General features: G+C 65.5%; 47 protein-coding genes. 22 read left to right on the forward strand and 25 right to left on the reverse strand.

Going from position 1 to position 52,402, the window contains the following annotated elements; translation table 11 throughout:
• Positions 1-431: 431 nt before the first annotated feature.
• A complete protein-coding gene (xthA, locus tag ACO6VM_RS00005) occupies positions 432-1,244 on the reverse strand; it encodes an exodeoxyribonuclease III (protein WP_401059948.1) in 813 nt (270 codons plus the stop codon).
• Between the two features lie 163 nt (positions 1,245-1,407).
• On the opposite strand from xthA, the gene ACO6VM_RS00010 reads away from it, so the two are divergent.
• Genes ACO6VM_RS00010 through ACO6VM_RS00020 form a run of 3 tightly spaced genes read left to right on the forward strand, consistent with a single transcriptional unit; the run spans position 1,408 to position 7,525 of the window.
• Positions 1,408-2,058: a GNAT family N-acetyltransferase gene (locus tag ACO6VM_RS00010; protein WP_422402499.1), complete on the forward strand. Its 651-nt coding sequence runs from the start codon at positions 1,408-1,410 to the stop codon at positions 2,056-2,058.
• Between the two features lie 53 nt (positions 2,059-2,111).
• Entirely contained in the window at positions 2,112-3,854 is a 1,743-nt protein-coding gene (locus ACO6VM_RS00015; protein WP_422402500.1) for an autotransporter assembly complex protein TamA, read from the forward strand.
• Positions 3,851-7,525, forward strand: a complete 3,675-nt coding sequence (locus tag ACO6VM_RS00020) for a translocation/assembly module TamB domain-containing protein (RefSeq protein WP_422402501.1) — start codon at positions 3,851-3,853, stop codon at positions 7,523-7,525. Before ACO6VM_RS00015 ends, ACO6VM_RS00020 begins: the two co-directional genes overlap by 4 nt.
• Before the next feature lie 77 nt (positions 7,526-7,602).
• On the opposite strand, the gene ACO6VM_RS00025 is transcribed toward ACO6VM_RS00020, so the two are convergent.
• A complete protein-coding gene (locus ACO6VM_RS00025) occupies positions 7,603-7,983 on the reverse strand; it encodes a Mor transcription activator family protein (protein WP_347151465.1) in 381 nt (126 codons plus the stop codon).
• Between the two features lie 485 nt (positions 7,984-8,468).
• Here ACO6VM_RS00025 and ACO6VM_RS00030 point away from each other — a divergent pair, with 485 nt between their 5' ends.
• Positions 8,469-8,657, forward strand: coding sequence for a hypothetical protein (locus tag ACO6VM_RS00030; protein WP_110994403.1), 189 nt, complete (start codon positions 8,469-8,471; stop codon positions 8,655-8,657).
• Between the two features lie 36 nt (positions 8,658-8,693).
• Here ACO6VM_RS00030 and ACO6VM_RS00035 read toward each other — a convergent pair whose 3' ends face one another.
• The gene (locus ACO6VM_RS00035) at positions 8,694-9,056 is read right to left on the reverse strand and encodes a fe2+ zn2+ uptake regulation protein (protein WP_110994404.1); all 363 of its coding nucleotides are present in this window, start codon (positions 9,054-9,056) and stop codon (positions 8,694-8,696) included.
• Between the two features lie 207 nt (positions 9,057-9,263).
• Between ACO6VM_RS00035 and ACO6VM_RS00040 the strand changes: the two genes are divergently transcribed.
• Positions 9,264-11,576 (forward strand): acylase, encoded by a 2,313-nt coding sequence (locus ACO6VM_RS00040; protein ID WP_422402502.1) that lies wholly within the window; start codon positions 9,264-9,266, stop codon positions 11,574-11,576.
• Between the two features lie 173 nt (positions 11,577-11,749).
• Here the strand turns inward: ACO6VM_RS00040 and ACO6VM_RS00045 are convergent, their stop codons facing one another.
• Entirely contained in the window at positions 11,750-12,472 is a 723-nt protein-coding gene (locus ACO6VM_RS00045; RefSeq protein WP_422402503.1) for a UDP-2,3-diacylglucosamine diphosphatase, read from the reverse strand.
• A complete protein-coding gene (locus ACO6VM_RS00050; protein ID WP_422402504.1) occupies positions 12,469-12,972 on the reverse strand; it encodes a peptidylprolyl isomerase in 504 nt (167 codons plus the stop codon). Before ACO6VM_RS00050 ends, ACO6VM_RS00045 begins: the two co-directional genes overlap by 4 nt.
• A gap of 261 nt (positions 12,973-13,233) precedes the next feature.
• On the opposite strand from ACO6VM_RS00050, the gene ACO6VM_RS00055 reads away from it, so the two are divergent.
• Positions 13,234-14,937, forward strand: a complete 1,704-nt coding sequence (locus tag ACO6VM_RS00055) for a glutamine--tRNA ligase/YqeY domain fusion protein (RefSeq protein WP_422402505.1) — start codon at positions 13,234-13,236, stop codon at positions 14,935-14,937.
• Positions 14,938-14,946: 9 nt separating this feature from the next.
• Positions 14,947-16,329, forward strand: coding sequence for a cysteine--tRNA ligase (cysS, locus tag ACO6VM_RS00060; RefSeq protein ID WP_110994409.1), 1,383 nt, complete (start codon positions 14,947-14,949; stop codon positions 16,327-16,329).
• Positions 16,330-16,473: 144 nt separating this feature from the next.
• Here the strand turns inward: cysS and ACO6VM_RS00065 are convergent, their stop codons facing one another.
• The 4 genes from ACO6VM_RS00065 to ACO6VM_RS00080 form a co-directional block, all read right to left on the reverse strand.
• On the reverse strand, positions 16,474-17,079 hold the full coding sequence (locus ACO6VM_RS00065) for an START domain-containing protein (RefSeq protein WP_422402506.1): 606 nt from the start codon (positions 17,077-17,079) through the stop codon (positions 16,474-16,476).
• A 90-nt stretch (positions 17,080-17,169) separates the two neighbouring features.
• Positions 17,170-18,006 (reverse strand): bifunctional allantoicase/(S)-ureidoglycine aminohydrolase, encoded by an 837-nt coding sequence (locus ACO6VM_RS00070; RefSeq protein ID WP_125464268.1) that lies wholly within the window; start codon positions 18,004-18,006, stop codon positions 17,170-17,172.
• A gap of 132 nt (positions 18,007-18,138) precedes the next feature.
• Positions 18,139-19,503 carry an LLM class flavin-dependent oxidoreductase gene (locus tag ACO6VM_RS00075; protein WP_422402507.1) on the reverse strand — a complete coding sequence of 455 codons (1,365 nt, stop codon included), beginning with the start codon at positions 19,501-19,503 and terminating at the stop codon, positions 18,139-18,141.
• Positions 19,504-19,920: 417 nt separating this feature from the next.
• Complete coding sequence (locus ACO6VM_RS00080) at positions 19,921-20,901, reverse strand: aliphatic sulfonate ABC transporter substrate-binding protein (protein ID WP_125858833.1); 981 nt, start codon at positions 20,899-20,901, stop codon at positions 19,921-19,923.
• Between the two features lie 206 nt (positions 20,902-21,107).
• On the opposite strand from ACO6VM_RS00080, the gene ACO6VM_RS00085 reads away from it, so the two are divergent.
• Positions 21,108-22,001 (forward strand): hypothetical protein, encoded by an 894-nt coding sequence (locus tag ACO6VM_RS00085; protein ID WP_401059966.1) that lies wholly within the window; start codon positions 21,108-21,110, stop codon positions 21,999-22,001.
• 13 nt (positions 22,002-22,014) lie between these two features.
• On the opposite strand, the gene ACO6VM_RS00090 is transcribed toward ACO6VM_RS00085, so the two are convergent.
• Complete coding sequence (locus tag ACO6VM_RS00090) at positions 22,015-22,899, reverse strand: DMT family transporter (RefSeq protein ID WP_401059968.1); 885 nt, start codon at positions 22,897-22,899, stop codon at positions 22,015-22,017.
• Positions 22,900-23,008: 109 nt separating this feature from the next.
• Positions 23,009-23,677, reverse strand: coding sequence for a class I SAM-dependent methyltransferase (locus ACO6VM_RS00095; protein WP_422402508.1), 669 nt, complete (start codon positions 23,675-23,677; stop codon positions 23,009-23,011).
• A 105-nt stretch (positions 23,678-23,782) separates the two neighbouring features.
• Here ACO6VM_RS00095 and ACO6VM_RS00100 point away from each other — a divergent pair, with 105 nt between their 5' ends.
• From ACO6VM_RS00100 to ACO6VM_RS00110, 3 genes are all read left to right on the forward strand, one after another.
• Positions 23,783-24,535: a class I SAM-dependent methyltransferase gene (locus ACO6VM_RS00100; protein ID WP_422402509.1), complete on the forward strand. Its 753-nt coding sequence runs from the start codon at positions 23,783-23,785 to the stop codon at positions 24,533-24,535.
• Between the two features lie 159 nt (positions 24,536-24,694).
• Positions 24,695-25,669, forward strand: a complete 975-nt coding sequence (locus ACO6VM_RS00105; protein ID WP_422402510.1) for a quinone oxidoreductase family protein — start codon at positions 24,695-24,697, stop codon at positions 25,667-25,669.
• Between the two features lie 18 nt (positions 25,670-25,687).
• Positions 25,688-26,620 carry a LysR family transcriptional regulator gene (locus tag ACO6VM_RS00110; RefSeq protein WP_401059974.1) on the forward strand — a complete coding sequence of 311 codons (933 nt, stop codon included), beginning with the start codon at positions 25,688-25,690 and terminating at the stop codon, positions 26,618-26,620.
• 117 nt (positions 26,621-26,737) lie between these two features.
• Here ACO6VM_RS00110 and ACO6VM_RS00115 read toward each other — a convergent pair whose 3' ends face one another.
• From ACO6VM_RS00115 to ACO6VM_RS00125, 3 genes are all read right to left on the reverse strand, one after another.
• Positions 26,738-27,067 carry a hypothetical protein gene (locus ACO6VM_RS00115; RefSeq protein ID WP_258704397.1) on the reverse strand — a complete coding sequence of 110 codons (330 nt, stop codon included), beginning with the start codon at positions 27,065-27,067 and terminating at the stop codon, positions 26,738-26,740.
• Positions 27,068-27,141: 74 nt separating this feature from the next.
• Entirely contained in the window at positions 27,142-27,792 is a 651-nt protein-coding gene (locus ACO6VM_RS00120; protein WP_422402511.1) for a DUF998 domain-containing protein, read from the reverse strand.
• A gap of 87 nt (positions 27,793-27,879) precedes the next feature.
• Positions 27,880-28,623, reverse strand: a complete 744-nt coding sequence (locus tag ACO6VM_RS00125; RefSeq protein WP_401059978.1) for a GntR family transcriptional regulator — start codon at positions 28,621-28,623, stop codon at positions 27,880-27,882.
• A 117-nt stretch (positions 28,624-28,740) separates the two neighbouring features.
• Here ACO6VM_RS00125 and ACO6VM_RS00130 point away from each other — a divergent pair, with 117 nt between their 5' ends.
• From ACO6VM_RS00130 to ACO6VM_RS00145, 4 genes are all read left to right on the forward strand, one after another.
• Entirely contained in the window at positions 28,741-30,096 is a 1,356-nt protein-coding gene (locus ACO6VM_RS00130; RefSeq protein WP_401059980.1) for a class-II fumarase/aspartase family protein, read from the forward strand.
• A 68-nt stretch (positions 30,097-30,164) separates the two neighbouring features.
• On the forward strand, positions 30,165-31,466 hold the full coding sequence (locus tag ACO6VM_RS00135) for a cation:dicarboxylate symporter family transporter (RefSeq protein WP_422402512.1): 1,302 nt from the start codon (positions 30,165-30,167) through the stop codon (positions 31,464-31,466).
• A gap of 145 nt (positions 31,467-31,611) precedes the next feature.
• Entirely contained in the window at positions 31,612-32,361 is a 750-nt protein-coding gene (locus tag ACO6VM_RS00140) for a FadR/GntR family transcriptional regulator (protein WP_323833630.1), read from the forward strand.
• Between the two features lie 140 nt (positions 32,362-32,501).
• Complete coding sequence (locus ACO6VM_RS00145) at positions 32,502-33,389, forward strand: pirin family protein (protein WP_422402513.1); 888 nt, start codon at positions 32,502-32,504, stop codon at positions 33,387-33,389.
• A gap of 57 nt (positions 33,390-33,446) precedes the next feature.
• On the opposite strand, the gene ACO6VM_RS00150 is transcribed toward ACO6VM_RS00145, so the two are convergent.
• The 3 genes from ACO6VM_RS00150 to ACO6VM_RS00160 form a co-directional block, all read right to left on the reverse strand.
• The gene (locus ACO6VM_RS00150) at positions 33,447-33,935 is read right to left on the reverse strand and encodes a DoxX family membrane protein (RefSeq protein ID WP_401059985.1); all 489 of its coding nucleotides are present in this window, start codon (positions 33,933-33,935) and stop codon (positions 33,447-33,449) included.
• Positions 33,936-34,336: 401 nt separating this feature from the next.
• Positions 34,337-35,623, reverse strand: coding sequence for a sensor histidine kinase (locus ACO6VM_RS00155; protein WP_422402514.1), 1,287 nt, complete (start codon positions 35,621-35,623; stop codon positions 34,337-34,339).
• Positions 35,620-36,360 carry a response regulator gene (locus tag ACO6VM_RS00160; protein ID WP_110994426.1) on the reverse strand — a complete coding sequence of 247 codons (741 nt, stop codon included), beginning with the start codon at positions 36,358-36,360 and terminating at the stop codon, positions 35,620-35,622. Before ACO6VM_RS00160 ends, ACO6VM_RS00155 begins: the two co-directional genes overlap by 4 nt.
• Positions 36,361-36,578: 218 nt before the next feature.
• Between ACO6VM_RS00160 and ACO6VM_RS00165 the strand changes: the two genes are divergently transcribed.
• Both ACO6VM_RS00165 and ACO6VM_RS00170 read left to right on the forward strand, forming a co-directional pair.
• On the forward strand, positions 36,579-36,854 hold the full coding sequence (locus ACO6VM_RS00165; protein ID WP_422402515.1) for a DUF2790 domain-containing protein: 276 nt from the start codon (positions 36,579-36,581) through the stop codon (positions 36,852-36,854).
• Positions 36,844-37,398: a thioredoxin family protein gene (locus ACO6VM_RS00170; protein WP_422402516.1), complete on the forward strand. Its 555-nt coding sequence runs from the start codon at positions 36,844-36,846 to the stop codon at positions 37,396-37,398. The genes ACO6VM_RS00165 and ACO6VM_RS00170 overlap by 11 nt, the downstream gene beginning before the upstream one ends.
• Before the next feature lie 4 nt (positions 37,399-37,402).
• Here ACO6VM_RS00170 and ACO6VM_RS00175 read toward each other — a convergent pair whose 3' ends face one another.
• Positions 37,403-38,413 carry a GlxA family transcriptional regulator gene (locus ACO6VM_RS00175; RefSeq protein WP_401059990.1) on the reverse strand — a complete coding sequence of 337 codons (1,011 nt, stop codon included), beginning with the start codon at positions 38,411-38,413 and terminating at the stop codon, positions 37,403-37,405.
• 557 nt (positions 38,414-38,970) lie between these two features.
• Here ACO6VM_RS00175 and ACO6VM_RS00180 point away from each other — a divergent pair.
• From ACO6VM_RS00180 to ACO6VM_RS00190, 3 genes are all read left to right on the forward strand, one after another.
• Positions 38,971-39,384 carry a RidA family protein gene (locus ACO6VM_RS00180; RefSeq protein WP_422402517.1) on the forward strand — a complete coding sequence of 138 codons (414 nt, stop codon included), beginning with the start codon at positions 38,971-38,973 and terminating at the stop codon, positions 39,382-39,384.
• A 198-nt stretch (positions 39,385-39,582) separates the two neighbouring features.
• On the forward strand, positions 39,583-40,083 hold the full coding sequence (locus tag ACO6VM_RS00185) for a GNAT family N-acetyltransferase (protein WP_422402518.1): 501 nt from the start codon (positions 39,583-39,585) through the stop codon (positions 40,081-40,083).
• 125 nt (positions 40,084-40,208) lie between these two features.
• Positions 40,209-42,311, forward strand: a complete 2,103-nt coding sequence (locus tag ACO6VM_RS00190) for a putative bifunctional diguanylate cyclase/phosphodiesterase (RefSeq protein ID WP_125858816.1) — start codon at positions 40,209-40,211, stop codon at positions 42,309-42,311.
• Positions 42,312-42,341: 30 nt separating this feature from the next.
• Here the strand turns inward: ACO6VM_RS00190 and ACO6VM_RS00195 are convergent, their stop codons facing one another.
• The 6 genes from ACO6VM_RS00195 to ACO6VM_RS00220 form a co-directional block, all read right to left on the reverse strand.
• Positions 42,342-43,133, reverse strand: a complete 792-nt coding sequence (locus ACO6VM_RS00195) for an amino acid ABC transporter ATP-binding protein (protein ID WP_309474893.1) — start codon at positions 43,131-43,133, stop codon at positions 42,342-42,344.
• A 24-nt stretch (positions 43,134-43,157) separates the two neighbouring features.
• The gene (locus ACO6VM_RS00200) at positions 43,158-44,402 is read right to left on the reverse strand and encodes an FAD-dependent oxidoreductase (protein WP_422402519.1); all 1,245 of its coding nucleotides are present in this window, start codon (positions 44,400-44,402) and stop codon (positions 43,158-43,160) included.
• A 16-nt stretch (positions 44,403-44,418) separates the two neighbouring features.
• Positions 44,419-45,129 carry an ABC transporter permease gene (locus ACO6VM_RS00205; RefSeq protein ID WP_125464245.1) on the reverse strand — a complete coding sequence of 237 codons (711 nt, stop codon included), beginning with the start codon at positions 45,127-45,129 and terminating at the stop codon, positions 44,419-44,421.
• Positions 45,126-45,845, reverse strand: coding sequence for an ABC transporter permease (locus ACO6VM_RS00210; protein ID WP_125464244.1), 720 nt, complete (start codon positions 45,843-45,845; stop codon positions 45,126-45,128). The genes ACO6VM_RS00205 and ACO6VM_RS00210 overlap by 4 nt, the downstream gene beginning before the upstream one ends.
• Before the next feature lie 140 nt (positions 45,846-45,985).
• Positions 45,986-46,738: a transporter substrate-binding domain-containing protein gene (locus ACO6VM_RS00215; protein ID WP_401059996.1), complete on the reverse strand. Its 753-nt coding sequence runs from the start codon at positions 46,736-46,738 to the stop codon at positions 45,986-45,988.
• A 26-nt stretch (positions 46,739-46,764) separates the two neighbouring features.
• Positions 46,765-47,640, reverse strand: a complete 876-nt coding sequence (locus ACO6VM_RS00220) for a MurR/RpiR family transcriptional regulator (RefSeq protein ID WP_110994438.1) — start codon at positions 47,638-47,640, stop codon at positions 46,765-46,767.
• Positions 47,641-47,782: 142 nt separating this feature from the next.
• On the opposite strand from ACO6VM_RS00220, the gene ACO6VM_RS00225 reads away from it, so the two are divergent.
• Positions 47,783-48,805: an Ldh family oxidoreductase gene (locus ACO6VM_RS00225; protein ID WP_422402520.1), complete on the forward strand. Its 1,023-nt coding sequence runs from the start codon at positions 47,783-47,785 to the stop codon at positions 48,803-48,805.
• 20 nt (positions 48,806-48,825) lie between these two features.
• On the opposite strand, the gene ACO6VM_RS00230 is transcribed toward ACO6VM_RS00225, so the two are convergent.
• Positions 48,826-49,872: a LacI family DNA-binding transcriptional regulator gene (locus ACO6VM_RS00230; protein WP_422402521.1), complete on the reverse strand. Its 1,047-nt coding sequence runs from the start codon at positions 49,870-49,872 to the stop codon at positions 48,826-48,828.
• Positions 49,873-50,112: 240 nt separating this feature from the next.
• Between ACO6VM_RS00230 and ACO6VM_RS00235 the strand changes: the two genes are divergently transcribed.
• Positions 50,113-52,317, forward strand: coding sequence for a TonB-dependent receptor (locus ACO6VM_RS00235; RefSeq protein WP_422402522.1), 2,205 nt, complete (start codon positions 50,113-50,115; stop codon positions 52,315-52,317).
• Positions 52,318-52,402: the final 85 nt, after the last annotated feature.

The raw sequence follows: 52,402 nt of genomic DNA on the forward strand, positions 1-52,402 counted from the left end.
CTGCTCTTGATCTGCTCTTGATCTGCTCTTGATCTGCTCTTGATCTGCTCTTGATCTGTTTTTGCTTTTGCTTCTAAGCGCGCAATAGTCCAGGCAACACAAATTGCGACTTCAGGAGGCCGAGTGGAGGTGACTGGAGGGCCCTGGTGCGCAGCACCCTTCGGCGTAAGCCGAAGGCGCGAGATGTAGACTTGCGCAGCAAGTCGTAGGCCGCGCGGGCCCGGAAGGCACCGGAGCGAGGGGACCCCGGAGCGCAGCGCAGGGGCCGTATGATGGGAGCAGGCGGCTTTGCCTACTTTGGCCAAGACCAAAGTAGGCCGCCGTAAGGGCGGAAAGGTGACTAAAAGTCGACATCGCCGCTGAATGCGCATACATCTACAAAAACCAGCACCCTAAGCCCCGAGCCCGAGCCCGAGCCCGAGCCCGAGCCCTCACCCCAACTCAAGCCAAATCGGCGCATGATCCGAAGGCTTCTCCATCCCCCGCAGCTCATAGTCAATCCCCGCCGCCTTGACCCGAGGCAGCAACCCCTGCGAAGCCATGATCAAGTCAATCCGCAGCCCACGCTTGGGCTCATCCTCGAACCCCCGGCTGCGATAGTCGAACCAGCTGAACTGATCAGCCACGTCCGGGTGCAGATGGCGGAACGTGTCGACCAGCCCCCAGCCCTTGAGCCGCTCCATCCACTCGCGCTCTTCAGGCAGGAAACTGCACTTGCCGGTCTTCAACCAGCGCTTGGCGTTGTCCGCCCCGATGCCGATGTCGCAATCCTGCGGCGAAATGTTCACATCACCCATCACCAACAGCGGCTGGTCATTCTTGAACTGGCTCTCCAACAACACTTGCAGGTCACTGTAGAAACGCTGTTTGGCCGGGAATTTGGTGGGGTGGTCGCGGCTCTCGCCCTGGGGGAAGTAGCCGTTCATCACCGTGATCGGCGTGCCGTTGCGGTCGGCGAAAGTGCCCCAGATGAAGCGGCGCTGGGCATCCTCTTCATCACTGGCGAAACCCTTGGACAGCGACAGCGGCTTTTCCCGAGACAGCAGCGCCACGCCGTAGTGGCCTTTCTGGCCGTGGTAATGCACGTGGTAGCCGAGCGCCTCGACGTCAGCCAGCGGGAACTGTTCGTCGCTGACCTTGGTTTCCTGCAGGCCGATCACGTCCGGCTGGTGCTTGTCGATCAGCGCCGCCAGTTGATGCGGGCGGGCGCGCAGGCCATTGATGTTGAACGAGACGACTTTCATGGAAAGACAATCCTGGTAAAAGCCTCGAATGCTAGCCGACATCGCAGGCGGCGGCCAGCGTGGCGACCCAGGGTTGGCGCTGCTAACGTGCTGTGGGAGGTGAACCATACGCGGTGCAGTAACTCCAAGGCACTGCACGCCCATTCCAGGAGGACCGCCCGCGATGTCCGACGCCCCAGCCGCACCAGCCCGGATCTGCCTGCTCGACGAAGGCTACGCCCGCGAGGCTCGCTCGCTGCTGTACCACGCTTACCGCCATGAACCGACCTTTGCCTGGCTGTTCGAAGCCCAGCGCCCTGGCTATGAACAGCGTCTGCGGGTGCTGGTGCGCGAATGGCTGCGCCAGCACTTCTACCTGCAGTTGCCGGCGATCGGTCTGCTGCTGGATGACCGCCTGGTCGGGATCGCGCTGATCGTGCCGCCACAGCGTCGACTGGGTGTGGCTGACAGCTGGGCATGGCGCCTGCGCATGATGCTCGGCACCGGCCTGCGCTGCACACGCCGCTACCTGGACTACCAGGCTGCGCTCGCGGGTTGCCTGCCGAGCGGGCAGGTGCATGTACTGCCGCTGCTGGGTGTGCACCCGCAATTCCAGGGGCAGCACTACGGCGAACAGTTGCTGCAAGCGGTACACGACTGGTGCGCTGATGACCCGACCACCCAGGGCGTGGTGCTGGATACCGGCAATGCACACTACCTGGCCTTCTATGAGCGCCAGGGCTATGAGGAGATCGGCGAGGTCGCTGTAGGGCCAATCCGAGAAAGGGTGTTCTTTCATCCCAATCCGGTGTCGTCCAATGCGACAGTTATGTGAGCGGTATTGACAGGCGGCACCCTTGACCGGCTCGCTCTGGTAGCATGCGCCGCATGACGTATTCAGGAAGATTTTGCTGGGGCCTGCTGTTGTTGGCCGCCAGCTCCATGACATGGGCGCAGAGCGAGTTGCTGGTCCGGGTGAAACCCGCCAACAAGCCGCTCAAGGCCAATATCGAAGGTTATATCGGCAGCCTCGGCGAGCGCGATGAAGAAGCGCTGCTGCGTTTCAGTCGCGGTGCCGAGGAGCAGACACGCAAGGCGGCGCAGGCGCTGGGTTATTACCAGGCGCGCATCGACAGCGAAGTGAAGGCGCCGAGTGACAAGGACAAACCCCCGCAACTGATCATCCGTGTCGATCCGGGTGAGCCGGTGCGCCTGCGCAACGTGACGGTGCGCATCGAAGGGCCGGCCAGCGAAATGAAGGCATTTCGCATCCCCGACAGCAAGGCGCTGCGCCCCGGCGAGCAACTCAATCATGGGCATTACGAAGATGCCAAACGGCTGATCCTCAACCAGGCGTCGCGCTATGGTTTTTTCAGTGGCCGCTTCACGCGCCAGCGCCTGGCAGTCGACCCCCAGGCCGGCGTCGCCGACATCGAACTGGTCTACCAGAGCGGCCCACGCTATCGCCTGGGTGCGGTGCACTTCGGCGGTGACACGCCCCTGGACCAGGACCTGCTGCAGCGCATGGTGCAGTTCCAGCCCGGCACCCCTTACGACTCGGAATTGATCGCCGAACTCAACAATGATCTGCAATCGAGCGGCTATTTCGAAGGCGTGCGGGTGGATGCCGCGCCAACTGCCGCCGTGGGCGAAGACATTCCCGTCGAAGTTCGCCTCGACACGCGTAAACCACGCACCATGGGCCTGGGCCTGGGCTTTTCGACCGACGTCGGTCCACGTGCCAAAGCCAACTGGACCCGCCACTGGGTCAACCCGCAAGGCCATAGCTACGGTTGGGAGACCGAACTGTCGGCACCCCGGCAGAACGTCGGCCTGTGGTACGACATTCCGCTCGATCCGCCGCTCACCGACAAGTTGCGCTTTGCCGGCGGCTACCAGTACGAGGATATCGCCGGCACCGACACGCTGAGCAAGCTGCTGACCGTCGGCCCGGAATGGCACAGCAAGCTGCCCAGCGGCTGGCAGCGGGTGATCTCGCTCAAGTACCAACGCGAAGAGTATCGCCTGGGTGACGACTCGGGCCTGAGCAACCTGCTGATGCCGGGCGTCAGTTACGCCTACCTGCGCAGCGACAACCGGATCGATCCGCACCAGGGCTATCGGCTGCAGTTCGACCTGCAGGCGGCCAAGGAAGGGCTGGGTTCGGATACCAACCTGGTGCACGGCAACGTGCTGCTCAAAGGCCTGACCACCCTCGGTCACAACCACCGTTTCCTCGGCCGCGTGCAGTTCGGCGGCAGCGCCACCAGCGGCTACCAGCAGAACATCCCGCCGTCGCTGCGCTTCTTCGCCGGTGGCGACCAGAGCGTGCGTGGCTACGACTACCAGTCGTTGTCGCCAGAGAACAACAAAGGCGACCGTATCGGCGGTCGTTACCTGGTGGCCGGCAGTGCCGAATACCAGTACTCGATCGCCGAAAAATGGCGCCTGGCAACCTTCATCGACCAGGGCAACTCGTTCAACAACCTGGAACTGCCCAGCCTCAAGACCGGTGTCGGCATCGGCGTGCGCTGGGTCTCGCCGGTAGGGCCGCTGCGCCTGGACCTGGCCCATGCGCTGGATGACGACGGTGGTTTTCGTTTGCACTTTTCCATGGGGCCCGAGCTGTGATGCGTGTGTTCAAATCCCTCTTGCTCGTTATCTGCGCCTTGTTGCTGCTGATCGCCTTGGCGCTGGGCCTGGTGCTGGGTACCCAGGCAGGCAGCCGCTGGGCGCTGGGGCTGGTGCCGGGGCTTGAGGTCAGCGACTTCGAAGGGAGCGTGGGTGGCAGTTGGCAAGCCAGCCAACTGCGCTGGGTTGACGGCCAGAGCCGGATCGAGCTGCAAGCCCCGCAGTTGGCCTGGTCCCCTGCCTGCTTGTTGCGCGCCACCCTGTGCATCGAGCGTCTGCAGGCCGAGCGTATCGACATGGCCTTCGCCCCGGGCGAAAGCGAGCCCGACAGCGGCCCACTGCAACTGCCGGCGCTGAACCTGCCGCTGGCCATCGAACTGGGCGAGGTCAAGGTCGGCCAGCTGCGGCTTGATGGCAGTGAGCTGCTGGGCAATCTGCAACTGGCTGCGCACTGGACCGCGGCCGGCCTGCGGGTCGACAGCCTGCAACTGCAGCGCGACGACCTGCACCTTGAACTGCAGGGCGAGTTGCAACCGCAAGGCAACTGGCCGTTGCAACTGCAAGGCACCTTGCAACTGCCGGCCGTGGACGGCCAACCCTGGCAGTTGGCGTTGAGCGCCAAGGGCGAGCTGCAACAGACACTGACGCTGGACGCCACCAGCAGTGGCTACCTCGATGCCCGCTTGAACGGCGAGCTGCAGGCCCTGGCCGAACACCTGCCGGCGAAACTGAGCCTGCGCGCCGAGGCGTTCAAGCCCGCCGCCAGCCTGCCCGACACCCTGCAACTCAACCAGCTCAGGCTCGACGCCCAGGGCGACCTGCGCAAGGGCTACCAGCTGTCCGGTGCGGCCACGCTGCCGGCCGAGCAGGGCCCGGTGGGCCTGGTGCTGGCCGGCAAGGTGGACGCCAAGGGCGCCCGGCTCGATGCCCTGGACCTCAATGCCAGCGATACCCAGCGGGTCAAGCTGCAGGCCAGTGCCGACTGGCAGCAGGGCTTGAGCGCTGACGCCAGTATCGACTGGCTCGATTTCCCCTGGTTGCGCCTGTACCCCCTCGAACAACCACCGCAGGTGACCCTCAAACGCTTCAATGCGCAGGTGCAGTACCGCGATGGCAACTATAAGGGCGTATTCAACGGTGACCTGGATGGCCCGGCAGGCGCCTTCACCGTCGCCAGCCCATTCGACGGTGACCTCGGCCAGGTGCGGCTGCCGCAGCTGGCGCTGAGTGCAGGGCAGGGCAAGGCAACCGGCAGCGTCGCCTTGCGCTTTGCCGACACCCTGGCCTGGGATGTCGACCTGCAGCTGGCAGCACTCGACCCGGCCTACTGGCTGGCCGAGCTGCCCGGTACCCTGGCCGGGCCATTGCGCAGTCAGGGCGAGTTGAAGAACCAGCAATTGCAGCTCAAGGCGCAGCTCGACCTCAAGGGTCGCCTGCGTGGCCAGCCAGCCGTGCTCAAGGTGGATGCCGACGGCAAGGGCGAGCATTGGACCCTGGGCAGCCTGGCGGTGCAGTTGGGCGACAACCGCATCAACGGCAGTGGCAGCCTGCAGCAGCGCCTGGCCGGGCGTGTTGACCTCGACCTGCCGCGGCTTGGCCAGCTCTGGCCGCAGCTGCAGGGCCAGGTCAAGGGCCGCCTGGACCTGGCTGGCACCCTCGCTGCGCCCCAGGGCAGCCTCACGCTGCACGGCCAGCAACTGGCGCAGGCCGACAACCGGGTACAGCGGCTGGACCTCGACGCGCGCCTGGACAATGCCCAGCGTGGCCAGCTCACGCTCAAGGCCGGCGCTATCCGCCTGGGCGATACCCCGTTGGGCAACCTGGATGTGCAGGGCAAGGGCGATATCCGCCAGCAGGCTGCCACCCTGGCGCTCGATGGCCCGCAGCTCAAGCTCGACCTGGCGCTCGACGGCACCCTCAGCAAGGGCGACTGGCGCGGTCGCCTGGCCAGCGGGCGTATCCAGGCCGGTGGCCAGGACTGGCAACTGCAAGCCCCGGCGCGCCTGCAGCGCCTGGCCAGCGGCCAGCTGGATTTCGCTGCCCATTGCTGGCGCGCAGGCCAGGCCAGCCTGTGTGGCGAGGACCAGCGCCTGGCACCAGAGCCGCGCCTGCGCTATCACCTCAAGCAGTTCCCGCTGGACAGCCTGGCGCAATGGCTGCCCAAGGACTTCGCCTGGCAGGGGTTGCTCAATGCCGACATCAACCTCGATATCCCGGCCAGCGGCCCCAAGGGCAGTATTCGTGTTGATGCCGGCGGCGGCACCCTGCGCGTGCGCGACAACGGGCGCTGGGTTGATTTCCCCTACCAGGTGCTGCGCCTGGACAGCACCCTTGCACCGCGTCGGGTGGACACCCGCCTGGCCTTTCGTGGCGAGCGCCTGGGGGAGCTGACCCTCGATACCCGCCTTGATCCGCTTGGGCGCAACAAGCCGTTGACCGGCGAGTTCCGCCTGGCCGGGCTGGAGCTGTCGGTGGCCCGGCCGTTCCTGCCGATGGTCGAGCGCCTGGCCGGCCAGCTCAATGGCAGCGGGCGCCTGTCGGGCAGCCTGTTGGCACCGCAGGTCAACGGCAACCTGGCGTTGAGCGGTGGTGAAGTCAGCGGCGCAGAATTACCGGTAAGCCTGCAGGCACTTTCACTGCAGGCGCTGATCGCCGGCGAGCAGGTGCAGCTCAAGGGCGACTGGCGCAGTGGCGACGCCGGGCGTGGCGAGCTGGCCGGGCAGATGACCTGGGGGCAGGCGCTGGCCATGGAACTGCGCCTGAGCGGCCAGCAGCTGCCGGTCACCGTCGAGCCCTACGCGGTGCTCGAGGTTGCGCCCGACCTGGTCATCCGCCTGGTCGACGACAAGCTGGCGGTAACCGGCAAGGTGCTGGTGCCCAAGGGCGAGATCACCGTGCGTGAACTGCCGCCGTCGACGGTGCAGGTATCCGACGACACGGTGATCGTTGGCCACCAGACGCAGGAGGGCAAGCCGCCCATGGCGGTGGCGATGGACATCGACGTCGAGGTCGGCCGCGACAAGCTGTCGTTCAGTGGTTTCGGCCTCACCGCCAACCTCCTTGGCCATGTGCACATCGGTGACAACCTCGATACCCGCGGGGAGCTGAGCCTGGCCGATGGTCGCTACCGTGCCTATGGCCAGCGCCTCACCATCCGCCGGGCGCGCCTGCTGTTCGCGGGCCCCATCGACCAGCCGTACCTGGATATCGAAGCGATTCGCCAGGTGGATGACGTGATTGCCGGTATTCGCCTGAGCGGCAGCGCCGAACAACCCACGACCAAGGTGTTTTCCGAGCCGGCGATGAGCCAGGAGCAGGCGTTGTCCTATCTGGTGCTGGGGCGGCCACTGGGCGCTTCAGGTGAAGACAGCAACATGTTGGCCGAGGCTGCGCTGGGCCTGGGTTTGGCGGGCAGTGCCGGGATCACTGGCAGCCTGGCGTCGAACCTGGGGATCGAAGATTTCCAGCTCGACACCGAGGGCTCGGGCACCAGCACCAGTGTGGTCGCCAGCGGTAACCTCAGCGAACGGCTGAGCCTGCGTTACGGTGTGGGGGTATTCGAGCCTGCCAATACCATTGCCCTGCGCTACAAGCTGAGCAAGAAAGTCTACCTGGAGGCCGCCAGCGGCCTGGCCAGCTCGCTGGACATCTTCTACAAGCGCGACTTCTGACTGTTCGCGCTCGTCCGCGCCGGCTACCAGTGGCCGGGCGCGGACGCCTCTGATCGTCTCATTCATCCATTCAACGCTTAGCGAGCCTGGCAGTCCTGGCGCCGAATATTGCCGATCTGTCGCAGGCTAAGCCCGTATTTGTCAGCCAACAGGCTGCGTGACAGGCCGTTGGCGCTTTCCTTCTGAATCTGCTGGTTGCGCAGCTGGCGCTGAAAGTGGTCGGCTTTGGGGATTTCCAGCGCCAGGCCGGCAAAGCGCTTGATCAGCGCGTCGAGCGCTTCGGGCGGCAAGACATCTGCCAATTTGGTACGTGAGCGGTGTTTGGGGATGTACTTGGGACGCCCGCCGAACGCACAGGTGAGCTGGTAGGCATTTTCGAGGCCGATGCATTCGATCAGCACCTGCAGCGATTGCGGCAGTTGAGTAACTTCGATGTTGTTCAGGTCTGGCATGTCCACGCAAGGCATCCTTGAGCTGTGGGATCGTTTGACGCGTGGCCTGTGTATCGACCACACACCGAGGGTTGCCATGGCGCGGCTGGGCGCTTGGCTCGCCTCGATTTTCAAACAGCATCAGAAAGGGTCGCTAGGCGCGAATCGGACCGGTGCTTGTAGCCTTGTCGGCACGATGATTGAAAGCAAACGCGATAATCGCTGTATGAAAATTCTTCACCCTTGCGCTACAGGCCCCAAAAGTCCGGGAGAAGACCTTCCATGGTGGCAGTTTGGGTGCATCACCCCATGCAATTGCAGGGGAACAATATTCCCAGGTGTCCGGGCGTTGATCGGCGAGGTAATTTTGCGTCAGGCAAGCAGCGAATCTGATACTGCTGGGAGGCATGCGTCGTAGGTCGGAAGGAAAATCAGCGTGGGAAATGGCAGCGAGGTATCATGACGCCGGCTCCAAGGGAGCCTCATGTCCCCGATGTCGCAAGGAACTCCCGATGACACATGTGCAGCGCCTGAAATATTCGATCCTGATCATCCTGGTGGTACTGGGGATCATGCTCGGCCTGAGTCACCTGCAGAAGCAGGGCACCATCAGCGAGCAGACATTCCAGTTCATCGCCATCGCCGTTGCGGTGGTCGTAGTGGTGATCAACGGGATCCTGCGGCGCAAGGTCAAGCCCTGAGGCGGGCCGGCCGGCGGATCATGGCCGGCCGTACGCTCAACGCAAGGTGGGCTGCTCGAGTACGGCGCGGGCCTGGGGCTCGAGGCTGTAGCACTTGTCGTTGCCCAGGCTGATGACACCTTCGGTGCACAGCCGCTTGAGCACCTCGCGCACGCTGAGGAACGACAACGGAATGTCCAGCTGCTCAAGGTGCGCGTGAACACCACGCACGCCAATGCTGCGGCCGTTGCGATCGGCGCTGTGCAGGGCGTCGATGACTTTGAGACGGATCAGGCTGGTACGCAGCCCGTAGACGCGCAGCAGCTCGCGAATCTGCTCGTTGCCGGTGCGCACTTCCTGTGCGCAGGGCGTGCTGACCGGGCTGCGCGCCGCCGGCAGCGAAGGTTGTGGGTTGTACATGCGAATGCTCCTTTTCATCGACCGCAGCGGATTCATCGTTGTTGCCTCTCTCACCTATTAAGACGAACGAGAACGGCAAAACTGCAGTCCCTCGGTAAAAAAATCTGACACGCCTTGTTGAAGACGTTGCAGCAGGCAAGAGGGCGTAAAATTTTCATCCGGCCATTCGTCTGATCGGGATAACCCCCGATTGCACGAGGAGTGCCTGTGATCCCTCTTTCGCGTCCTACCCTGCGCCTTGGCCTTGCCGCCGCCCTGGTCGCCTCCAGCCTGCTGGCGCAGGCGCGCGAGGCTAGCGGCGAAGCCTCTGCGCAGATCCGCCGCACCAGCTTTGGTGTGCCGCACATCCTGGCCAATGACGAGCGTGGCCTGGGCTATGGCATCGGCTATGCCTACGCCCAGGACAATCTGTGCCTGCTGGCCAACGAGGTGCTGACGGTCAACGGCGAGCGCTCCCGCTACTTCGGGGGTGACGGCAAGACCGTGGAGCAGCGCGACAACCTCGCCAGCGACCTGTTCTTCACCTGGCTCAACAACCCTGTCGCAGTCAACGGCTTCCTGCAGGCCCAACCGGCAGCGGTGCGCGACCTGCTGGAGGGGTATGCCCGCGGCTATAACCGCGCCCTGGGCGAGCGTCGGGCTCAAGGCCTGCCTGCCGAGTGCGGGGCGGGCGACTGGGTGCGGCCGATCACCAGCCTGGACCTGGTCAAGTTGACCCGCCGCTTGTTGGCCGAAGGTGGCGTAGGCCAATTCGCCGAGGCCGTGGTGGCGGCGACCCCGCCCAACCTTGCGGCGCAGCGGCCCACGGTCGACTACAGCGTGGCCCTGGCCCGGCAGCAACAGTTCGCCATGAGCCGTGGCAGCAACGCCGTTGCGGTGGGCGCGCAGCGCTCGGCCAATGGCCGCGGCCTGTTGTTGGCCAACCCGCATTTCCCCTGGGTAGGCGGCATGCGCTTCTACCAGATGCAACTGACCATCCCCGGGCAGTTGGATGTCATGGGGGCGGCGTTGCCGGGCCTGCCGGTGGTCAACATCGGTTTCAACAAGCACCTGGCCTGGACCCACACCGTAGACACGTCGAAGCATTTCACCGTGTACCGCCTGCAACTCGACCCGAAAGACCCGACCCGTTACCTGCTCGATGGCCAGTCGCTGCCGCTTGAACAGCAGAAGGTCAGCGTCACGGTGAAAGGCGAGGGCGGCGCGCTGCAGCAGGTCGAACGGCCCATCTACCTGTCGAAGTTCGGCCCGGTGGTGCAGTGGCCCGGCCGGCTGGACTGGGACAATCAGGCGGCCTATGCGCTGCGTGACGCCAACCTGGAAAACACCCGGGTGCTGCAACAGTGGTATCGGATCAACCGCGCCGACAGCCTGGGCGCGTTGCAAGCGTCGGTGGCGCAGTTGCAGGGTATCCCTTGGGTCAACACCCTGGCGGTCGACGCAGCGGGGCAGGCGCTGTACCTGAATCAGTCAGTGGTGCCTTATGTCGACGAAGAGCTGCTGGCCCGTTGCGGCAACCCTGGCGTCACCGAGCCGGTGGTGGTGCTGGACGGCTCGCGCAGCGCCTGCCAGTGGAAGGTAGACGCCCAGGCCGCACAACCGGGGATCTTCCCGGCGCGCCTGCAACCGAGCCTGGTACGCAGCGACTTCGTGCAGCATTCCAATGACTCGGCCTGGTTGGCCAACCCTGCTCAGCCATTGGCCGGTTTCTCGCCGCTGCAAAGCCGTGCCGAACAACCGCTGGGCATGCGCAGCCGTTTCGCCCTGCAGCGCCTGCAAGGCAGCGCCAAGCTGGACGGCGATGCCCTGAAGCGCATGGTGTTCGATGACGAGGTCTACCTGGCCAGCCTGCTGTTGCCCGACCTGCTGCAATGGTGCAAAGGCGCGCCGGCGGATGTCGCGGCGGTATGCACCAGCCTGCAGGCCTGGAATGGCAAGGCTGACCTGGAGGCCGGGATCGGCCTGGTGCACTTCGAGAACATCGCCGGCGCGCTGGCCGAACATCGCGAAAGCTGGCGAGTGGCGTTCGATCCGGCCGACCCACTGCATACCCCTCGTGGCCTGGCAGTGGAGCAGGCGGCGGTGGGCAAACTGTTGCACCAGGCTGCGCTGGCCTCGTTGGCCCAGGTTGGCAAAGCCGGCATCGCTGCCGAGCAGCGTTGGGGGCAGATCCAGCAGGCCAGCGACGGCACGCCGGTGCCTGGCGGCCCGCAGGAGTTGGGGGTGTATAACGCCATGCTCAGTGTGCCGGTCGCACCGGGCAAGCGCCTGGTGGTCAGCGGCTCCAGCTACCTGCAGGTGGTCAGTTTCACCGAGCAGGGGCCCCAGGCCCAGGGCTTGTTGGCGTTTTCACTGTCCAGCGAGGCGGCTTCGGCCCATGCCGGTGACCAGACCCGCGCCTTTGCCGCCAAGCAGCTGTCGGTGATCCCGTTCAGCGAGGCGCAGATCAAGGCGGATCCGCAGTATCGGCAGTATGTGATCAGTGAGAAGGACAGGGCGGCGGTGGTCAGCGCTCAGTAGCGCGGTGAGGCTCATCACCGACCAGCACCCACAGGATGGACACCACCCTGTGGGAGCAACCGTTTTGCAGTGTCTGGGCTGGCCTCATCGCCGGCAAGTCGGCTCCCACACCGACCGGATGAACGCAAGCCATGCATCATCCCTGTGGGAGCCGGCTTGCCGGCGATAGGGGTTCAGGCGAAATCGAACGGGGCCAACTGAAAGCCCTGGTCATCCACCTGCAGCGTCCAGCCACGCCGATCCCAATCGCCCAGCACGATCCGCCGCGCCGGTTGCCCATCGACCACCAGCTTGTGGATCGCCGGGCGGTGCGTGTGGCCATGCACCAGGGTGCGTACGCCATGGGCGGCCATCACCTTGGGCACTTCCTCCGGGGTCACGTCGACGATCTCGGTGGCCTTCATGCGTGTCTGCGAGCGGCTTTCACTGCGCAGCTTGCGCGCCAGTTTGTGCCGCGTGGACAGCGGCAGGTGCCGCAGGATCCACAGCGTCAGCGGATTGCGCAGGTAGCGGCGCAGCTTCATGTAGGCCAGGTCGCGGGTGCACAGGGTATCGCCATGCATCAGCAATACCTGCTCGCCACCCAGCTCGACCACGCTGGGGTCGGCCAGCAGGGTGCAGCCAGCGGCTTCGCAGAAAGCCTGGCCGATCAGGAAGTCGCGGTTGCCGTGCATCAGGTACACCGCCGTGCCGCTGTCGCTCAGTTGGCGCAGGGCCTGGCAGATCGACTGCTGGAACGGGGTCATGGCATCGTCGCCGATCCATGCCTCGAAGAAGTCGCCAAGGATGTACAGCGCCTTGGCGTGACGGGCGCGGCCGTCGAGCAGATCAAGAAACGCCCGGACAATGTCCGGGCGTTCTTCTTGCAGGTGCAGATCGGAGATCAGCAGAATCACTCAATGATCTCGGCTTTCTCGATGATCACGTCTTCTTTCGGTACGTCCTGGTGGCCAGCCTTGGAACCGGTGGTGACTTTTTCGATGGCGTCGACAACCTCGGTACCTTCGGTCACTTTACCGAACACGGCGTAGCCCCAGCCCTGGACATTCTTGCCGCTGTGGTTGAGGAAATCGTTGTTGGAGGCGTTGATGAAGAACTGCGCGGAGGCCGAGTGCGGCTCCATGGTACGGGCCATGGCGATGGTGTACTTGTCGTTCTTCAGGCCGTTGTCGGCTTCGTTCTGGATGCTGGCACGCTTGTCGCGCTTTTCGTTCATGCCTGGCTCGAAACCGCCGCCCTGGATCATGAAGCCCTTGATCACGCGGTGGAACACGGTGTTGCTGTAGTGGCCGGCTTCAACGTAAGCCAGGAAGTTGGCAACGGTCAGCGGGGCTTTTTCGGCGTTCAGCTCGATGACGATGTCGCCGTGGTTGGTGCTCAGTTTGACTTTGGACATGCTTAAGTTCGCTCTCAAGGCATCGGGAATAGGGGGCGCAGGGCGCTCGGGTTAGCTGACGCAGGATCAGCAGGCCGCGGCACATGCCACAAGGTGCGCGGCGGCCATTCTGCCGGTTTAGACCGGCGGCTGCGACAAATAGCTGCGCAAATCGCGTCAGTTTGTCCGCGCCCGGCTGTCAGCAGCTTGACTGCTTCGGCTATGATAGGCCCTTTGTTTCAATCGGCCTACCCAGGCCAGCTACCTGCATTCAAGGACACTATGAGCAAGCCCACTGCCGACAACGCGCCCAACGCCGCTGCCAAAGGCGCCCCCGCCGTCCCTGTGAACTTCCTGCGGCCGATCATCCAGGCCGACCTGGACGCGGGCAAGCACAGCAGCATCGTCACCCGTTTTCCGCCAGAGCCCAACGGCTACCTGCACATCGGTCATGCCAAGTCGATCTGTGTCAACTTCGGCCTGGCCAAGGAATTCGGCGGTGTCTGTCACCTGCGCTTCGACGACACCAACCCGGCCAAGGAAGACCAGGAATACATCGACGCCATCCAGAGCGACGTGAAATGGCTGGGCTTCGACTGGGCCGGCGAGGTGCGCTATGCCTCCAACTACTTCGACCAGCTGCACGACTGGGCCGTTGAACTGATCAAGCGTGGCAAGGCCTATGTCTGCGACCTGACCCCTGATCAGGCCAAGGAATACCGTGGCAGCCTGACCGAGCCGGGCAAGAACAGCCCGTTCCGCGAGCGCAGCGTCGAAGAGAACCTCGACCTGTTCGCCCGTATGAAGGCCGGCGAGTTCAAGGACGGCGAGCGCGTGCTGCGGGCCAAGATCGACATGGCCTCGCCGAACATGAACCTGCGCGACCCAATCTTGTACCGCATCCGCCATGCCCACCATCACCAGACCGGTGACAAGTGGTGCATCTACCCGAACTACGACTTCACCCACGGGCAGTCCGATGCCATCGAAGGCATCACCCACTCGATCTGCACCCTGGAGTTCGAAGGCCACCGCCCGCTGTACGACTGGTTCCTCGACAACCTGCCGGTACCGGCGCACCCGCGCCAGTACGAGTTCAGCCGCCTGAACCTGAACTACACCATCACGTCCAAGCGCAAGCTCAAGCAACTGGTGGACGAGAAGCACGTCAGCGCCTGGGATGACCCGCGCATGTCGACCCTGTCGGGCTTCCGCCGCCGTGGCTACACCCCGGCATCGATCCGCAACTTCTGCGAAATGATCGGCACCAACCGTTCCGACGGCGTGGTCGACATGGCGATGCTCGAGTTCAGCATCCGCGACGACCTCGACCGCACCGCACCACGCGCCATGTGCGTGCTGCGCCCGCTGAAAGTGGTCATCACCAACTATCCAGAGGGCCAGGTCGAGCAGCTCGAACTGCCGCGTCACCCCAAGGAAGACATGGGTGTACGCGTCTTGCCGTTCGCCCGCGAACTGTACATCGACCGCGACGACTTCATGGAAGAGCCGCCGAAGGGCTACAAGCGCCTGGAGCCGGCCGGTGAAGTGCGCCTGCGCGGCAGCTACGTGATCCGCGCCGACGAGGCGATCAAGGACGCCGACGGCAACATCGTCGAGCTGCGCTGCTCGTACGATCCGGACACCCTGGGCAAGAACCCCGAAGGCCGCAAGGTCAAGGGCGTGATCCACTGGGTGCCGGCCGCAGGCAGCGTCGAGTGCGAAGTGCGCCTGTACGACCGCCTGTTCCGCTCCGCCAACCCGGAAAAGACCGAAGATGGCGGCAGCTTCCTCGACAACATCAACCCCGATTCGCTGCAGGTCCTGACCGGCTGCCGCGCCGAGCCATCGCTGGGCCAGGCTCAAGCTGAAGACCGCTTCCAGTTCGAACGCGAAGGCTACTTCTGCGCCGACCTGAAAGACAGCCAGCCGGGTCGCCCGGTGTTCAACCGCACCGTCACCCTGCGTGACTCCTGGGGTAGCTGAGGAACCGCCGTGCTCAACATCTACAACACGCTGACCAAGACCAAGGAAGCCTTCAAGCCGCTCGATGGCAACAAGGTGCGCATGTACGTGTGCGGCATGACCGTGTACGACTATTGCCACCTGGGCCACGGCCGCAGCATGGTGGCCTTCGACCTGGTCACCCGCTGGCTGCGCAAAAGCGGCTATGAGCTGACCTATGTGCGCAACATCACCGACATCGACGACAAGATCATCAACCGCGCCAACGAGAACGGCGAGTCGTTCGATGCCCTGACCGCGCGCATGATCGATGCGATGCACGAGGACGAGCGCCGCCTGAGCATCCTCAAGCCCGACCTGGAACCCCGTGCCACCGACCATATCCCCGGCATGCACGCGATGATCCAGACCCTGATCGACAAGGGTTACGCCTACGCCCCGGGCAATGGCGACGTGTACTACCGCGTCGGCAAGTTCGTCGGCTACGGCAAGCTGTCGCGCAAGAAGATCGAAGACCTGCGCATCGGCGCACGCATCGAAGTCGACGAAGCCAAGCAGGACCCGCTGGACTTCGTGCTGTGGAAGGGCGTCAAGCCGGGCGAACCCTACTGGGATTCGCCCTGGGGGCCTGGCCGTCCGGGCTGGCACATCGAGTGCTCGGTGATGTCCACCTGCTGCCTGGGCGAGAGCTTCGACATCCACGGCGGCGGCAGCGACCTGGAGTTCCCGCACCACGAGAACGAGATCGCCCAGAGCGAGGCAGCCACCGGCAAGCAGTACGCCAACGCCTGGATGCACTGCGGCATGATCCGTATTAATGGCGAGAAGATGTCCAAGTCGTTGAACAACTTCTTCACCATCCGCGACGTGCTCGACAAGTACCACCCGGAGGTAGTGCGTTACCTGCTGGTGGCCAGCCACTACCGCAGCGCGATCAACTACTCCGAAGACAGCCTGCGCGACTCCAAAGGCGCACTGGAGCGCTTCTACCACGCCCTGCGCGGTCTGCCGCGGGTGGCGGCCAAAGGCGGTGATGAGTTCGTCGAGCGCTTCAGCGCCGCGATGAACGACGACTTCGGCACCCCCGAAGCCTGCGCCGTGCTGTTCGACCTGGTGCGCGAGATCAACCGCCTGCGTGAAAGCGACCCAGAGGCCGCTGCTGGCCTGGCTGGTCGTCTGCGTGAGCTGGGCGATGTGCTGGGTGTGCTGCAACTGGACGCCGACGACTTCCTGCGCGCAGGGGCCGAAGGCAAGGTCGACGCCGCCGAAGTGGAAGCCTTGATCCAGGCGCGCCTGCAGGCGCGGGCCGACAAGAACTGGGCCGAGTCGGACCGCATCCGCGACCAGATCACCGCCATGGGGGTGGTGCTGGAAGACAGCAAAGGCGCGACCACCTGGCGTTTGGCTGACTGATCGAGGGATCACCCAAAGGTCGGCATTGTGACTAATCGCGGGGCAAGTCGCATCGGCGCACCGCCGCTCCCACGCCATCTTTTCAGATTGCGTGGGAGCGGGCTTGCCCCGCGATGCTTTCATAGGTCCATGTAAGCAGCGCGCTCAACGCTGCCGTTCGGCCACCGCACGCAACGTGCGCAGCGTCACCACCGGCGCATCCACCACGAACCGGTTGGCCAGCCAGCCCGGTACATCCCCGGCTGGATCAGCCTGCAGTTGATAGGTCACCTCGGTCCGCTTTGCACCCACCGGCTTCATGATCCATTCCCCGTTGATGCGCTTTACGCGAATTAGCCCCGGCTCTTCGGGTACCCTGCCTGGGTCGGCGCTGAGGTGGCGTACCAGCGTGCCGTCGTCCAGCCGTTCGGTGCTGACCTTGAGCACCATGTCCCGCGGCAGCGTGGGCCACGGCAGGTTGGTGGTGAGGTACACCCAGGTGCTGTCGCCTTCCACGTCCAGCAGGCGCATCTGCTCGCACGCATACAGCCATTTGCACGCCACCCGCAGGTTTTCCTGCAGGTCGGTGAGCGTGCGCACGCTGGCATTCATGGTGCTGACGCCACGGAACTGCTGGTACGGGGAGCCGGCGACGCTACTCAGGTAGACGCGGATACCCTCGCGGTCATAGGCCAGTTGCCAGTCGTCGGCGGCCAGCAGCGGGGCCGGTAGCGACAGCAGCAGGGCAATCAGAAGGCGGGAGAGGGGCATGATCGGTGGTCGCAGCAAGGGCAAGCTGCAAGTATGGCCACAAAAACAAAGCCCGCCATCAAGGCGGGCTTTGCAACCATCAACCTGAACTCAACGCTGCGGGTTGAGGGTCAGGTGCACGTGGCGGTTGACGTCTTTGTACAGCAGGTAGCTGAACGGGCCCGGGCCGCCGGAGTAGCAGGCCTGCGGGCAGAAGGCGCGCAGCCACATGAAGTCGCCGGCCTCGACCTCGACCCAGTCCTGGTTCAGGCGGTACACCGCTTTACCTTCCAGGACATACAGGCCGTGTTCCATGACGTGGGTTTCGGCGAACGGGATCACGCCGCCCGGCTGGAAGGTCACGATGTTGACGTGCATGTCGTGGCGCATGTCGGCCATGTCGACGAAGCGAGTGGTCTTCCAGGCGCCTTCGGTGCCCGGCATCTCGATGACGGTGGCGTTGTCGCGGTGGGTGACGAACGACTCCGGCACCGGCAGGCCTTCGACTTTCTGGTAGTGCTTGCGCAGCCAGTGGAAGGTGACGTTGGCCTGGCTGTTGTTGCGCAGGCTCCACTCGGCGCCCGGGGCCAGGAAGGCGTAGCCGCCTGGGACCAGGGTGTGGTGCTTGCCTTCGACGGTGATGTCGATCTGGCCTTCGACCACGAACAGTACCGCTTCGGCGTTCGGGTCCAGCTCAGGGCGCTCGCTGCCGCCTTCCGGGGCGACTTCGACGATGTACTGCGAGAAGGTTTCGGCAAAACCGGTCAGCGGGCGGGCGATGACCCACATGCGCATCTTGTCCCAGAACGGCAGGTGGCTGGTGACGATGTCACGCATCACGCCTTTGGGGATGACGGCATAGGCTTCGGTGAACATGGCACGGTCAGTCAGCAGCTCGGTCTGAGCCGGGTGCCCACCGTGGGGGGCGAAGTAGGATGGTTTCGACATGAACGGTCTCGACTTGTTGTTCTCTCCCCATGCCTTTGACCACACCGGCCGGTGCGTGCAGGGGATGCCGGGACAGCATAAGAGCCTGTCCGCGCCATCCACAAATTAAATGTTGAAATACCAGGTATTTGCTTACTGAATGCGTACCTGGCGCCCGACATGCTCCGCCGGCAAGCGGTCGCCGTGGCCGAACAGCTTGTGGCGCAAGGTGCCGTCCTCGTAGGCGGTGGGGTAGCGGCCGCGGCGTTGCAGTTCGGGCACCAACAGCTCGACCACATGGGCCAGATCGTCCGGTTGCACCGCATAGGTGAGGTTGAAACCGTCGACGCCGGTCTGGTCCAGCCACTGCTCCAGCTGGTCGGCCACCTCGCTGGCGCTGCCCACCAGCACCGGGCCGCGCCCACCCAGGCCAACGAACTCAGCGGCCTCGCGCACGGTCCAGCGGTGGTTCGGGTCGGCGGCGGTGAACGCCGCCAGGGCGGCGCGGCCGGCGTCATTCTCCACATATTCAATGGGCGCGTCGGGGTCCAGGCCTGCGAAGTCGATGCCGGTCCAGCCCGACAGCAGCGCCAGGGCAGCGTCGAGGTCTACATAGCGGCGGTATTCGGCGAAGCGCGCTTCGGCCTGCTCGCGGGTAGCCCCGACGATCAGCAGTGCCTGCGCATAGATCAGTACCTCGTCACGCCCGCGCCCGGCCACCTCGCTGGCCTGGCGAATGCCGTCGGCATAGCGGCGCAATACTGCGGGCGTCGGGCCACTGATGAACACGCACTCGGCGTGCCGTGCGGCGAACTGCTGGCCGCGTGCCGAGGCGCCGGCCTGGAACAGCACCGGGGTGCGCTGTGGCGAGGGTTGGCACAGGTGCATGCCGGGCACCTGGAAGTGCTCGCCGTGGTGGTTGATCGGGTGTACCCGGCTGGGCTCGATATAGCGCCCGGTTTCACGCTCCAGCAGCACCGCATCGTCTTCCCAGCTCTGCTCCCAGAGTTTGTACAGCACCTGCAGGTATTCTTCGGCCAGGTCATAGCGTTGGTCGTGGCCGAGCTGCCGGGGCAGGCCCAGGTTGCGCGCGGCGCTGTCGAGGTAGCCGGTGACGATGTTCCAGCCGACCCGGCCATTGCTCAGGTGATCGAGGGTGGACATGCGCCGGGCGAAGGGATACGGGTGCTCATAGGTCAACGAAAAGGTCACGCCGAAGCCCAGGTGTTGCGTGACCCCGGCCATGGCCGGCACCAGCAGCAGCGGGTCATTGACCGGCACCTGCACGCCGCCGCGCAGGGCCGCCTCGGGGCCGCCCTGGTAGACGTCGTAGATACCCAGCACGTCGGCGATGAACAGCGCGTCGAACAGGCCGCGTTCCAGTAGGCGGGCCAGGTCGGTCCAGTAGTCCAGGCGGTTGAACGCGACACTGGTGTTGTGTGGATGGCGCCACAGGCCGGGCGACTGGTGGCTGGCGGCGTTCATGCTGAAGGCGTTGAAGCGGATCGGGCGGGGCATCGTTACCTCCTTGTCAGGGGCATGCCTTTCAAGGTCTTTGAATGAGATTGTGTGAGGGCTGCAAGGGTTCGGCGAAAGGGTTGCAGCGCCTGTGAGATCGAGCGCCGCCCGCGCGGCGCATCGCGGGGCAAGCCCGCTCCCACATCTGTTTCGGGCCAATTAGTCCTGTGGAAGTACCGGCGCCTGCCTTGGTGCATGCCTTGAGTCATGTGAAGCAGCGTTAGCGACCACGCCAGAACCGCGTCGTACCAACAAGGCGGACCAGGTGATGGCACAGGAAAGACTGGCCCGAAACAAATGTGGGAGCGGGCTTGCCCCGCGATGCGCCGCGCGGGCGGCGCTCGATCTTGTAGGCGCAGAAAGGCTCTCGTCGAACACTTCGAGCCCTCACCCCAATCACCTCGCAAGGCATCCCTGTCAGGGCAGCACAGAGGCCGGGTAAACCGCCTCGGCGACGTTCAGCTTGCGCGGGATCAGCCCCAGCCCCTGGAAAGTGTCGGCCAGCTTCTGCTGTTCGGCGACGATCTGCGGGGTGATGGCCACGGCGTTGTAGTTGCGCCGCTCGCTGGCGGTCTTGAGCACGTCGGCACCGATCCCCAGTTGCGGCGCCAGCAGGCTGGCGACTTCGCCGGGCTGGGCGTTGGCCCATTGGCTGACCTTGGCCAGCTCGCCGAAGAAGGTCTTGAGCAGCGCGCGGTGCTGGTCGGCGAAGTCGGCGGTGGACAGATAGAAGGTGCGGTTGTTGGACAGCCCGCTGCCGTCACGCAGGTTCTTCAGGCCCGGCTGCGCTTCGGCGGCAGCCAGGAACGGGTCCCACAGCGTCACGGCCTGCACGCTGCCCGACTGCAGCGCGGCGACGGCATCGGCGGCGTTGTTGACGTAGGCCGGGGTGATGTCCTGGTAGCTCAGGCCGGCCTGCTCCAGGGCCACGGCCAGCAGGTACTGGGCGTTCCAGCCGCGGCCGGTGGCCACGCGCTGGCCCTTGAGCTGGGCGACCGAGGTGATCTGGTCCTGCTCGCGCACCACCAGGCCGATGCCGCGCGGGTAGGGCTGCTCGGCGGCCAGGTAGACCACTGGTTTGCCGGCGGCCTGGGCGAACACCGAAGGCGCGTCGGCGGCGTGGCCCAGGTCGATGGCGCCAGTGCTCAGCGCTTCGAGCAGTTGCGGGCCGGCGGCGAACTCATGCCAGCTGACCTTCACCCCCTGGGGTGCCAGGGCTTTTTCCAGGGCACCGCTGCCCTTGAGAATGTTGATGCTGTTGAACTTCTGGTAACCGATACGCAGGGTCTTGCCATCGTCGGCAACCGCGTTCGACCAAGGCAAGAGGGCGCTGGCAACGCTGGCCAGCAGGCCGCCGATCAGCAGGCGACGCAGGGGGGAGAAGGCACGGGAAGGCACGGTGAGGGCTCCTTGAATAGGCGGGAAAGCGTGGTTTCAGCCTACGGAGCTGGCAGGGGTTATTTCAATTTGTTTATTCCATTCAGTTAGATTGTTTGGTTATTTTTATATCCATTAATTATCTTTGAGCCAGGCCGAACCCTGGCACTTGACATATTTTTCACATGCCCTTGCTACGATCTCGCCACTTCCCAGGAGCTGAATCGATGATGCATGTTCTGCGCAAGCGCGGCGTCCGCCTGGCCTTGGCCGCCAGTGCAGGGCTGGTGGCCAGCACCCTGGGTTTTTTCGCCTGGCAAAGTTTCTACCCGGTGCAGGCCGCCGATGGCTGGCGCGTGCAGGTGTTGCACGGCGCACTGGACAAGGCCGCCTCGTTGCTGCCCCAGGCCGACGGCAGCCTGCTGGTGAGCCGCGAGCTCAACGGTGGCAAAGGCAGCATCATCAAGATCGACGCCGACGGTAATCGCGTGGTACTGGTCGAAGGCTTGTCCAAACCCGATGGCATGGTCGCCGTGGAGGGCGGCTGGGTGTTCAGCCAGGAGGTGGGCGAGGCGCCGGTCAGCCTGTCGCGCAATGGCCAGGTCATGCCCTTGTTCCAAGGCAACAATGTGCAAGGCCTGTACAACGATGGCGAACACCTTTACGCGATTGAAGACCGCAAGGGTGATGGCCGGCTGATGCGCTACGACTGGCGCAGCGGCCAGCTGGATGTGCTGCGCTCGGGCCTGACCGAAACCGAAGGGCTGACCCGTTGCAACGACGGGCGCCTGCTCTACACCGAAAAGGCCAGCGGCAAGATTCGGGCGCTCGGCGACGATGGCCAGGACCCCGTGGTGGTCGAAGGTTTGCGCAACCCCACGTTTCTGCTCTGCGATGCACGCGGCCTGTGGATCACTGAGGACTCCACCCACCGTGCTCGGCTGCTGCGCGTCGATGGCGATGGATCGCGCCATACCGTGCTCAGTTTTCTCAAGGCACCGCAGGCGATCGTGCCCGACGGCAGCGGCGGTTATCTGCTTGCCGAGGGTGGTCGCGACCGTGTGCTGCGCCTGACGCCGCCGCAAGACCCTGCCGTGCAGGCCGTTTCCGCCCGGCAGTAGCCTGGCGGTCGAGTCAACTGGGCAGACGCGGGCCCTTGCCGGGCAGCAGGCCAAGCACCAACATGCAGCCGAACAGGATCACCAGGCCACCGCAGGCTTGCAGCCAGCTCAGCGCCTCGCCGAGGAACAACGCCCCGACCAGCACGGCGACCAAGGTCACCACGAACTCGACGCTGATGGTGCGGGTGGCGCCGATGCGGGCCACCAGACCGAAATACAGCACATAGGTGGTGGCGCTCATTACCGCGCCACTGATGCCCAGGTAAAGCCAGTCCGCGGCCTGCGGAACGCCCGGCATCGGGACCAGCACCAGCAACGGCAAGGTCAGCAGGCCGCCCGCGAGGAATGCGCCGCCAGTCACTGTCCACGGATCCTGGCCGCGCAGGTGCAGGCTGGCATAGTTGCTGCCGAACGCCGCGCACAGGCAGCCGCCCAACGAGGCGATACAGCCGTGGACGAAGTCTTCGTTGACCTCCTGTGCCGGGAAGCCTACCAGCAGGATGATGCCGAGCAGGCCCAGCAGCAGCCCGGCCAGCCCTTGCAGGCTGATCTTCTCCAGCCCCCAGAGGCGGCCGATGATCATCGAGAACAGCGGAATGGTCGCGACGATAATCGCCGCCATGGCGGTGCCGATACGCGGTGTGGCATAGGATAGGCCGATCAGTTGCCCGGCCACGGTGGTAGCGCCCACCACCAGCAGCGGCCTGAGCAGTGGCCGCAGGCGCAGCGTACGGCCAAGCAGGGCGGCCAGCGCGGCCAGGGTGCCTGCGGCGATCAGTGCGCGCAGGCTGACCGCACCCACCCAGCCAAAGGCATGCACCACCTTGAGGATGACCAGGAAAGAAAAGCCCCAGGCGATGGCCAGGAACAGGTAGGCGGCAAGGTCGCGGGGTTGCATGGGCAGCAGGGTCCGTCCGGGGCAGGGCAGCGCAGGCTAGCGGCAGGCACGGGGGTGGAGCAAGACGCCGGGGCGCTTGCTGTCGCAAACGGAACGCCCGGGCGCCTTGTCAGGTGCGTTGCGCAACCAGCAGCAGCGACTGCGGCAGCCGCTGCTGCGGATGTTGCGGTTCCTGCAGTTCGAGCAGGCTGAAGCCGGCCATCTGCAGCGCCTTCAACCAGCTGGCCAGGGTACGGAAATACCAGGGCATCGGTTGCCAGTCGCCATCGAGCCCGCAGAACGTTTCTTCGCGCCAGCCATCCTGATAGTCGCCAGCGGCGGCTGTCCACGGATGCAGGGTCTGGATCACCAGCGTTCCCTGCGCTTGCAGCAGCCCGTGCAGGGCTGTCAGCAATGGGATGATGTCCTGGTGCAGCAGGGCGAAGTTGGCGCAGACCAGCGAGTAGTCGTGGCCGATGTCCACCTGCCTCGCGGCCAGTTGCTCGTAGGTGGCCAGGTGTACCGCGGGCGAGCCCGCCGCATACGCGGCAGCCACCAGGGTTGCGTCGCCATCCACCCCGACCGCTTCGACACCCCGGTTGTGCAGTGCCCGCAACAGCCAACCTTCGCCGCAGCCCAGGTCGAGCACCCGCGCCGGCTGACGGCCGAGCACGGCGAGGAGCATGGCCTGGTCGGTAACCTGGCGGCGGGACTCGATGGCGCCGCCACGCACGGCGTCGATCCAGGCCTGGGCATTTTGCTGCCAACTGCGCAGCAGCGGGTCTTGTGGGGCTGGCATGCAAGGGCTCCGGTGGGCGTGGGTGGCACAAGGATAGGCCAGATCCGCCTTGTGTCAGGGGGCCGTTGCTCGGCACACTGGCACGTCCTCGCTAAGGAGCATGGCATGGCACTTGCGAAAGCGGATTTCACCACGCGGTTGTTGCTCGACGCCGGAATCGGCCCCGGCATGCGTGTGCTGGATGTCGGTTGCGGCAGCGGCGACGTGAGCCTGCTGCTGGCCCGCCTGGTGGATGGCGATGGCGCTGTGGTGGGCGTTGACCAGGCGGCCGGGGCGCTGGAGAGCGCTCGGCAACGCGAGGTGCCGAAGGGCGCTGCGCCGCCTGAGTTTATCCACGCCGATCTGCACGCGCTGCCTGCTTCGCTGGGGCTGTTCGACGCCATCGTCGGGCGCCGGGTGCTGATGTACCAGGCGGATGCGCTCAAGGCCGTGCGGGGGCTGGCCCGGCACCTGCTGCCAGGTGGCGTGATGGTGTTCCAGGAGCACGACGCCAGCCTGACGCCGGCCAGCCTCGAACCTTTCCCCTTGCACCGCAAGGCCCAGCAGTGGCTGCAGCGCATGCTGGCGCAAGAGGGCGCCGACCTGCACATCGGCTTCAACCTGCACCGCATCTTCAGCCAGGCCGGGCTTGCGGTGGATGACCTGCGCGCCGAATGCCTGGTGCAGACGCCCGACAGCCGCTACGCCCTGGCTGATATCGTGCGCGCCTGCCTGCCGCGGATTATCGAACAGGGCGTGGCCAGTGCCCGCCAGGTAGGTATCGAAACCCTGCAGTCACGGCTGGATGCTGAGCGCCAGGCCAGTACCGGAATCTATATCGGCGACATGCTTTACGGCGTGGTGGCGCGCAAGCGCTGATCGCTCGGCCGTGGTCAGCGCCACTGCGGCGATCACCGGCACGCTCATTCGAGCGATTGCTGTTTCAGGCGCACGAATCATCTGCACCAGGCCTCATTGTTCGATCTATTGCAGCACTCTAGCCTGAGCCTGACTTTGCAATCACCCAAGGAAACGAACATGGCCAAGCGAATAGTCCTGCAGCAGACCGGCGGCACCGAAGTCCTGCACCTGCAGGACCTGCCGGTACAACAACCCGGCCCCGGCGAGGTATGGCTGGAACAGACCGCAATCGGGGTCAACCCGCTGGACGTCCTACAGCGCAAGGGCGGCGCGCCGTTGCCGCTGCCCTGCGGCCTGGGCCTGGAAGGCGCTGGGCGGGTGGCCGCAGTAGGCGCAGGCGTCACCAACGTGAAGGTGGGCGACTCTGTGGGCTATGCCACCGGCCCGCTTGGCGGCTACGCCAGCGCACGCTTGTACCCGGCCGAGCGGTTGGTGAAGCTGCCGGCGGGCCTGGGCGCGGAGGAGGCCGCCGCGACCCTGTTCAAGGGCATCACCGCCCAGTACCTGCTGACCAGCACCTACCCGGTCGGCCCCGGGACGCGGGTACTGATCTATGGCGCCGCCGGAGCGCTCGGCCAGTTGATGGTGCCATGGGCCAAACACCTGGGGGCGACCGTCATCGGTGTGGTGTCGCGGCCACAGAGCGTGGCCCGGGCCAAGGCCGCAGGGTGTGACCAGGTGCTGCAGTTCAACGCCGCCACCCTGGCCGCCGAGGTGCGCGAGCTGACCGCCGGGGAGGGCGTGGACGTGGTCTACGACAGCGTCGGGCGCCTCTCGCTCGAAGCTTCGCTGGACAGCCTGCGCCCGCGCGGTCTGCTGGTGTCGTTCGGCGGCAGCTCCGGCGCGCCGGCAGCCATCGAGGTCGCCACGCTCAATGCCAAGGGCTCGTTGTTCGTCACCCGGCCGTCACTGGCCGCCCACACCCGCACCGCCGAGGAGTACCAGGCCCGCGCGGCAAGCGTGCTGGCTGCGCTGGCCGCGGGTATCATCCAGCCGCGGATCTGGCGCCGCTACCCGTTGGCCGATGTGGCCAAGGCCCATGAAGACCTGGAACTGGGCCGGTCGGAGGGAGCGCTGATCCTCACCCCCTGACCCCGGATGAGCCTTGCCATGGACCCCTTCGACAGCCGTCGCGCCGACGAACTCGCCACCTTGCTGGCCCTGCACGAACAGGGTTCATTCGCCGCCGCCGGGCGCCAGCTGGAGCGTCACCCTTCGGTGCTGTCCCGGCGCCTGGGTGCGCTGGAGCAGCGTCTGGGCATCCGCCTGGTGGAACGCACCACCCGCCAGTTGCGTTTCACCGACGAGGGTGAGCGCCTGGTGGAGCGCCTGCGCCATGCCAGCCGGTTGATCGACGAGGCCGAGCAGGAGGCTGCACTGGGCGCCGCACAGGTGCGCGGCCGTCTGCGCCTGGCGCTGCCGGCGGCCATGGGCCGGCGCTGGCTGAGCGGGCTGCTGGCGGACTTCGTGCTGGCCCACCCGCAGGTCACGATTGACGCCGAGTACGCCGACCGTTTCGTCGACCTGGTGGGTGAGGGTTTCGATGCGGCCATCCGTATTGGCGAGCTGGCCGACAACCGCCTGGTGGCCAGCAAGCTGTGCGAGCACCTGCGCATTCTCTGCGCCGCGCCTGGCTACCTGGCGCGGCATGGCACGCCGCAGTTGCCGGCCGACCTGGCCAGCCACAACTGCCTGGGCTTCAGTGGGCTGCGCTCGTTCCCCGAGTGGCACCTCACCGCCAGTGGCCGCCAGGCGAGCGTCAAGGTCGCTGGCAGCCTGCGCGGCAACGACAACGAGGCGCTGCTGGAGGCGGCGCGGCGGGGCGTGGGGATTATCGCCGGTGGCGACTGGTTGATGGTCGAGGACCTGCAGGCCGGCCGGTTGGTGCGGGTACTGCCGGAGTGGCAACTGGATGTGGCCGCGGGGATCTACCTGGTGCGGCCTTCGGCGCGGCTGAACACGGCGGTGATGCGGGCGTTCAAGGCGTGGCTTGAGGCCCGTTTCAAGGATGGCGCGCCATGGCGGCATGATTCTCGATGCTAAATTACATTTGCCATGTAAATAATTGATTTAAAAGGATTTATCCAGATTGGCGCAGGAAGTGGAAAATCTGGATAAATCGCTTTTAGATATCCTTATAAATAATTGATTTATAAGGATTTATCTCTTAGCAAGCGCATGCTGAGCACACTGCTCATAGTAGGTCTGTTTGATCGCCGCCGGCTTGAGTTGCGAGCGGCTGTTGTAGGTCTGCTCGGTGATGCCGAAGGCGGTCATGCGCATCCAGGGTTTGGCGAACTTGCGGGCCTGCAGCTTCTTGCGCGTGGCGTACAAGGTGACCCCCGAAAGCTTGGCCTGCTGGGCCTCGGCGGCGATCTGCGCGCCCCAGCCGCACACCTGGTGATCGTTCTGGCTCAGTGCCCGGGCCTGGGCGCCGAAGGTGGCGACGGCCAACAGGCAGCCGGCTACGCTTGCTAGAAATACCCGCATGTTGCTGTCCTAAGCGTCTGAAGGAAAACGGAGTTTGCCCGTACTTCAAACGCCTGGGGGCCAGCAATTTGCCGTCAGGCGATGGCCATGCGCAGTGGGTTGTGGCGGCTGGCTCGCAGCGACACCAGGGCCAGGGCCGCCAGCCACAGCAGCGAGACCCCGTAGTTCAGGCGCTGATACAGACCGAACAGTTGCCCGCTCTCGGCCGCCCGCGCCATCAGCAGCACCGTGACCACCGCCAGCACGGCGCACAGCAACGACCACCAGGCCAGGCCGCGTGATCGGGCCAGGCGCTGGCCGAGGCCGATCCACAGCACACAGGCCAGGGTCAGGGAGAGGAACATCAGCAACCCGCTGAGGTTGTGCAGTTGCTGCGACAGCGAAGGTGTCACTGGCGCACAGCCCGCATCACAGGCAAACCAACCGGTGCCCAGGCTGCCCACGCCGTGCAGCAGGATCAGCAGCGCGCTCAGCTGCGCCAGCCTGGATTGCCGCCAACGTCGCGCCAGCCCCCAGGCGAACAGGGCGAACAGCAATGCCAGGGGGAAGTTGTTGATCCATGGCGAGAGCGTGTGGGTGGGGGCGTCCACCGCGCCAAGCTGGCTCATGGCCTGTTGCAGATGGCTGTAGCCGGGGTAGGCCTGGGCGGTCAGGGCGACGCCGATCAGCAGCCAGAACGGGGTCAGCAGGCCGCTGGCGAGCAACAGGCGATCGAATGTCTTCATGCAGGTTCCTTCCTTGGTGGGCATGGGCAAACGCGCAGCCTACAGCGATGACCGGGCAGTTCGCCAGCATCCGTTGCCGACCATCTTTCAAACCGTGGGTGGGGTTTTTTCCCGACGCATCTGGGTAACCAGGGTAAAGCGGTCATCCGGATGCACAGTTTCTGAAACCGCCATCAACTGACCCTCTTCGTCACGGTAATGGCGAAGGATCTTGAGGCCGGGAGAGCCGGCTTCGGCCTTGAGTTCGCGCGCCAGCTCCGCTGGCATCAGTACGGCCCGCACCTGCTGGTCGACCACCGCGATGGCGCGGCCGAAGTGCTGCTCGATCAGGCTGGCGATCAGCTGATCGGGGTGCTCTTGGGCCAGCTCGATGACCTCGGCGTAGTCGCGCTGGGCATACACGTCGGTCCAGCACAGCGGCGCCGCATGGTGCTGGCGGTCTACCCGGATGCTCGACACGCAGAAGTAGTGCTCGCCCGGTACCAGGCCAAGGCGCGCGGCCTCGCCCAGGTCGGCGACGAAGTGGCGCACTCGCTGGATTTCCCGCTGCTGCGTCTCGGCCAGGTGCGCGAGGTCGGCCACCGTGGCCAGCGACTGCGAATAACCACCCTGCGGGCTGGCTGCCTCCACCCGTGTCCCGACCCGTTTGCGCCGCGACACCATGCCCTGGTTGAGCAATTGGTTGATTGCCGCGCGCACGGTATGGCGGCTCACGTCATACAAATCGCACAGCTCGAATTCGGTGGGCAGCAGGCTGCCCACCGGGTAGCGGCCGCTGGCGATGGCCTCTTTCAGGTCCCTGGCCACCACGGCGTATCGCGCTTCGTTCATACCTTCGGTCAGCCCCGTCAATTTCACCGGTTGACAGTGTATCAGCGGCAGGGCAAGAATTATGTACGGACATATTAAATATGTACGCTCAATAACAACATTTCAGGATCCCTGCCCATGTCCACCACCGTTTTCGATTCCACCCTGTTCCGCGACATGTTCGGCACCGCCGAAATGCGTGCGGTGTTCTCTGACCGGGCGCTGATCGAGCGCTACATCGAGGTCGAAGTGGCCCTGGCCAAGGCCGAGGCACGTTGCGGCGTGATCCCGGCCGATGCCGCCGCGCAGATCGCCGAGCTGTCGCGCTACGAGTCGCTGGACCTTGGCTTGATGCAGCATGAGACCGAAATCGTCGGCTACCCGATCCTGCCGCTGGTGGAGCAACTGTCGAAGCTCTGCGGTGACGCCGGCCGCTACGTGCACTGGGGGGCCACCACCCAGGACATCATGGACACCGCCGTGGTGTTGCAGGTGCGCGCGGCACTGGTCATCGTCGAGCGTGACGTGCAGACCGTGCGTGGCCTGCTGGCGGCGCTCGCCGCCCGCTACCGCGACACGCCGATGGCCGGCCGCACCCACCTGCAGCACGCGCTGCCGATCACCTTCGGCTACAAGTGCGCGGTGTGGCTGAGCATGTTCGACCGCCACGCCGAGCGCCTTGTGCAGTTGCGTCCGCGCGTGGAAGTGGGGCAGTTCGCCGGTGCCGCCGGTACCCTGGCCTCGCTGGGCGACAAGGGCCTTGAGGTGCAGGCCGCGCTGATGGACGAACTGGGCCTGGGCGTGCCGCAGGCGACCTGGCACGTGGCCCGTGACGGCCTGGCCGAGACCCTCAACTTCCTCGGTTTGGTCACCGCCTCGCTGGGCAAGGTGGCGCTGGACATCATGATGATGATGACCAGCGAACTGGGCGAGGCCTACGAGCCCTTCGTCAAGGGCCGTGGCGCCAGCAGCACCATGCCGCAGAAGCGCAATCCTATTTCCTGCGAGCTGATGTACGCCGCTGCCAAGGGCGTGCGCCAGCAGGCCGGGTTGATGCTCGACGCGATGATCCAGGACTTCGAACGCTCCACCGGCCCGTGGCAAGCGGAGTGGATCGCCATCCCCGAAGCCTTTGCCCTGACCGCCGCCTCCCTGGGCCAGGCGTGCTTCATGCTGGCAGGCCTGGACGTGCGCACCGAACGCATGCGCAAGAACCTCGACATGACCCAGGGCCTGATCGTCGCCGAAGCCGTGATGATGGGCCTGGCCCCGGCGCTAGGCCGCCAGGTGGCGCATGACGTGGTCTACGCCGCCTGCCGCATGGCCAACGACCAGGGCATCAGCCTGCTCGAAGCGCTCAAGGCCCAGGGTGAAGCCACTGCCGAGCTCGAACTGGCCACCCTCGAGCGCCTGTGCGACCCGGCCAACTACCTGGGCCTGGCGCCGCAGATGGTCGACTTGGCCCTGGCCCGCCCGGGCGCAGTCGCCCGCTGATCCATCCGGGCCCGGCTGCACCGGGCCCCGGCTTAATGTTTTGCGACAAGAACAATGAGAATGCAGCCATGTCTTCCACGTTGAAAAAACCGCTGTACAAGGACCTGACCTTCCAGGTCGTCGCGGCGATGCTGCTGGGCATCGCCTTCGGTTTCCTCGCCCCCGAGCTCGCTGCCAAGTTCAAGGTCCTCGGGGACATCTTTCTCAAGCTGATCAAGACCGCCGTCGCGCCGCTGGTGTTCTTCACCGTGGTCCACGGCATCGCCTCTGCCGGCGACATCAAGCGGGTCGGCAAGGTCGGCTGGCGCGCACTGGTGTACTTCGAGCTGTTGTCCACCCTGGCCCTGGCGTTGGGCCTGCTGTGGGGCAACCTGATCAGCATCGGTTCGGGCATGCACGGCGCGCATGCCAGCAGCGCCGCCTCGGCCGCAGCCAGCGCGGCGGTGGCCAAGGGCCACGCACCCACCTCGACCATGGACTTCATCTACAACATCTTCCCCGACAACTTCGTCGGCGCCTTCGCCGGCGGCCAGTTGCTGCAGGTGCTGGTGATCGCCGTGCTGTTCGGCTTCGCCTTGCTGGCGCTCAAGCACGAGCGCCGGGCGGTGGTGGAGGATGGCCTGAACCGGGTGTCGGAGTGTTTCTTCGAGTTCATCAACCTGATCATGAAGTTCGCCCCGCTGGGCGCCTTCGGCTCGGCGGCCTATGCGGTGGGCAGCAACGGCTCGGCGGTACTCATGTCGCTGGCCAACCTGGTGCTGATGTTCTACGTGGCCATCGCGTTCTTCCTGTTCGTGGTGCTGGGCGCGGTGTGCCGGCTGTCGGGCTTCAGCCTGTGGCGCTTCCTCAAGTACATCAAGGACGAGATCTTCATCGTGCTCGGCACCGCCTCGTCGGAGAGCGCGCTGCCACGCCTTTTGCAGAAGCTCGAGAAGCTGGGCTGCTCGAAGCAGAGCGTCGGCCTGGTGCTGCCCACCGGCTATGCCTTCAACCTCGACGGCACGTCCATCTACATGTCCATGTGCGTGCTGTTCATCGCCAATGCCTACGGCGTGCCGTTGGGGTGGGAGCAGCAACTGGGCATCCTGGCGATCATGCTGGTCACCTCCAAGGGCGCGGCGGCAGTGTCCGGTGGCAGTTTCGTGGTGTTCGCCGCCACCGTCACGGCTATCGGCGTGCTGCCGGTGGAAGGGCTGGCGCTGCTGTTCGGGGTGTACCGCTTCATGTCCATGGCCATGGCGGCGTGCAATACCATCGGCAACAGCGTGGCCACCGTTGTCGTGGCCAAGTGGGCCGGGGAATTCACCGAGCAGACGGCCCGTGAAGAGTATGAGCGCGTGCTGGGGCGTGCTCCGGGGGCGGCGCTGTAGCGCCCGACGCCATACAAGGTCGCAGCCAGGCCGTGCAGGTGCGGCCTGGCGCTGCAGTGGCAGGTAAAAACATACAGGACGTATGTGATCGTACAACCGCATGCGCTATCATCACGCCTGTCTTTCACAACAAGATGTACAGGGCATGACAGAGCAGCAGGTACAGCCACGCACCCGGCGCAAGCCGCGCAGTCTGGCGCAGGAACTGGTAACGGTGCTGACCGAGCGCATTCGCAGTGGCCAGCTCAAACCCGGCGACAAGCTTCCTACCGAATCGCAGATCATGGTCGAGGAGGGCGTCAGCCGTACCGTGGTGCGCGAAGCCATATCGCGGCTGCAGGCTGCCGGCCAGGTCGAGACCCGCCACGGCATCGGCACATTCGTCCTGGACGCGCCGACCGCCGGCGGTTTCCGTATCGACCCGGCCACCGTTGTCACCCTGCGCGAAGTGCTGGCGGTGCTGGAACTGCGTATCGCCCTGGAGATCGAGTCGGCCGGGCTTGCCGCGCAGCGGCGCAACGACGAGCAGCTGGCCGGCATGCGCGCCGCTCTCGACGAGCTCAACGAAGGCGCGGCCCACGCCTCGGACGCGGTCTCGGCGGACTTCCAGTTCCACCTGCGCATCGCTCAGGCCAGTGGCAATCACTACTTCGCCGATATCATCAACCACCTGGGCACCAGCATCATCCCGCGCACCCGCCTCAATTCCGCGCGCCTGGCCCATGATGACCAGGCCCATTACATGGGCCGGCTGATGCACGAGCACGAAGCCATCTACGAGGCCATTGCCCGACATGACAGCGAAGGCGCGAAAATGGCCATGCGCCTGCACCTGAGCAACAGTCGCGAGCGCTTGCGCCAGGCCCATGAACAGGCCGAGGCGCAGGGGGTCTGATACCTCTGCCGGCTGTACCGGCCAGTTCACCGGTGCAGTCGGATTGTTCTACTTGTAGAACGATGCATGCCAATTTGGCTGTCTAGCGCACGATTAACCTCATCTGTAAGGTGGTGCTCATCCACGAGAGGAGGTTTCTCATGAAAAAAATCCAGGGTATCCACCGCAGCCCCCACGCCCACTGGGTGGGTGACGGTTTCCCGGTACGCAGCCTGTTCACCTACGACCATCTGGCCCGGCATATCAGCCCGTTCCTGCTGCTGGACTACGCCGGCCCCCATGATTTCGCCCCCACCACTGCCCGCCGTGGCATCGGCCAGCACCCGCACCGCGGTTTCGAGACGGTGACCATCGTCTATCAGGGCGAGCTGGAGCACCGCGACTCCACCGGCGCCGGTGGCCTGATCGGCCCGGGTGACGTGCAGTGGATGACCGCCGCGGGCGGCATCATTCACGAGGAGTTCCACTCGCCGGCTTTTGCCAAGCGTGGCGGCACCCTGGAGATGGTGCAGTTGTGGGTCAACCTGCCGGCCAAGGACAAGCGCGCCGCCGCCGGCTATCAGACCCTGCTGGCCAGCGACATCCCGGTGGTGGCGCTGGAGGGCGAGGCGGGCAGCCTGCGGGTGATCGCCGGCCGCTACCGCGAGCACCAGGGCCCGGCCCGCACCTTCACCGACATGGATGTGTGGGACCTGCGCCTGAAGGCCGGCGCCAGCCTGCAGTTGCCGGTTGCCAGCGGGCGCAACGCGGCGCTGGTGGTGCTGCGCGGCACGCTGCGGGTCAACGGCGAGCGCGAGGCCGGCCCGGCCAGCCTGGTGCTGTTCGAGCGTGACGGCGAAGGGCTGCGCATCGACGCGCTGGAGGACGTCAGCGTGCTGCTGCTCAGTGGCCAGCCGATCGACGAGCCGATCGTAGGTTACGGCCCGTTCGTGATGAACAGCCACGCGGAGATCGCCGAGTCGTTCGACGACTTCCAGGCCGGGCGCTTCGGCCAGATGGGCGGGGTCGAAGCCGGTCCCGCGCACTGACCAAGACCGCGTAAACAAGGGCCCACGCTCACCGAGCGTGGGCCCTTTTTTGTGGGTTCAGGCCCGACGCCACAGCCAGTGGTCCAGGCTCAGGCGCCCCGAACCTTTGAGCAGCAACGGCAGCAGCGCCACCAGGTAGATCAGCGGCAGCTTGAAGTTGCCATGCCCCTGGTCGCTGATTGCATAGCCCTGGGCCAGCTCGGCAAGGCTTGACCACTCGGCCGGCCAATGCACGGCAGCAATCGCCACCAGCGTCACCACCACCAGCACCGCGCTGGCCAGTCGCGTGCCCAGGCCCAACAGCAGAAGCAGCGGGCAGAGCAGCTCGGCCCACATCGACAATTGCCAATTCAGGCTCGCCGGCAGCAGGTCGAAGGGGAACGGGAAGCTCCCCTGCAAGTCGGCGAACCAATTGGCGCCGTTGAATTTCTCCAGCCCCGATTCGAAGAACTCCCAGGCCAGGAATAGCCGAAGCGGCACGTCGGCGCCCCAGCTGCCGATGCGGTCGAGGGCGGTAAGCGGGCGGGTCAGGGTGTGCGTCAACATGGCAGGACTCCTTGGGATCAGTGGGACGTGGCCGGGCGGCGCAGTGGCAGGGCTGCCTTGGCGATGAGCTTGAGGGTGATGGCGGCGAACATCAGGGCGAATGCCAGCGGCAGGGCTTTCATCGATGGGTTTCCCGGGGTGTGCGACGACGGCGGGGTGCCGTCGCTCTGTGGTGGCCGGGAGTGTGTGCGGGTGGGGTATCTGCAGTGTGTCGGCGGGTTGGGGGTTGTGTATCGGTTTGTAGATCAGCTTTGCCTTGGCGGCCTCATCGCCGGCAAGCCGGCTCCCACACCGACCGCATCAGCCCGCGCCATGCGCTAACCCTGTGGGAGCTGGCTTGCCAGCGATGAGGCCCGTGCAAGCAATCCAAGGTAGTTGTGCCCCGAGGCCGGGCGAACCGCTCAGCGCAGCTCGATCTGCGCGCACAGCCCGCCTTCTGCGCGGTTGCGCAAGGTAAGGCTGCCGCCCATGGCCTGGGTCAGCTGATGGGCGATGGCCAGGCCCAGCCCGGTGCCGCCGGTGCTGCGATTGCGCGACCCCTCGACCCGGTAGAACGGCTTGAGCACTTCATCGAGCTCCGCCTCTGGGATGCCCGGGCCGTCGTCGAGTACACGGATCAGCGTCACGCCGCCCTCATGGCCGACTTCAAGCTGGGCGGCACCGGCAAACTTCAGGGCGTTGTCCACCAGGTTGACCAGCACCCGGCGCAGGGCGTGGGGCCGTGCCTGCAGGGTTGCCTGGGTGCTGCCACGGCGCTCAACCCGGGCACCGCTGTCCTGGTAGTCGAACACCAGGCTGTCGAGGAAGGCATCCAGGTTGACCTTGCACGGTGCCTCAGTGCCGCTGTCCATGCTGCGGGCGTAGGCCACGCCTTCGCGCACCAGATGCTCCATGGCATCGAGGTCGTGCCATAGCTTGTCCTTTTCCAACCCGTCGTCCATCTGCTCGACCCGCAGTTTCATGCGGGTGATGGGCGTTTGCAGGTCGTGGGAGATCGCCGCAAGCAGTTGCATGCGTTCCTTGAGGTAAGCCGCGATACGCGCCTGCAGGGCATTGAAGGCGACGGCGGCGTAGCGCACCTCGCGCGGGCCGCTTTCGTCCAGCAGAGGGCCGGGGTGGTTCGGGTCGAGGTTGTCCACCGCCTGCACCAGGCGGGTCAGCGGGCCGATGGCCAGGCGTACGGCCAGCCAGGTGCAGAGCAGCAGCACCAGCAGCTGGATCAGCAGCACCACCGGCAGCCAGGTGGCCACCGGCACCGGCGCCGGGGTCACGTCGATGGTCAAGGGCGCGCCGTCGGCCAGGCGCAGGTGGGCCTGGAAGTGCGCGTTGGGGCCGGGGATCTCGAGGAAGGTCAACTGATAGCGATCACCGATGGCCTTGATGATCGACTCGGCGGCCATGGGCGCTTCGGCACTGGGCATGGCCTCGCCGGGCAGCCCGCCGTCGAGGCGGTAGCGGTAGGTGCGCCGCTCCAGGCGCGGCAGCCAGGCCGGGCGCTCGGCGGCGGGCAGGCGGTCGAGGATGGCCACCGAGGTGGACACGTCCAGTTCCAGGTTGCTGAGCATCATCGAGCGGCTGCTGACGTAGCGTTCATACGCCTGCAGGCTGAACGACAGGCCGTAGGCCAGCACCAGCCCGGTGAAGAAGATCAGCGCCAGGCGCGAGGCGAGGGTGCGTGGCCATTTCATGCCGGCGATTCCAGCAGTTGCACCGGCAGCGAGAACACATAGCCCTCGCTGCGCACGGTCTTGATGCAGGTGGGCTCGCGGGCGTCGTCGCCCAGGCGCTGGCGCAGGCGGCTGACCAGCAGGTCGATGGAGCGGTCGAAGATGTCGGCCTCGCGGCCTTGGGTGAGGTTGAGCAGTTGTTCGCGGCTGAGTACCCGTTGCGGGTGATCGAGGAATACCCGCAGCAGCCGGTATTCGGCGCCGGACAGCGCCACCAGCGTCCCTTCGGCGTCCAGCAGGTGACGCGAGGTGGTGTCCAGGCGCCAGGGGCCGAAGGCGATCAGCCGGCTGCTTTCGCTGATGGTCAGGTTGGGCGGCAGCATGCGCGTGCGGCGCAGCACGGCGTTGATGCGCGCCAGCAACTCGCGGGCGGAGAAGGGCTTGGTCAGGTAGTCGTCGGCGCCCATTTCCAGGCCGATGATGCGGTCGGTTTCATCGTTGCGCGCGGTCAGCATCAGCACCGGCGTGTTGCGGTGCTTGCCGGCGCGCAGCTCGCGGCACAGCAGCAGGCCGTCGTCCCCGGGCATCATGATGTCGAGGACGATCAGGTCGACGGCGTTGTTCTCCAGGAAGGCGCGCATCTGCCGGCCATCGGCGACGATGCTGGTGCGCAGGCCGTTCTTCTTCAGGTAGTTGCCGACCAGTTCGCGGATCTCGCGGTCGTCGTCAACGACCAGGATGTGATCGACGTGTTCCATCGGAGGTGTCCTTGTCTTGGGTGTGGGCGCAGTGTACAGAGCGCGTTCGGCCTTGCCTGCGGCGGTTTGTATTGCAGTGTATCTGGCGCGGCTGCAGATACAGGCGCAGGCACATCGGTGCCTGGGCGGACACAAGCGCGATACCTGCCAGCGCTGAAATGGCTCTCGACCGGGGAGCAATGCCTCCCCACCCAAGAAGCTGCACCAGGAGAGATGCCATGACCGTCAAGACTTTTACCAGCGCTGCCCTGTTCGCCATCCTTGGCCTGGGTGCCATCACCGCCCAGGCCAGCAGCACCTCGATGAACGACAGCAGCGTGATGCACTATCGCTACGGGGACCATCTGGACATCAAGAAAGTCCTGTCGGTAAAAGATGACCAGCGCAGCGGCTGTGGCCTGGTCAACACCCGCATGGACTACCTCGATTCCCACGGCAAGCCGCAAAGCGTCGAGTACCGTACTTACGCCACCAATACCTGCCATGACAACTGATCCGCGCGGTAAAGGGAGCAAACGTCGCCTGCTAAAGGCCGGCGGTGTGGCCCTGGCCCTGGCCGGGCTGGGGCTGGCCGGCCACCTGCTGGCACGCGACAACTACGGCCCGATGCCGTCGCTGGCCGGCGCCGAGCTGTGGCTGAACTCACCACCGCTGGAGGGGCAACAGCTCAAGGGCAAGGTGGTGCTGGTGGATTTCTGGACCTACGACTGCATCAACTGCCGGCGCAGCCTGCCCCACGTCAACGACTGGGCGCGGCGCTATGCCGACCAGGGGCTGGTGGTGGTCGGGGTGCACACGCCGGAGTACGACTACGAGCACGATCTCGCCAGCCTGCGCGAGCAGGTCAAGCGGTTGGATATCGGCTATCCGGTGGCGGTGGACAACGACTATCGGATCTGGAATGCCTGGGGTAACCAGTTCTGGCCCGCGCACTACTTTGTCGATCGCAAGGGGCAGGTGCGGCATGTGCATTTCGGCGAAGGCGACTATGACGGGCAGGAGCGGGTCATCAGGCAACTGCTCGATGAGCGGGGTTAGCCGATTACTCGCCCAGACGCTGCTCGCGTGATGGCGGGTAGCCAAAGTACGCCGCATAGCACTTGCTGAAGTGCGACACCGAGACAAACCCGCAAGCCACCGCCACTTCCATTACTGAAAGGTCGGAATATTGCAGCAAGCGCCGGCTCTTGGTGATGCGCAGTTCCATGTAATAGCGCCGTGGCGAGGTGCCGAGCTGGGCCTGGAACAGCCGGTCGATCTGCCGCCGCGAGCGCCCGGAGTAGGCCGCCAGTTGGTCGAGGCTCAGGGTTTCCTCGAGGTTGTTTTCCATCAGTTCGACGATGGTGCGCAGGTGCAGGCTCATGGACTTTTTCGCCCCGGGGCCGACCTGGCGATAGCGCGCCCCGGAGAACGACAGGATCTCTTCCACGCCCTCGGCCAGGGCATCGCCGTACAGCCGGCGGACCAGGCCGAGCATCAGCTCCATGGCGCCGTTGGGGCTGGCGGCGCTGAGGCGGTCACGGTCGAGGGTGAAGCTGGCCGGGGTAATGCGGGTTTGCGGGCTGCATTCGCTGAGGCTGGCGCGCTGCTCGGGGTGGACACTGCAACCGTAGTCGTCGAGCACCCCGGCGCGACCGAGGAACCAGGCACCGTTCCACAGCCCGCCCAGGGTCATGCCGTGGGCGGCGCAGTCTCCGAGCAGGCGGTCGAGGCTCGGGTATTTGAGCGGGGTGCGCAGGCCGCCGCAGATCACCAGCAGGTCGAGGTCGTGCAGGTCGGTCGGTAGCAGCGGGCTGGCCACCAGCTCCAGGCCCAGGTCGCTGAGCACCCGGTCACCGCCGCCCAGCGATAGGGGGGTGAAGGCAAAACTGTCGGCCCGCAGCAGGTTGGCGGTGACCAGCACGTCCATGGCCACGGTGAAGCTGGCCATGGAGAAATGTTCGAGCAGGACAAAGTCGACCCGGTAAGGCCGCTGGGCGCTGCCGTCGCTGGTCTTGAGCCGCAGCATGTTGCTGGTGCTGGTTTTCTTGCTGAACTGGCGTGGCGTGGGCACTGCGGACTCCGCTTCCTGGCTGGCGGCAGTGAGTGTGCGGGGTGTGGCGGGTAAAGACAACTGGGGGGGCGCGGGGTGTATGTCATGGAATGGTGGGTGGGCAGCCAGGTGCATGTCTTGGAATGGTGTTTGGGCAGCCAGGTGTATGGCGACAGGTTTGCAGCGCCTATCAGATCGAGCGCCGCCCGCGCGGCGCATCGCGGGACAAGCCCGCTCCCACATTTGTTTCGGGCCAGTCTGTCCTGTGCCATTACCTGGTCCGCCTTGTTGGTACGACGCGGTTTCGGCGTGGTCGCTGATGCTGCTCCACATGACTCAAGGCATGCACCAAGGCGGACAGCGGTACTTTCACAGGAATAATTGGCCCGAAACAAATGTGGGAGCGGGCTTGTCCCGCGATGCGCCGCGCGGGCGGCGCTCGATCTCATAGGCGCTGCAAAACCTCCGCCGGACACCTCGCAGCCGTCACTGTCCATAAACAGAGTCGCGCCCCTACTTGACCTCAACCAAACCTGAGGTCTGATACTCGCCCGCTCTTCCCACGATGGAGCGTGCCCATGCCCCAACCAAACGCTTTTACCCTGTCCAACCCCGAAGGCCTCTACGACCCCAGCGCCAACGCGTATTCCCATGTCGCCGAAGTACGCGTCGGCAGTCGCCTGGTGTATGTGGCCGGGCAAGGCGGCGAGGGTCTGGATGGCGCGCTGTCGCCACAGTTCGACGCGCAGGTGCGTCAGGCGCTGATCAACCTGAAAATCGCCCTGGCCTCCAAAGGTGCCAGCCTGCAGGACGTGTTCAAGCTCACCCTGCTGGTGGTGGACCACAGCGAAACCCGGTTGCAGCAGTGGGTGGCTGCAGCTACCCGCGCCTGGGATGGCAACATGACCCCGGCCTGCACCTTGATCCCGGTACCGCGGCTGGCGCTGGACGGCATGCTGGTGGAAATCGATGCGGTGGCGGCGCTGAGTTAGTGGCTCACTGGCCTCACCGCCGGCAAGCCGGCTCCCACAGGTGCAGCGCTGGCCTTGAGGATGGCGCGATTGATGTGGGAGCCGGCTTGCCGGCGATGAGGCCGGCGCGAGCAACACAAGAAAGTTGCTGCCACAGGGTACTGTGCAGTTGCCCGCTTGGCGCTAGAATCGCGCTTCCTCACTGCCCGAGCGCCCTTGATGCCCACCCCCATCGAACTGCTGCAGACCGGCCCCGAGCAGGCCGACCTGGTACGCAACCTCTACCAGTTCTATGCCTACGAATCGTCCGATTGGGAGCAGGAGGATGTCGAGGTGGACGGGCGCTTCTACCTCCACGAGCCGCACTTCGAGCGCTACTGGCAGTCCCCCGACTGGGCCGCCTACCTGGTCCTGGTGGATGGTTTCATCGCCGGCTTCGTACTGGTCGAGCGCAGCGAACTGCCGGGCATCGATGCACTGGAGCTGGCCGACCTGTTCATCCTCAAACGCTATCGGCGCCAGGGCGTGGGCCGTGCCGTGGCCCTGCAGTTGCTGAGCGACGGCCGGGTCGACTGGCTGCTGCGGTGCTATGCCGGGGATGCCCCGGCCATGAGCTTCTGCCAGGCCGTGCTGGCCGACCTGCCGCGCCCGGTACGCGAGATCGCGTTGGACGATGAACCGCAGCTGCGCAATTTTCTGGTCACACCGTACCGCCATTGAATACGCGCGATTTTTTTGTGACGCACTTCACAAAAACCGTTCGTCTGGCGGCATAATGCCAGTAATTCGTATTTTCGGACTGGTCTGACGCGAAGTCCGGAAGCTTCCTTGCTCAGGTAAATCCCATGCCGCTAGCTGCAAGCCCAGAGACCCTGTCCCGCCTGTTGATCCAGAGCGTGGTCGACTACGCCATCTACCTGCTGACCCCCGAGGGTGTCGTCGCCAGCTGGAATCCGGGGGCGCAGCGGGCCAAGGGCTACCACGCCGAAGAAATCGTTGGCCAGCATTTCTCGGTGTTCTACACCGACGCCGACCGTGATGCCGGCCTGCCGGCCTTGAGCCTGGCTACCGCCCTGGAAGCCGGGCGTTTCCAGGCAGACGGCCTGCGCCAGCGCAAGGACGGTTCGCACTTCTGGACCAGCGTGGTGATCGAGCCGATCGTCGACGAAGGCAGCGGCCAGCTGATCGGCTTTGCCAAGATCACCCGCGATATGTCCGAGCGCCGCCAGCAGGAGCTGGAACTGCTCAAGGCCAAGGAACTGGCCGAGCAATACAGCCAGGAAATGACCACCCTGTCGCAGTTCCTCGACTCGGTGATCGGCAATATCCCGGCCAGCGTCATCGTGCAGGACCTGGCAAGCGAGCAGATCCTGCTGGCCAACCCCCAGGCCGAGCGCCTGTTCGGTGGCCAGGGCGTCAGCCTGGTCGGCCAGTTGCCCGGGCAGGGCCTGGCCCCGGAGGCGGCGGAATACCTGGAGCAGCAACTGGCCCGCGGCGCGCGCAGCAGCAAGGGTTATGTCGCCGAAACCCGCGTCGACACCGCCAGCGGCCCGCGTACCTTGCGCAGCCGCACCCTGCGCTGCGAGGGCCGCGCCGGGCAGGGCGACTACGTGCTGTACGTGGCCGAGGATGCCACCGAGGAACTGGCCGCCCACGCCCAGATTCACCACATGGCCCACCATGACGCGCTGACCGGGCTGCCCAACCGCACGCTGTTCCATGAACGGCTCAAGCAGGCCCTGCTGCGCGGCGAGGACAGCGGCAAGCTGACCGCCACCCTGTGCCTGGACCTGGACAACTTCAAGAACATCAACGACACCCTCGGCCACGCCTTCGGCGACAAGTTGCTGCGCGCCCTCGGCAAGCGCCTGCGCCGCGAGCTGCGCGAGCACGACACCCTGGCGCGCCTCGGCGGTGACGAGTTTGCCGTGGTGCTGGTCGGCCTGGATAACCGCGAGGCCGCGCGCAACACCGCGCAGCGCCTGATCGATGCAATCAGCCCGCCGTTCCATATCGAGGGCCACCAGTTCAGCGTGGGGGTGAGCATCGGCGTGGCGATCGCGCCCGACGACCACGACAACGCCGAACAACTGCTCGGTTACGCCGACATGGCCCTGTACGAAGCCAAGCGCAACGGCCGCAACCGTTTCGAGAGCTTCCATGTCGAGCTGGACGTGGCTGCCCGCCAGCGCCGCCTGGTGGAGACCGACCTGCGCACGGCTCTGCACCTGGGCCAGCTGCAACTGCACTACCAGGCCGTGGTCGACCAGCAGAGCAACAGCGTCACCGGCTACGAGGCGCTGCTGCGCTGGGAGCACCCGGTGCGCGGCATGATCATGCCCATGGACTTCATCCCGATCGCCGAAGAGACCGGGTTGATCCACGAACTCGGTGTGCGCGCGCTCAACCTGGCCTGCCAGGAAGCGGCAAGCTGGGGCACCGAGCAGACGGTGTCGGTCAACCTGTCGCCGGTGCAGTTCAAGAACGCCAACCTGGTCCACACCGTGGCCCTGGCCCTGGCCGACTCGGGGCTGCCGGCCACGCGTCTGGAGCTGGAAATCACCGAGTCGGTGCTGCTGGGCAACAGCGAGGAAAACGTGCGCACCCTGAGGGCACTGAAGGACCTGGGGGTGTCGATCTCCCTCGACGACTTCGGCACCGGCTACTCGTCACTGGGTTACCTGCGCTCGTTCCCGTTCGACCGGATCAAGATCGACAAGTCGTTTGTCCACGACATGTGCGACAGCCGCGAGGCGATGTCGATCATCCGCGCCATTACCGAGCTGTCCAACAGCCTGATGATCAAGACCACGGCCGAAGGGGTGGAGTCGGAGGAACAGATGCAGCGGCTGATGGCCGAAGGTTGCTCGCACTTCCAGGGCTACCTGTACGGGCGCCCGGCACCGGCCAGCGAGCGCCTCAAACAGCTCACGCCGGCCGGCCAGTAAGCGGCGCGGGCTTGCCCCGCGCCAATGGGCTCAGTGCAGGATCTGCTTGAGGAACGCCTGCGCCCGGGCCGTGCGTGGCTGGCCGAAGAACAGCTCGGGCGGGCTGTCCTCGATGATCTGCCCGCCTTCAAGGAACAGCACGCGCTCGGCCACCTGGCGGGCGAAGCCCATTTCGTGGGTGACGCAGAGCATGGTCATGCCGGTGCCGGCCAACTGCACCAGCACGTCCAGCACCTCGGCGACCATCTCCGGGTCGAGCGCCGAGGTGGGTTCGTCGAACAGCATGATCCGCGGCTTCATGCACAGCGCCCGGGCGATGGCCACGCGCTGTTGCTGGCCGCCGGAGAGCTGGCTGGGGTACTTGTGCGCCTGGTTCTCGATACCGACCTTGGCCAGGTACATGCGTGCCCGTTCCTCGGCGTCCTTGCGCGACAGGCCGCGCACGCTGGTGGGCGCCAGCAGGCAGTTGTCGAGCACGCTCATGTGCGGGAACAGGTTGAAGTGCTGGAACACCATGCCGATTTCGCTGCGGATCTGGGTGGCTTTGCGGTCGGTGCCGGCCACGTCGATGCCGGCCACCTGGATGCTGCCCTGCTGGGCGATCTCCAGGCGGTTGATGCAGCGGATCAGCGTCGATTTACCCGAGCCCGACGGGCCGCACAGCACGATGCGCTCGCCTTCGCGCACCGACAGGTCGATATCGTGCAGCACGTGAAACGCGCCGTAGTGCTTGTTCAATCCCTCGATGCGGATCAGCTCCGGGCGCAGGTCGGGGGTGGGTTGCGGGGTGGCAAGGCTGGCAAGACTGGAAGGTGCGGACATCGTTATTGTTCTCCCGCTCAAGGTTCAGTCGAAGCGTGCGGCGCTGTAGGGCGCAGGGTCGGTGAAAGGGCGTTCGCCGGTCATCAGCTCGGCCAGCAGGCGGCCGCTGACCGGGCCCAGGGTGAGGCCATGGTGGGCGTGGCCGAAGTTGAACCACAGGCCCTGGTGCCGAGGTGCCGGGCCGATCACCGGGCGCATGTCCGGCAGGCACGGGCGGCGGCCCAGCCAGGGCTTGTCGTCCAGCCGTTCACCCAGGGCCGGGAACAGTTTGCGCGCCAGGGCTTCGCAGCGGCGCAGCTGGATCTCGTTGCCGGGGGCGTCGCTGGCGGCGAACTCGATGCCGGTGGTCAGGCGCACGCCCCGGGCCATCGGCGCCAGTACGTAGCCGCCCTGGGTGTCGCAGACCGAGTGCTTCAGTTCAGCGCCGTCGCGGGTGCTGTAGTGCATGTGGTAGCCGCGCTTGATGCCCAGCGGGAAGTGGTAACCCAGGCGCTCATAGAGCTCCCCGGATTGCGGGCCGAGGCAGGCCACGACTTCGTCGGCAGTGACCGCGCCGCGCTGGGTGTCGACCTGCCAGCCGCCCTCGCTGCGTTGCAGGGTGCGGGCGTCGCCATGCAGGAACTGGCCGCCACGCTGGACGAACAGGGCGGCATAGCCACGGGTGAGGCCGCCTGGGTTGCTCACGGTCTTCGGGTCGAGCCAGTGGATGCCGCCGACCACACCGCCGTCGAGCCCCTGCTCGCGGGCTTGCAGTTGCCCACGGTCGAGGAATTCGTATTTCAGGCCATAGCGCGCCAGGCCCAGCACATCCTGCTTGGCTTGCTCGAACAGCGCGCTGTCGCGGTATACCTCGATCCATCCCTTGGCCTGCACCAGCCCTTGCAGCCCGGCGGCCTCGATCAGGGCGTCGTGTTCCTCGACGCAGCGCTGCACCAGCGGCAGCATGTCCGCCGCGGCTTCGGCCACGCGGCCCGGCGCCGATTGCTGCCAGTAGCGCAGCAGCCAGGGCGCGGCCTTGGGCAGGTGCAGCAGGCTGTAGCGCACGTCGGGCTGGCGATTGAGGCCGTAGCGCAGCAGCGCGCCGAACTGCCGGGGGAAGGCATAGGGGATCACGCTGGAGCGCTCGATCAGCCCGGCGTTGCCGTGGCTGGTGCCGCTGCCCGGCTCGTCGCGGTCGATGAGGATCACCTGGCGGCCGCGCGCCTGCAGGTGCAGCGCGGTGCTGACGCCGACGATACCGGCGCCCAGAACGATGGTTTGGCAATGCATGGAACGTATCCTTCAATCAGTTCAGGTGGCGGCCCAGGCGGGCCTCCAGGTGTTTCAGGGTGCGCCGGACGATCTCGACGATCAGCAGGTAGAGCACCGCCGCCCACAGGTAGATCTGGAAGTCGAAGCTGCGCGAGAAGGCCAGCTTGGTCACCCCCATCAGGTCGAAAATGGTCACCAGCGAGGCGATGGCGCTGGCCTTGATCATCATGATCAGCTCGTTGCCCAGCGGGCCGATGGCCACCAGCAGCGATTGCGGCAGGATCACTTTGAAGAAAGTGGTCGAGCGCTTGAGGTTGAGCGCCTTGGCTGCCTCGTACTGCCCCGGGGCGATGGCGAGCAGGCTGGCGCGGAAGATCTCCGCCTGGTAGGCCGCGGTGTTCAGGGTGAAGGCGAGCAGGGCGCAGTACCATGCCTCGCGGAAGAACCACCACAGCCCAACGTCCTGCCAGAAGCCCTTGAGCGAGCCCAGCCCGTAGTACAGCAGGAACAGCTGGGCCAGCAGTGGCGAGCCGCGGAAGAAGTACACGTAGCCGGCGGCCAGGCGCTGCAGCACGAGGTTGCGCGACATCCGCGCCAGGGCCAGCAGCATGCCCAGCAGCGCGCCCAGGGTGAACGAGATCGCCACCAGCTTGGCGGTGACCAGCAGGCCGTCGACGAAGCGAGGGCCGTAGCGCTCCAGCAGGTCTGGGTCGAGCACGTAGGCCAGCAGTTGTTCGAGGCTCATGTGCGGGCTCCTTGCAGGTGGCGGTTGCTGCGCTTTTCAAGCAGGGCGAAGACCCGGCCCGAGACTGCCGAGAACAGCAGATAGATCAAGCAGGCCACGCCGTAGAAGAACATTGGCTCCTTGGTCACGCTGACTGCCAGGTTGGTCTGGCGCATCAGGTCGATCAGCGAGATGGTCGACACCAGCGAGGTGTCCTTGAGCAGGCTCAGCCAGTTGTTCGAAAGCCCCGGCAGGGCGATGCGCGTGAGCTGCGGCAGCACCACCTTGAAGAACCCGGTGCGCTTGCTCAGGCCCAGGGCCGAGCAGGCTTCCAGCTGGCCCTTGGGCAGGGTCTTGAAGGCCATCAGCCAGATTTCGCTGGAAAACGCCGCGAACACCAGGCTGAAGGCGACCATGGCGGCGAGGAAGGTATTGATCAACACCTCGCCCGGATACCCCAGGGCGGCGAGGATCTTCTGCGCGGCGATCTGGCAGCCGTAGTAGATGATCAGCAGGGTGAGCAGTTCGGGCAGGCCGCGGAACACCGTGGAGAAGGTGGTGGCCCAGGCCCGTGGCAGGCGTTTGCGCGAACGTGCGGCCAGGGCCACCAGCAGCCCCAGCGGCAGGCCGACGGGCAGGCAGGCGAGGGCCAGCGACACGGTCACCAGGGCGCCGGCCAGCAGCGCCTGGCCCCAGCCGCCGCTGGCGAAGGACAGTAGAGACAGTTGATCGAGCATTGGGGTTTACCCTCGTATCAGGGCGTGGGAGCGGCGGTGCGCCGATGCGACTTGCCCCGCGATGGCGCCAGCCGCCAGAGCATGGTTGTCAAGCCTGGCGCCATCGCGGGGCAAGCCCGCTCCCACGAGGGGCGTGGCGCCTATTGGTAGATATCGAAGGCAAAGTACTTGCTGGCGATCTTCTGGTACGTGCCATTGGCCACGATCGCCGCCAGGGCCGCGTTCAACCGTGTGCGCAGCGCCTCGTCGTCCTTGCGCACGGCAATTGCCGCATCGGCCTTGGTGTCCTTGACGTCGCCGAGGATCTTGCAGCAGTCCTGGCCGTTCTTGTTCAGCCACTCGTGCAGCGGGAACTTGTCGGCGATCACCCCGTCCAGGCGCCCGGCGGCAAGGTCGGCGTTGGCTTCATCCATGGTCGGGTACAACTTCACGTCGGCGCCGGCCTTGCCGTACACGTCTTCGGCGTAGATCGCCTGGGTGGAGGAGGACTGAGCGCCAACGGTGTAGCCGACGAAGTCGGTCTGCGCGTCGGTGATCTTGCTGTCCTTGGCCACGGCCACGGTCAGCGGGGTGCGGTAGTAATGGTCGGTGAAGGCGATCTTCTTGCGTCGTTCTTCGGTGTCGATCATCGACGCCACCACGGCGTCGTACTTGCGTGCCATCAGGGCCGGGATGATGCCTTCCCAGTCCTGCGCCACCAGGGTGCACTCGACCTTCATCTGCTCGCACAGGGCGTGGGTGATGTCGATGTCGAAGCCATGCAGCTTGTTATCGGCATCGACATAGTTGAAGGGCGGGTAGGCGCCTTCGGTGGCAAAGCGCAGGGTTTCGGCGCTGGCGGCACCCGCCAGCAGCAGGGCGCACGCACCCACCACAGCCATGGATCTTTTCATCTCGCACCTCTGTACCAACACTCTTGCTATTGTTGTTTGCCCGCCGGCCACGAGGTGTAGCCGACGAACTCGTTATGTAGAGCGGCAGTTGCTTCCAAGCGTTTTTCAACATCCGGCCCGAGCTTCTTGCAGACCTCGTTGACCATCAGGTGCACCCACGACAGCATCGCCGCCGTGGAGTCCCAGAACAGATTGAATTCGGTGGGGATGCGGAACACCTCGTCGGCGTTGGCATCGGCCCAGTCACAGAAGGTGTCGGTGACCAGCGTCACCGGGATGCCCAGGGCGCGGGCCTTCTGGCACAGCTGCAGGGCGTGGCGCGAGTAGCGGCGGGCCTCGAACACCACCAGGGTGAGGTCCTCGGGCTTGCCCAGCAGCACCTCGCCGAAGTGCCCGGCGCTGCCATCCACGCAGTGCACGCCATTGCGCAGGTACTGCAGCAGGTGAGTCATGCACAGGGCGATGCCGCGCTCGGTCTGGAAACCGGCGATGAACACCTGAGGTTTATCGGCCAGGCGGCGGGCCACCTGGCGCCAGGCCTCGCTGCGGCTGTATTCGTGCACACGTACCAGGGCGGCCATTTCCAGCTCCAGGCTGCCGGCGTGTTCGCGGTCGTCTTCGGGTTGCTGGCGGAACTCCTGCAGGCGATCACCGACCAGCCAGGGGCCATCACCGAGGTCGTTCTGCAAATCCTGCTTGAGCGCCTTGAGGTGGGCGTAGCCCAGCGCGCGGCAGAAGCGGCCGACACTCGATTCGCTGACGTCCAGCTTGGCGGCGATGCTCGCCGACGTCTGGAACGGCAGCTCGTGCAGGTTGGCGAGCATGTAGCTGGCGATCTTGCGGCCAGAGGCGGCAGCGCTGTCGAGGCTGCTTTCCAGGCGTTGCTTGATCGATTGGCTCATGACGCGCTCCGGCTGATTTCTGGCGTGGAGAAGAAAATGGCTGTTTTCTGTCATCAAGTCAATATTTGACAGATAGCTGTCATTCACGGGAAAGTCAGGGCGTTGCGCTGTAGCCATTCCAATACCAAGAAAGGAGCTTCAGATGTCCGCACCGTCCACCAGCCCTGCCGTGCGCGTGCCCTTTGCCGAGCTGCAGGCGCTGCTGCAAGCGATCCTCCAACGCCATGGCTGCAGCGCAGCGGTGGCCGCCGTGCTGGCCCACAACTGCGCCAGCGCCCAGCGCGATGGCGCCCACAGCCATGGTGTGTTCCGTATTCCCGGTTACGTCTCGACCCTGGCCAGCAGCTGGGTCGATGGCACGGCTGTGCCGCAGGTGAGCGACGTGGCGTCGGGCTATGTGCGGGTCGATGCCGGCGGCGGCTTTGCCCAGCCGGCCCTGGCGGCGGCGCGCGCGCTGCTGGTGGAGAAGGCCCGCAGCGCCGGTATCGCCGTGCTGGCGATCCACAATTCGCACCACTTCGCCGCCCTGTGGCCGGATGTCGAGCCATTCGCCGATGAAGGCCTGGTGGCCCTGAGCGTGGTCAACAGCATGACCTGCGTGGTGCCCCACGGTGCGCGCAAGCCGTTGTTCGGCACCAACCCCATCGCCTTTGCCGCGCCGTGCGCCGGGCACGATCCGATTGTGTTCGACATGGCCACCAGCGCCATGGCCCACGGTGACGTGCAGATTGCCGCCCGTGCCGGCCAGCAATTGCCTGAAGGCATGGGTGTGGATGCCGGCGGGCAGCCCACCACCGACCCAAAGGCCATTCTCGAAGGCGGTGCGCTGCTGCCATTCGGCGGGCACAAGGGTTCGGCGCTGTCGATGATGGTCGAGTTGCTGGCGGCGGCGCTGACCGGTGGCCACTTCTCCTGGGAATTCGACTGGTCCGGGCACCCGGGGGCGAAGACGCCGTGGACCGGGCAACTGATCATCGTGATCGACCCGAGCAAGGCCGAAGGCGAGCGCTTTGCCCAGCGCAGCCGTGAACTGGTGGAGCAGATGCAGGCGGTGGGGCTGTCGCGCATGCCGGGTGAGCGTCGCTATCGCGAGCGTGAAGTCGCCGGGTGCGAAGGGGTGGCACTGACCGAGCAGGAGTGGCAAGGGCTCAAAGCCCTGGCGTGACGGACCGCTGCTGCAGCGCCTTACGCGCTCTCGCGGGCAATCAGTTCGCAGTGCAGCAGGTTAAGGCGCTGCACCTCGCCGTCATGTTCCAGCACACCCAGGTGTTCGAGCACGCGCAATGCCGCCACCTCGCCGATCTGCCGAGACGGCGGGCGCAGGGTGGTCAGGCTGGGCAGCAGCATTTCGGCGAAGGCGTAATCGCCAAAGCCCATCACCGCCATGTCCTCGGGCAGCCGCAGCCCGGCGCGCTGGCCGGCGAGCAGGGCGCCGGCAGCGAGGTTGTCGTTGGCGAAGATGATCGCGTCCGGCCTGGGCTGGCGGCGGATCAGCGCTTCCATGGCCTGGCGCCCGGCCTCGAACGGCGCGGTGCCTGCCGACGGCACGAACGCCCAAGGCTCAAGCCCCGCTTCGCGCAAGGTGTGGCTATAGCCGTCACGCCGCTCCAGCGCACTGAAGTCGCCGGCGGCACTGTTCTGTACGAAAGCGATGCGTCGGTGGCCCTTGTCCAGCAGGTAGCGGCAGGCCTGCACGCCCACTTCGAAGTGCAGGAAACCCACCTGCAGCGGCGCGCGTTCGGGCACGTAGTCCCAGATCTCCACCACCGGCACGTCGGCCTCGGCCAGCATCTTTTCGGTAGCCGGGCTATGGAAGTGGCTGGTCACCACCAGCGCCGCCGGCGACCAGCCGAGAAAGGCCCGTACCGCGCTTTCTTCCTGCTCCTCGCTGAAATAGCTGGAGGCCAGCAGCAATTGGTAACCGTGCTTGCCCAGGGTGTCGCTGAACGCCTGGATGGTCTGAGCGAAGATCGGCCCGGAGATGTTCGGGATGACCATGCCGACGATGCGCCCGCGTGCCGAGGCCAGGCCGCCGGCCACCAGGTTGGGCACGTAGCCCAATTGCTGCACGGCCGCCTGGATCCGCTCGCGCAGGGGCGGGGAGACCTGCTCGGGCTGGTTGAAGTAGCGTGACACGCTGATGGCCGACACATCGGCCATCCGCGCCACTTCAGCGAGGGTGACGCGGCCGGCGCCGCGGCGCTTGCGCGGGTTGTCCCTGGACTGGCTCACGGGGCCGCCTCCGGATGGAATTGGCGCGATGTTAGCGCTAACTGCACCAGGCTGTGCAAATAGCTTTTAAGCATATAAAAGTGCTTTTTCAGTATTTGACCTGCTAAGCAGCCTGCTCTGATACTTGCTCATGTTAGCGCTACCAAGCGCTGCTGTCGGCTAGCGGCTGCCACTCGCACGAGCGAGACCAGACACCCACAGCGTCATCTTCCGTCTGGTTCTTTCAGGGCAGTCAGCATCATGCACAAACGCCATAATCCGTCGTTCCCTCCTGTTCGCCGTGGGCCTTTGGCCACGGCGGTATTGCTGGCCGCCATTGGCCAGGCGGCCCAAGCCGCCACGCCGGTCGAGCCTGCCGCGCTGGAAGCGGTCACGGTCACCGCCACCCGCCGTGAAGCACCGCTGCAGAAGGTGCCGGTTGCGGTGTCGGTGGTCGATGGCGAGCAACTGGAGCGGGACAACCGCAACAATGTCGCCAGCATCGTGCAGCAGGTGCCGACCCTCAATTACCGTGCCGGCGCCTCGAACAAGGACACTTCGCTGTTCATTCGCGGCGTGGGCACCATTTCCACCTCGCCGGGCGTGGAGCCGACGGTGGCCACGGTGGTTGACGGCGTGGTGTTCGGCCGCCCGGGCCAATCCACCCTCGACCTGCTCGACCTTGAGCGCATCGAGGTGCTGCGCGGCCCGCAGGGCACGCTGTTTGGCAAGAACGCCTCGGCCGGCGTGCTGAACGTGATCAGCAAGGCCATTCCCGAGCAGACCCGCGGTTATGTCGACTACTCGCACTTCGGCGGGGGCGACGAGAACCGCCTGCGCTTCGGCCTCGGCGGGCGCCTGAACGAACAGCTCAAGGGCTCGTTGAGCACCCTGTGGGGCGACTATGACGGCAACGTCGAGAACGTCGCCAACGGCCATGACGTCAATGGCTACGAACGCAAGGGCGTGCGCGGCAAGCTGGAGTTCGAGCCCAATGAGGACCTACGCCTGACCTTGATCGCCGACTACATGAAGGGCGAGGACAGCCTGCCCAGCGGCGTCATCAGCAAAGCCGGCACGGCGTTCACCAACCAACTGCGCCCGGTGGTGCCCAGCGCCCACAACCGCGACATCAACAGCGACTACAAGACCCACGTCATCGACGAGAACCAGGGCCTGTCGGCGCAGCTCGACTGGCAACTTGGCGACTACACCCTGACCTCGATCAGCGCCTGGCGCGGCTGGAACAACACCCAGTACCAGGACGGCGACCGTCGGGCGCTGCTGCCGGTGACCGCCTCCCATGACAAGGGTACGGTGGACTACGACCAGTACAGCCAGGAGTTTCGCCTGACCTCGCCCAAGGGCCAGTTCAACGACTACGTGCTCGGTGCCTTCTATATGCACGGCACCTCGAACGAGGTGTACCAGCGCCTGTCGGTCAACGGCGGGGTGGCCAACAACGGCCGCGCCGACTACTCGACCAGCAACGACAGCGTGGCGCTGTTCGGCGAGAACACCTTCAACTTCACCGATGATTTTCGCGCGATCTTCGGCCTGCGATGGACCCACGACGACCTCGAGTACGACCACCGTCGCGTGTCCAGCTCGGCCACGGCGGTCACCGGCATCCAGCCATCGACCCGCAGCGAAGGCTCGGTGGACGAGGACGGCTGGAGCGGCCGCACCGGGCTGCAATACGACTTCAACGACAACCTCACCGGTTACCTCACCTACTCGCGCGGCTACAAGGGCCCGGCGTACAACGTGTTCTTCAACATGCAGCCGCGCGACACCGAGGCGCTCAAGCCGGAAACCTCCGACGCTTACGAGATCGGCCTCAAGAGCACCGCGCTGGATAACCGCCTGGTCGCCAACCTGGCGCTGTTCCACACCGACTACGACGACTACCAGGCCAACTTCTTCGACACCGTGGCCAACCAGGTGGTGACCCGCCTGGTCAACGCCGGCTCCGTCAAGACCCAGGGCGTCGAGCTGGACGCCAGCTTCCAGGCCACCCGCCAGCTCAAGCTGTCGGCGGCGCTGGCCTACACCAAGGCGCGGGTCGATCACTTCAACTGCCCAGTGGGTGCAGCGGCCAACTGCAATATCGATGGCGGCCACCTGCCGTTCACGCCGGACTGGAAAACCTACCTGCGCGCCGACTACAGCATCCCGCTGGACAACGGCCTGGATGTGGAGCTGTCCAGCGATTACAGCTGGCAAGACGCCGTGCAGTTCAGCCTCGACCAGAACCCCGACACCGTGCAGGGCGCCTACGGCATCTGGAACGCCAGCATCGCCCTGGCCGACTACAACGATGGCTGGCGCGTGGCGCTGCTGGGCAAGAACCTGGGCGACAAGTCCTATGCGCAGATGCTGGCCAGCGGTGGCGACTACATCTACCGCGCGGTGCCGCGTGACGACCGGCGCTACTTCGGCGTGCAGCTGCGCAAGGATTTCTGATCGTCGCGCCCCTGTCGCGGGGCAAGCCCGCTCCCACACCAAGTGCTTTCGTGGGGGTGGAAATGGGCTTGCCCCGCGACAAGGC

This window comes from Pseudomonas sp. GZD-209, from assembly GCF_049310485.1.
GTDB classification, from domain to species: Bacteria; Pseudomonadota; Gammaproteobacteria; order Pseudomonadales; family Pseudomonadaceae; genus Aquipseudomonas; species Aquipseudomonas sichuanensis.

What these genes read in the sequence shown, in the direction of transcription:
- ACO6VM_RS00035 (WP_110994404.1), bottom strand. Translation starts at nt 9,056, where the DNA reads ATGTACAACCCACAACCTTCGCTGCCGGCGGCGCGCAGCCCGGTCAGC.
- ACO6VM_RS00120 (WP_422402511.1), bottom strand. Translation starts at nt 27,792, where the DNA reads ATGAAGACATTCGATCGCCTGTTGCTCGCCAGCGGCCTGCTGACCCCG.
- ACO6VM_RS00110 (WP_401059974.1), top strand. Translation starts at nt 25,688, where the DNA reads ATGGACCCCTTCGACAGCCGTCGCGCCGACGAACTCGCCACCTTGCTG.
- ACO6VM_RS00010 (WP_422402499.1), top strand. Translation starts at nt 1,408, where the DNA reads ATGTCCGACGCCCCAGCCGCACCAGCCCGGATCTGCCTGCTCGACGAA.
- ACO6VM_RS00145 (WP_422402513.1), top strand. Translation starts at nt 32,502, where the DNA reads ATGAAAAAAATCCAGGGTATCCACCGCAGCCCCCACGCCCACTGGGTG.
- ACO6VM_RS00105 (WP_422402510.1), top strand. Translation starts at nt 24,695, where the DNA reads ATGGCCAAGCGAATAGTCCTGCAGCAGACCGGCGGCACCGAAGTCCTG.
- ACO6VM_RS00225 (WP_422402520.1), top strand. Translation starts at nt 47,783, where the DNA reads ATGTCCGCACCGTCCACCAGCCCTGCCGTGCGCGTGCCCTTTGCCGAG.
- ACO6VM_RS00125 (WP_401059978.1), bottom strand. Translation starts at nt 28,623, where the DNA reads ATGAACGAAGCGCGATACGCCGTGGTGGCCAGGGACCTGAAAGAGGCC.
- ACO6VM_RS00090 (WP_401059968.1), bottom strand. Translation starts at nt 22,899, where the DNA reads ATGCAACCCCGCGACCTTGCCGCCTACCTGTTCCTGGCCATCGCCTGG.
- ACO6VM_RS00190 (WP_125858816.1), top strand. Translation starts at nt 40,209, where the DNA reads ATGCCGCTAGCTGCAAGCCCAGAGACCCTGTCCCGCCTGTTGATCCAG.
- ACO6VM_RS00055 (WP_422402505.1), top strand. Translation starts at nt 13,234, where the DNA reads ATGAGCAAGCCCACTGCCGACAACGCGCCCAACGCCGCTGCCAAAGGC.
- ACO6VM_RS00140 (WP_323833630.1), top strand. Translation starts at nt 31,612, where the DNA reads ATGACAGAGCAGCAGGTACAGCCACGCACCCGGCGCAAGCCGCGCAGT.
- ACO6VM_RS00215 (WP_401059996.1), bottom strand. Translation starts at nt 46,738, where the DNA reads ATGAAAAGATCCATGGCTGTGGTGGGTGCGTGCGCCCTGCTGCTGGCG.
- ACO6VM_RS00210 (WP_125464244.1), bottom strand. Translation starts at nt 45,845, where the DNA reads ATGCTCGATCAACTGTCTCTACTGTCCTTCGCCAGCGGCGGCTGGGGC.
- ACO6VM_RS00030 (WP_110994403.1), top strand. Translation starts at nt 8,469, where the DNA reads ATGACACATGTGCAGCGCCTGAAATATTCGATCCTGATCATCCTGGTG.
- ACO6VM_RS00100 (WP_422402509.1), top strand. Translation starts at nt 23,783, where the DNA reads ATGGCACTTGCGAAAGCGGATTTCACCACGCGGTTGTTGCTCGACGCC.
- ACO6VM_RS00235 (WP_422402522.1), top strand. Translation starts at nt 50,113, where the DNA reads ATGCACAAACGCCATAATCCGTCGTTCCCTCCTGTTCGCCGTGGGCCT.
- ACO6VM_RS00085 (WP_401059966.1), top strand. Translation starts at nt 21,108, where the DNA reads ATGATGCATGTTCTGCGCAAGCGCGGCGTCCGCCTGGCCTTGGCCGCC.
- ACO6VM_RS00165 (WP_422402515.1), top strand. Translation starts at nt 36,579, where the DNA reads ATGACCGTCAAGACTTTTACCAGCGCTGCCCTGTTCGCCATCCTTGGC.
- ACO6VM_RS00160 (WP_110994426.1), bottom strand. Translation starts at nt 36,360, where the DNA reads ATGGAACACGTCGATCACATCCTGGTCGTTGACGACGACCGCGAGATC.
- ACO6VM_RS00220 (WP_110994438.1), bottom strand. Translation starts at nt 47,640, where the DNA reads ATGAGCCAATCGATCAAGCAACGCCTGGAAAGCAGCCTCGACAGCGCT.
- ACO6VM_RS00015 (WP_422402500.1), top strand. Translation starts at nt 2,112, where the DNA reads ATGACGTATTCAGGAAGATTTTGCTGGGGCCTGCTGTTGTTGGCCGCC.
- ACO6VM_RS00130 (WP_401059980.1), top strand. Translation starts at nt 28,741, where the DNA reads ATGTCCACCACCGTTTTCGATTCCACCCTGTTCCGCGACATGTTCGGC.
- ACO6VM_RS00170 (WP_422402516.1), top strand. Translation starts at nt 36,844, where the DNA reads ATGACAACTGATCCGCGCGGTAAAGGGAGCAAACGTCGCCTGCTAAAG.
- ACO6VM_RS00180 (WP_422402517.1), top strand. Translation starts at nt 38,971, where the DNA reads ATGCCCCAACCAAACGCTTTTACCCTGTCCAACCCCGAAGGCCTCTAC.
- ACO6VM_RS00150 (WP_401059985.1), bottom strand. Translation starts at nt 33,935, where the DNA reads ATGTTGACGCACACCCTGACCCGCCCGCTTACCGCCCTCGACCGCATC.
- ACO6VM_RS00200 (WP_422402519.1), bottom strand. Translation starts at nt 44,402, where the DNA reads ATGCATTGCCAAACCATCGTTCTGGGCGCCGGTATCGTCGGCGTCAGC.
- ACO6VM_RS00070 (WP_125464268.1), bottom strand. Translation starts at nt 18,006, where the DNA reads ATGTCGAAACCATCCTACTTCGCCCCCCACGGTGGGCACCCGGCTCAG.
- ACO6VM_RS00095 (WP_422402508.1), bottom strand. Translation starts at nt 23,677, where the DNA reads ATGCCAGCCCCACAAGACCCGCTGCTGCGCAGTTGGCAGCAAAATGCC.
- ACO6VM_RS00185 (WP_422402518.1), top strand. Translation starts at nt 39,583, where the DNA reads ATGCCCACCCCCATCGAACTGCTGCAGACCGGCCCCGAGCAGGCCGAC.
- ACO6VM_RS00075 (WP_422402507.1), bottom strand. Translation starts at nt 19,503, where the DNA reads ATGCCCCGCCCGATCCGCTTCAACGCCTTCAGCATGAACGCCGCCAGC.
- xthA (WP_401059948.1), bottom strand. Translation starts at nt 1,244, where the DNA reads ATGAAAGTCGTCTCGTTCAACATCAATGGCCTGCGCGCCCGCCCGCAT.
- ACO6VM_RS00135 (WP_422402512.1), top strand. Translation starts at nt 30,165, where the DNA reads ATGTCTTCCACGTTGAAAAAACCGCTGTACAAGGACCTGACCTTCCAG.
- ACO6VM_RS00050 (WP_422402504.1), bottom strand. Translation starts at nt 12,972, where the DNA reads ATGTCCAAAGTCAAACTGAGCACCAACCACGGCGACATCGTCATCGAG.
- ACO6VM_RS00155 (WP_422402514.1), bottom strand. Translation starts at nt 35,623, where the DNA reads ATGAAATGGCCACGCACCCTCGCCTCGCGCCTGGCGCTGATCTTCTTC.
- ACO6VM_RS00065 (WP_422402506.1), bottom strand. Translation starts at nt 17,079, where the DNA reads ATGCCCCTCTCCCGCCTTCTGATTGCCCTGCTGCTGTCGCTACCGGCC.
- ACO6VM_RS00115 (WP_258704397.1), bottom strand. Translation starts at nt 27,067, where the DNA reads ATGCGGGTATTTCTAGCAAGCGTAGCCGGCTGCCTGTTGGCCGTCGCC.
- ACO6VM_RS00205 (WP_125464245.1), bottom strand. Translation starts at nt 45,129, where the DNA reads ATGAGCCTCGAACAACTGCTGGCCTACGTGCTCGACCCAGACCTGCTG.
- ACO6VM_RS00195 (WP_309474893.1), bottom strand. Translation starts at nt 43,133, where the DNA reads ATGTCCGCACCTTCCAGTCTTGCCAGCCTTGCCACCCCGCAACCCACC.